Below are 54,952 nucleotides of genomic sequence, written 5' to 3'. Positions count from 1 at the left end.
AAGGTCTGGCGGCGCCCGGCCTGACGCACAAGGCCATGCTGGCGGCGACCCTCAGCATGTTCGCCGTCCCGCTCCTGGCCATACTGGCCCGCGTCCTGACCCGTCAGGCCCAGGCGCCGGCGAGCGAGGATGAGGCCCTGTCGCCGACCGACAGTCAGATCGCCCACGGCGCCGTCCTGATCGTCGGCTTCGGCCGTGTCGGACGTCTGGTGGGCGAGCTTCTGGCCGAGCACGAGCAAGCCTTCGTCGCCCTGGACGCCGATCCCGCCTCCGTTCGATCGGGACGCGGTCAGGGCCATGAGGTCTATTACGGGGACGCCGCCCGACCGGAGATGCTGAACGCCAGCGGTCTGGCCAATGCGCGCGCCCTGATCGTCACCATGGACAGCCCGACCAAGGTCGACGAGGTGGTGAAAACGGCCCGCGCCCTGCGGCCCGACCTGATCCTGATCGCCCGCGCCCGAGACGATCGGCACGCCGCGCGGCTCTACGCCCTGGGCGTCACCGACGCCGTGCCCGAGACGACCGAGGCCAGCCTGCAACTGGCGGAGAACACCCTGGTCGATCTGGGCGTGCCCATGGGTCTGGTCCTGGCCTCGATCCACGAACGACGCGACGGGTTCCGACGAACCTTCCAGGCCGCCGCCCCGGATGATCGAGGCGCACGCCCTGCGCGAGCGTTCCGTACTCTGAGGTCCGCAGCCCCCGCCCCTCAGAAAGACACGTAACTACGTAAAACCCCTTACAGGGGGAACGCAAAAAGCGGTTCAAAGCCAAGCTTAGCCGCAATTTGTGTTGGGTTCGCGACCCAATTTGGTCATTGTTCGATGATGAAAGTTCGACCTCCCCCCTGGGACGTCGGTTGTCGTCATATGCGCGATATCTGCTGAACGCAGTCTCGAATCACGCCCGACACGATCGTCATCCTCCACGAGCGGCGGGCGTTAAGCCCTTCCGAGCCAGAGTTATTTGCTGATGCGTGAGTCCAATCTGTCCGCCCCCGAAGTCGCAGAAGTCGAGGGCCAACCCCGGCTAAACCGTCGCCAGGCCGCCAAGATCCGCACCCGCCAGAAGGTGCTGGACGCCGCCCGCGCCCTGTTCGCCGAGCGGGGCTATGACGCCGCCACCATCCGCGACATCGCCAAGGGCGCTGGAATGTCGACCGGCGCGGTCTTCGCCAACTTCCAGGACAAGGCCGAACTGTTCGAGTGCGTCTTCTCCGAAGAAATGGCCGGACTGCTGCAGGACATTCAAACGGCCGCCGCCCAGGACGGCCGCGTGGCCGAACGCCTGGCCAGCGGCCTGACCGCCGGCTACCACCGCTCGCTGGAGCACCTGCCGCTGATGCAGGCCATGATCGCCCGCTCCTGGTTCCAGCCGGAAGCCGCCGACGAGCGCTCGCGCACCTTCGTCAAGCCGATCGTCGAAGCCATCATCAACGTCCTTCAGGCCGGCATCCGTGAAGGCGAACTGCGCCAGGACCTGGACCTGATCGTGCTGGGCCGGATGATCTGGGACGTCTTCATCGCCAACTTCCGCTACGCCGCCTACGACAACTGGGGCATCGAGGACCTGACGCCGCACATCCGCAAGCAGTTGGACCTGATCCTGTCCAGCCAGCTGGCGCGGCAGTAAATCGCCAAGGGCTGTCGCCCTTCGCCGCTAAACAAAAAGGCCTCTCCCCATCGCCGGGGAGAGGCCTTTTTCTTGTCAGCCAATCGGCAAGTCGCCGGTCAGCTCTTCCAGCGCAGGACCACTTCCTTGATGGGGTTGAGAAAGGCCCGCCCCTCGGCCCGGCTCTTGATCCATTCGCGCTTCAGCTGCTGATACCACTTGGCCTGCTTGTCGGCGTCGTCGATCCAGATCAGGGCCGGGTCGTACTTCAGCCCCTCGTTCTGCAGGTTCACCATGCCGCCGTCCTGCTTCAGGAAGGCGACCACGCCCATCCGCAGGAAGGGCTTGGCGATCCCGAACACCCAGTGATCGGACCAGAAGATCTGGGTGATGCGCGTCTTCGTCTCCGTCACCGGCGTCAGGCAGGTCAGGGCCAGCACCTGCTTGGCGCCGACCTGGATATGCTCCCAGCGATAGCCCGGCAGACGGAAGGTGATCTCGGTCGCCGGGGCGCCGCCCAGGATCTTGTACAGGCGGCTGTTCGACGACGGCGCATGGCGCACCATGGCCCAGCCATAGTCGCGCGGCGCGAAGGTCTTGGCCTTTTCATGCATCGAATGCTCGGAACGCCACCACCACTGCTGGTGGACGAAGGGTCCGTGCGCCGGGTCCATCAGGCCGACGACCGCATGGTCGATATGGCTGTCGAAATCCATCCACTCGACCAGCCTGGCCTCGCCCTCGGCGCCGGGGAAGAGCGGCGGCTCATGGTCCGGCTCGGACGGATTGCGCGCGTCCGCGGCCATCCAGACGAAGACCATGCCCTGGCTCTCGCGCACCGGATAGGACCGCACCTTGATGCGCTCGGCCTCGAAGGCCTGATCCTCGACCAGGGAGGGGATGGCGGCGCAGACGCCGTCGGGCCGGAAACGCCAGCCGTGATAGGGGCATTCGATCGTCTCGCCCTCGCCCGGCTTCTCGACCAGACGCCCGGCCGACAGGGGCGCGGCGCGGTGGGGGCAGATGTCGCGCATGGCGTAGACCTCGCCGGCGCGGGTCCGACCGATCAGGACCGGTTCGTCCATGATCTCGTAGCGCTTCAGGCTGGCGACCGGCACGTCGCGCGCCAGGGCGACGAAATACCAGGCGTCACGCACGAAGCCCTTGCCGAAGGCCGTGGGCGGAGCCTTGACCTCGGGGGCGGTCGCGGATGGGGATGAAGCGGCGTCAGCGGTCATGGCCGCTATCTAGCAGCAGGGACCGCCGCCCGTCCAAAGCCCATTCCCTTCCTCGTCCGATGAATTAATCTGGATGGAAATCTCCGGGGAGAGACGCCTTTGATCCGCACCGCCTCCATTCTTGCTTCCGGGGCCGCCGCCCTGCTGCTGGCCTCCGCCCTGCCCGCCCTGGCGCAGGACGGTCATGTGAACCACGCCGCCCATGGCCATGCACACGCCGCCTTCGCCTCGAACCGCCTGCATGTGCGCGTCGACGGCCCAGAGGGCGCGCCAGACCTGATCCTGATCCCCGGCCTGTCGTCCTCGCCCGAGGTCTGGCAGGGCGCGGTCGATCATCTGGCGGACCGCTACCGCGTCCACCGCATCCATGTTCAGGGCTTCGCCGGCGCTCCGGCCGATGGCAATGCGACCGGCCCCGTCGCCGCCCCGGTGGCCGAGGAGATCGCCCGCTACATCCGCGAACAGGGCCTGACCAAGCCCGCCGTCGTCGGCCACTCCATGGGCGGCACCATGGGCATGATGCTGGCGGCGCGTCATCCCGACCTGGTGGGCAAGCTGATGGTCGTGGACATGATCCCCTTCATGGGCGCCATGTTCGGCCCGCCCGGGACCACAGCCGAGAGCGTCGCCCCGGTCGCCGATCAGGTCTTCGCCGCCCAGTCGACCGCCCCGCGCGACCAGTACCTGGCTCAGGCCCAAGCCGCCGTCACAGGCATGATCAAGACCGAGGCCGCTCGCCCCGGCCCGCTGAAGGACGTGGAGACCAGCGACCAGCAGGTCTCGGCCGCCGCCTTCCGCGAACTGATCCTCACCGACCTGCGCCCGGAACTAGGCCGGATCACCGCCCCGACCGAAGTCCTCTATGTGAAGTTCAACGACCCGCGCATGACGGATGCGATCACGGACATGATCTATCAGGCCTCCTTCGCCAACCTGCCCGGCGCCCGGCTGAAGCGGATCGACGGCAGCGCCCACTTCATCATGCTGGACCAACCGACCGCCTTCTACAGCGACCTGGACGCCTTCCTCGCGCGATGAGCCATCCCGCCGCGGATCGGGTCGTCGGCCTCTATCAGGACTGGGCGGACGCCTGGATCCGGGATCGCGGCGACGTCCTGTTTCGCGGCGAAGGCGGTCCTGACGAAGCGGCATGGCTGCGGCGTCTGGTCGAAGGCCTTCCCCAGGGCGCGGCGATCCTGGACGCGGGCTGCGGATCGGGCTGGCCCATGGGCGCCGCCCTGATCGAACGCGGCTTCGACCTTCTGGGCCTGGATTCCTCGCCGGCCCTGATCGCCCACGCCCGAAAGACCCTGCCTTTGGGGACCTGGTGCACGGTCGACATGCGCGAAGACCTGCCGACGGGCGCGTTTCACGGCGTCCTCGCCTGGCACAGCCTGTTTCACCTGACTCCCGAGGATCAGCGACGGCTTCTGCCGAAACTGGCCGATCGGGTGAGGCCGGGCGGTCGCCTGATGTTCACCGCCGGTCCCGCGCATGGGGAAACCATCGGCGACTGGCGCGGAGAGCCCCTCTATCACGCCAGCCTCGATCCGCAGACCTATCGCAATCTGCTGACGGACACCGGACTGATCGTGGAGGCCGACGGCGAGGACGGCGTCTGGCTGGCCCGTCGCGCCATTCTTTCGGCGAAATAAGCTCTCACGCTCTCGTGATCGAAGACGGGGGCGTTTTCGTCGGCGACGCGAACGGCTAGGGTTCGCGCCGCTTGCACAGAGGAATGTTCATGGCGCGCAAAGACGGCGGACCTGACCGGAACGATCAGGGCGGGGGAAAGCCCCGCCGCAGCTTCCTAGGTCGTCTCTTCTACTGGGGTGCGGTTCTGGCCGTTTGGGGCCTGATCTTCGCGGTCGTCTTCTTCGCTGTCTTCGCGCGCGACCTGCCGGACACATCCAGCCTCTATGAGGTCGATCGCCAGCCCTCGATCACCTATCTGGACCGGTCCGGCGCCCTGATCGCGGTGCGCGGCACCCAGATGGCGCCCCCGGTCGATCTGGACGCCCTGCCCGACTACGTCCCGGCCGCCTTCGTCGCCATCGAGGACCGTCGCTTCTATCACCACCCCGGCTTCGATCCGGTCGGCATGAGCCGGGCCATGGCCTCCAACCTGCGCGCCGGACGCGTGGTCCAGGGCGGGTCGACCATCACCCAGCAACTGGCCAAGAACCTGTTCCTGACGCCCGACCAGAACCTGAAGCGCAAGGTTCAGGAGCTGATGCTGGCCGTCTGGCTGGAGATGAAGTTCACCAAGAAGGAGATCCTGGCTCTCTATCTGAACCGGGTCTACTTCGGGGCGGGCGCCTATGGCATCGAGGCCGCGTCCCAGCGGTACTTCGACAAGAACGCCGATAAGCTGACGGTCGGCGAGGCCGCCCTGCTGGCCGGCCTGCTGAAGGCGCCCTCGCGCTATTCGCCCGTGTCGGAAAGCGAGCGCGCGGCGACCCGCGCCAACGTCGTCCTGAATGAAATGGTCGAGGTCGGCGCCATCACTCCCGCCCAGCGCGAAGCCGCCGTGGCCGAACCCGTTCGCGTGTCCCGCACCCTGGCCAGCCAGCACGCCCAGTATTTCATCGACTGGCTGGACAAGCAGATCCGCGGCCTGGTCGGTGAGCCCACCGAGGATCTGGTGGTCGAGACCACCCTGGACCTGACGCTTCAGACCGACGCCGAGCGCGCCGTGCGCCGCATCCTGGATCGCGACAAGTCCAAGGGCGTCGAACAGGCCGCCCTGGTCGCTCTGGACGGCGAAGGCCGGGTCCGCGCCATGATCGGCGGCGGCTCCTACGGCGACAGCCAGTTCAACCGCGCGACCGACGCCCGCCGCCAGGCCGGCTCGGCCTGGAAGCCCTTCGTCTATCTGGCCGCCGTCGAGGCCGGCTACACCCCCGCCACGCCCGTGGTGGACCAGCCCGTGACCATCGGCGGCTGGTCGCCCAAGAACTATTCGGGGAACTTCTCCGGCCAGATGACCCTGGCCCAGGCCGTGGCCCAGTCGACCAACACGGTCGCCGCCTATGTGGCCGACCAGGTGGGCCGCGACAGCGTGGCCCGCGCCGCGCGCCGCCTGGGGATCAGCAGCGAGATCGGCCTGCAGCCCTCCATGGCCCTGGGCGCCGTCGAGGTCAGCCCGCTGGAGATGGCCCAGGCCTATGACGCCTTCGCCAACGGCGGCAAGCGGGTGGAGGCCTACGGCATCAGTCGCATCCGCACCCCGTCCGGCCGCGTCATCTACACCCACGGCCCCTCGGCGAGCGGTCAGGCGATCAACAACCCGCCGCTCTACTACATGAACCAGATGCTGCGCGGGGTGATCACTTCGGGCAGCGGCCGCTCGGCCGCCATCGGCGGTCGCGACATCGCCGGCAAGACGGGCACGACCTCCGACTACAAGGACGCCTGGTTCGTCGGCTACACCGGCGGCTTCGTCGCCGCCGTCTGGGTCGGCAAGGACGACAACAAGGCCATGCGCGGCGTGACCGGCGGCTCCTCGCCTGCCGCCATCTGGCGCGGCTTCATGGAGGCGGCCCTGCCCAAGCTGGCGGTTCAGCCCATCCCCAACGGCCCGCCCCTGCCCGAAGGCTGGACCCCGCCCGATCCGGTCGGCGACATGATGGGTCAGGTCGAGGATCCCTACGCCCCGCCTCAGGACGGCGAGCCCGCGGATTCGGCCCAGGTCGACGCTCAGCCCGCGCCGGTCGCTCGGCCGGCGCCCGCCGACCAGCCGATCATCCGGCCGACCACGCCCCAACCCGACCGTCCGCGCGAGACCACGACCTCGGCCCCGCGTGGCGAGAAGAAACCGGAAGCCCTCTTCTTCTGATCTGATCCGAAGTCAGCGGCCCACGGCGTGCAGGGCCGCGCCGTGGTCCCGCAGCCAGCGGCGATGCGGCCTGTGGTCCCCGACCAGGCGCTGAACCACCGACCAATAGGCCGGACTGTGATCGGCGTGGACCAGGTGGGCGACCTCGTGGGCCGCCAGATAATCGGCCACCTCCGGCGGGGCCATGACCACGCGCCAGGAATAGCGGATCGATCGGTTGTGCGGGCTGCAAGATCCCCAGCGCGACCGGGTGTCGACGATGGAGATACGCACGGGCTTCTGGCCCAAGGTCCGCAGATGGACCTCGGTCCGCGCCGTCAGGAAGTCGCGCGCCGCCCGCTTGAACCAGTTCTCGACCCTGCGGGCGAAGGCCTCGCCCTCTCCGCCCGAGCGGATGACAGGACCGTCCGGCGTTTCATGAAGCCGCGCCGCGCCCGCGCCGCCGACGGCCTCCAGCCGAACGGACCGGCCCAGCCAGGCAACGACCGCGCCGGGTTCAAGGGCCTGGGTCTCCTCCCGCGTCGCCAGGCGTTCGGCGATCCAGGCCGCCTTGGTCCGAGCGAAGGCCACGACCTCGCCCAGCCGTCGCTCCGACGGCGCTACGGCCACGGCCTCGCCCGCGCGGGCGTCGATGCGGATCGACAGCCGGCGCGCCCGGGGGTTTACCGAGAGGCGAAGGGCGCCCCCGCCCTCAAGCGGCAGCCGCTGACCGTTGCGGTACTGCACAGAGGGCGTCGTTGCGGGCGATGAAGTCGCGAACCCGCGGATAGATTTCGTCACGGAAGCGGCGGCCGTTGAACACGCCGTAGTGGCCCACGCCGGGCTGGACGTGGAGCAGGCGCCGGTCGTCGGGCAGGTTGGGCGTCAGGCCGTGCGCGGCCTGGGTCTGACCCACGCCGGAGATGTCGTCCATCTCGCCCTCGACCGTGGCCAGGCCGATATCGACGACGGCCGACAGATCAACCTTGCGTCCGCGATGCTCGAGAAGGCCGCGCGGCAGCAGGTGCTGCTGGAAGACGATGTCGATGGTCTGGAGATAGAATTCCTCGGTCAGGTCCAGCACCGACAGATATTCGTCGTAGAACTGCTCGTGCTTCTCGACCCCGTCGCCGTCGCCGGCGACCAGGCTGTCGAAATAGCGACGATGGGCGTCGATGTGCTTGTCCTCGTTCATCGACATGAAGCTGTAGAGTTGGACGAAGCCCGGATAGACCCGCCGTCCGAAGCCTGGATAGGGCCAGGGCACGGTGTGGACCATGTTCGACTTGAACCAGGTGAAGGGCTTTTCCTCCGCCAACTGGTTGGTCACGGTCGGCGACAGGCGGGCGTCGATGGGCGAGCCCATGAAGGTCATGGAGGCGGGCCGGTTCGGGTCCTCGTCCTCGGCCATCAGGGCGCATGCCGCCAGGACCGGCGGTCCGGGCTGACAGACGCCGACCACATGGGCGCGGGGGCCGATGGCGCCCAGCATGGCGCGGACGTGGTCGATGTAGTCGTGGAAGTCGAAGCGGCCCTCCAGCATCGGGACCTGACGCGCATTGGTCCAGTCGGTGACGTAGACGTCGTGATCCTGAAGGAAGGCCTCGACCGTGCCGCGCAGCAGGGTGGCGTAGTGTCCGGACAGAGGGGCGACCACCATGACCGCCGGGGCGGCGGTCGGCTTGCCCGCCCGCTTCAGATCGCCGATGTGGCGGGCGAAGCGCACCAGCCGGCACCAGGGCGACGACCAGACGACCTGCTCGGTCGTGCGCACCTTGCGCCCCTCGATCTCGACCGTCTCCAGGTCCCAGCCGGGCTTGCCGTAACGACGGGTCAGGCTTTCGAACAGCTCGGCCGAGGCGTAGGCCGTGCGGCCGATGGCGGTGTCCGAGGCCGGGTTGAAGGGCGACGACCAGAAGTCCCGGGCCATCTGGGCCCCGACCCGGAAAGGAGTCGCCGAATGATAGGCGAACTCGTGAAGTGCGTAGAGCATGAAACCCCGAATGCGGCCCCCGCCGATGCGGCAGAGCAGCATATAACGCATCGCAGCGCAAAAAAGGCCAAAGCTTTCCCGATCAGGGAAAGGTGATCAGCCCCGCGCCATCGCATTCTCGATCAGCTTGGTCGTCCGCTCCGGCCCCAGGTCGTGGGCCACGGCGCTGCGGAACTTCCCGTCCGGCCCCATCAGATAGACGGTCAGGCTGTGGTTCATCGTATAGCCCTCGCCCTCCCCGACCTTCTGGTAGAAGGCGCGATACTCCTTGGCGACCTGGGCCGTCTGCTCCGGCGTCCCGGTCAGGCCGACGACGCCCGTGGGGAAGCCGTCCGACGACAGGTAGTCCTTCAGCATCTTGGGCGTGTCGCGGGCCGGATCGATGCTGATGAAGACGATCTGCAGGTCCTTGGCCTTGTCGCCCATCCTTTCCTGCACGGCGTTCAGGACGCCCAGAGTGGTCGGGCAGTAGTCGGGGCAGTAGGTGAAGCCGAAGAAGACCAGGGTCCATTTGCCGTTCAGGATCGACTGATCCACCGTGACGCCGTCCTGGTTCGTCAGGGTGAAGGGGCCGCCGACCAGGGGCTGGCCCGTGCCGCTTTCCGCCGCCGGGGCGTTCTGCGGTCGTCCGCCGACGACGACCATGGTGATCAGGCCGAGCGCCAGGGCGATCACGGCGCAGGCCGCGGCGAACAGGATGACGGGACGACGGGGCATCGGCTTCTCCTTCGAGACGAACGGCCGCGCGCGAGACATCGTGCGGCCGACGATCCGGCGGTCTATAGAAGAGGGGTGAGCCCTACAGAAGCCCCCTCCCTGTCGCAGGCGGTCGCCATGGCGGCCGGCGAACTGACCGGTCTGCCCGAAACGCCCCGGCGCGGGCGCGGCCTGTCGCTGCGCACCCTGATCGTCCTGCGCTGGCTGGCGATCATCGGCCAGACCTCGGCCATACTGACCGCCTATTTCGCCCTGCACTTCCCCCTGCCGCTGATGCCCTGCCTGGCCGCCATCGGCATCAGCGCAGCGATGAACCTGGCGACCATGGCCAAGGCGCGCCGCATCGACGGCAGCCTGCCGGACGGGCCGCGCACGGCGGCGCAACTGGGCTTCGACATCCTGCAGCTGGCGACCCTCCTGGCCCTGACCGGAGGTCTGGCCAACCCCTTCTGCCTGCTGCTGGTCGCGCCCGTGACCATCGCCGCCGCCGCCCTGCCGGCGCGGCAGGCGGTGATCCTCGGCGTCATGGCCATCATCGCCGTGGGCTTCCTCTTCTCCTGGTCCCTGCCCCTGCCGTGGCGGCTGCACGAACACCTTGAGCTGCCCCTGCTCTATCGCCTGGGCCTGGGCCTGGCCCTGATGACCGGGGTGCTGTTCACCGCCGGCTACGCCTGGAAGGTGTCGGCCGACGCGGAGAAGCTGGAGCTGGCCCTGGCCACGACCCAGGACGTCCTTCAGCGCGAGCAGAGGCTGGCGGCCCTGGGCGGTCTGGCCGCCGCCGCCGCCCACGAACTGGGCACGCCCCTGGCCACCATCCAAGTCGTCGCCAAGGAGATGCTGCGCGCCGCCCCCGCCGACAGTCCCGAGGCGGAGGACGCCGCCCTGATCCTGCAACAGGCCGAACGGTGCCGCGCCATCCTGAAGCAGTTGTCGGACAAGCCCGCGGAGGACGACCCCCTGTTCGCCGACGTGGACCTGAAGGCCCTGCTGGAGGAGGTGGCGGAGCCGCACCGGGGCTTCGACCTGGTGTTCGACATCGCCCTGAAGGCGCCGCCCGGCCAGCCCGTGCCCCGCATCCGTCGCCTGCCCGAGGTCGTCCACGGCCTGTCCACCCTGGTCGAGAACGCCGCCGACTTCGCCGTCTCTCGGGTGCGGCTGACCGCCGGGGTCGACGCCGGCTGGATCGAGATCGACATCGTGGACGACGGCCCGGGCTTCTCCTCCGAGATCCTGCCGCGTCTGGGCGAGCCCTATGTCACCAGCCGCCCCCAGGCCAAGGCCCGTCGCGCCCTGGCCGACCAGATCGCCGCCGCCTCGGCCGGGCGCGGCGGCGGAACCAGTAGGAGCCGCCGCGCGGCCCCGCCGCCCGTGACCGCGCCCATCGCCCCCAGCCAGGGCGGCATGGGCCTGGGCTTCTTCATCGCCCGCACCCTGCTGGAGCGCAGCGGGGGCAAGGTCTCGGTCGGCGCCGGTCAGGACGAGGGCGGTCGCCCCAGGGGCGCACGCGTCACCGTCCGCTGGCCCCGCCAGGCCCTGGAAGTCGCCGTCCCCGCCATGGAATCCGCAACCTCTTCAGGTGGAACCTGATGTCGCAGTCGCGTGCTTCAACCTTGACCCTTTTCGACAGACGCACGACCTGAGGCGTCAGGAGAACCGAATGTCCGACCTAGAAACCCAGATCGCCGCCCTCGCCGACAAGAGCCTGCTGTTGCTGGACGACGACCAGGCCTTGCGCACCCGTCTGGGGCGGGCGCTGGAGGCGCGCGGCTTCGACGTGACCCTGGCCGGATCGGTGGCCGAGGCTTCCGACGCCCTGCGGGTCTCCGTGCCCGCCTTCGCCGTCCTGGACATGCGGCTGGAGGACGGCAACGGCCTGAAGGTGGTCGAGGCCGTCCGCGAACGGCGCGAAGACGCGCGCATCGTCATGCTGACCGGCTATGGCGCCATCGCCACCGCCGTGGCGGCGGTCAAGGCCGGCGCCGTCGACTATCTGCAGAAGCCCGCCGACGCCGACGACGTGGTCAAGGCCCTGCTCTCCTCCGGGGAAGCGCCCGAGCCGCCCGAAAACCCCATGAGCGCCGACCGGGTTCGCTGGGAGCATATCCAGCGGGTCTATGAATTGTGCGACCACAATGTCTCGGAAACCGCCCGCCGCCTGGGCATGCATCGCCGCACCCTGCAACGCATCCTGGCCAAACGCGCGCCCAGATAGGCTTGCCTATCTGGTTTCCTTGTCGGGCCTATCGCGCTTCACGCTACTTGAGGCCTGCGTGCGCCTTCCTCAGTCCCGCATGGCCCTGAACGCGCCCAGCCGGGCGAAGGCCAGGGTCAGGGCCTTTCTGCGCGCGGGGGCCAGCAGGGCGACGGGCGCATCGCGCACCACCGCCCCGCCGAAGCCGTCGGCGACGATCAGACCGGGTTCGTCCGGCAGGACGGCCTGCGGAAACTCCGGCACCACGGCGAAGTAGAAGGCGTCGCAGAAGGGGCCGTATTCATGCCATTTGCGGTCGACGCGATAGTCGTCGATTCCCGACTTCACCTCGCAGATGATGACGTCGCCCTTCGGTCCCAGGGCCATGACGTCGGCGCGCCGTCCGTTCGGCAGGCCCACCTCCAGCAGGGGCGCATAGCCCATGTCCAGCAGCAACCGCGCCGCGCCGCGTGTCACGGACAGGGTCGTCTCAGGGCGACTGAAGACGAATTCGATGTCGAGAACGGCGGCCATGCGGCCTTTATGTTCCGCCTATGTTCCTATCGCAAGGAGGATCGGTTCACCCGCCACTGATCCCGGGTCTGGCCCCACAGGTTGACAGGATGGTTGTGGAACGGCGGCGGCATCCGGCCCGGTCCGCGATTGGCCGAACCCAGGCGTTCCGCCACCTTTTCCGAAGCCCTGTTGTCGGGGTCGATGCAGTGGATGACGTCGGGCCATTCCAGAACCTCGAAGGCGTAGTCCATGGTCGCGGCGGCGGCCTCGATCGCATAGCCCTTGCCGACGGCGTCGCGGTGCAGGCTCCAGCCCACCTCGCGGCCCGGCCATTCATAGGGATGCAGAGGCCCGATGCGGCCCATCCAGTTCCCCGTCGCCTTTTCGATCACCGAGAACATGCCTTCGCCGTGCAGGGCCCACATGCCCGCGACCGAGGCCATGGCGCGCCAGACCTCGTGCCTGGACTGCACCCCGCCGATGAAGCGGGTCGTTTCCGGGTCGCTCATGAAGTCGGCCCAGCGCGGGAAGTCCTCCAGCGACGGCGGACGCAGGAAGAGGCGCTCGGTCTCCAGCGTCGGGCCCAGCGGAGAGGTCGGACGGTCCGTCACAGCAGATACTCCCGCTCCAGAGTGTAGACGCTGCCGTCGCCGGTCAGGACGCTGGAATAGAGGCTGAAGCGATCCACGCGGATCGGCGGCGAATGCAGCAGATTATGTCCGGCGATCCAGGCCCCGATGCGGTCGGGATTCGCCTGGGGCTTCAGATAGGCCAGGGTGACATGGGGCCGGTACTCGCGCCGTTCCGGCGGCAGGCCCGCCCGCTCTCCGGCCGCGCGACACCGACCGGCCAGGACGTTCAGCGGCTCCGATCGCTCCAGCCCGGCCCAGAGGGTGTGGCTGCGGTGGGCGTCGCCGAAGGCGCCGACGCCGCTCAGCGCGATCTCGAAGGCCCCGCCGCCCTCGGCGCGGGTCAGTTCGGAGGCCAGGTCGTCGGCGGCGCGCTCGGACGCCTCGCCATAGAAGGCCAGGGTGACGTGCAGGGCGTCCAGCGGCCGCCAGCGTGCGCCGGGCAGGCCGGACTGGCGTCGCTGCAGGGTCTCGGCGACGTCTTCCGGGATCGAGATGGCGGTGAACAGGCGCAACATGCGACCCTTGGTAGCGGGCGGAACGACTGTCCGGAAGACGGGTTTTCCTTGCAAGGCGGCCCATCCGTCCCGATATTTCAGTCAAGGTCGGCATATCTCCGACCATTTGGGAGACAAGCTTCGCGATGAGCGACTTCAACAACGGCTATGCGCGCCCGCTTCCGCAGTCGGCGGACATGTCCGTCGACGCCGGCCTGCGCGCCTTCATGCTGGGCGTCTACAACAAGCTGGCGATCGGTCTGGTCGTCGCGGGCGTCCTCGCCTACATCACCGGCAATGTGCCGGCGGTGCAGCAACTCCTCTATGTCCAGGCGTCGAACGGCCGCATCGGCCTGACCCTGCTGGGCATGATCATCCAGTTCTCGCCCCTGGTCATGCTGTTCGGCTCCATGTTCTTCATGAAGAACCCGACGGCCAAGGGCGTGAACATGCTCTATTGGGCCGTGGTTTCGACCATCGGCGCGGGCCTGGGCGTCCTGTTCCTGCGCTATACGGGCGGTTCGCTGGCCTCGACCTTCTTCGTTACGGCCGCGGCCTTCGCGGGTCTGAGCCTGGTCGGCTACACGACCAAGAAGGACCTGACCGCCATGGGCAGCTTCCTGATCATGGGCGTGATCGGTCTGGTCATCGCCTCGATCGTGAACATCTTCATGCAGTCGGGAACCCTGTACCTGATCATCTCGGGTCTGGGCGTGCTGATCTTCTCGGGCCTGATCGCCTATGACACCCAGCGCCTGAAGATGACCTACTACGCCCTGGGCGGCGACAAGGAAGCCATGGGCGTGGCCACGGGCTTCGGCGCCCTGAGCCTGTTCATCAACTTCGTGAACCTGTTCCAGTTCCTGCTCGCCTTCATGGGCGGCAGCCGCGAGTAGAAGTCGGCGACGACTGAGTTTGGAAGAGCCCCGACGGAGACGTCGGGGCTTTTTCTTTGGGCGTGCTCGTAACCCTGTCGCTCATCCCCGCAAAGAGAGCTCACTCCACAACCGTGAACCTGCGGCTGTCGAAGACGCGCAGCACCTGATCCAGGTCGCGGCCGCGTTTCAGCACGTGGCCGCCCTCGCCGATCACGGCCCACTGGCCCTGCTTCAGGCGCAGGGCCGGGCGCTTCTCGATGCGATAGACCGGGGCGTCGCCCGAACGGCGGAAGACGGCGAACTCGGCGAAATCCTTCTGACCCGCCATGGCGTAGTCGCGCCATTCGCCCGCCGCCACCATCCGCCCATAGACCCTCAGCATCTGGTCCAGTTCGCGCCGGTCGAAGAAGACCGGACCCGCCTGGGCCTGTCCGTCCGGACTGTTCGCATCGAAGCTCATGACGCTAACTTAGGCCGGTCCGAGCGGAACGCCAGCGCCCCTGCGACTTGTCACCCGCCCCGCACCCGTCCAAAAGGCGGTTCGAGATCTAGATACGGAGACGACGACCATGGCGACGAGCGAAGGCTGGGACATGCCGACCGGCGACCTGATGAAGGGCAAGAAGGGCCTGATCATGGGGGTGGCCAACTCCAGCTCCATCGCCTGGGGCATCGCCTCGCAGCTGGCCGCCCAGGGCGCCGAGCTGGCCTTCACCTACCTGGGCGAGGGTCTTGAGCGCCGCGTGCGCCCCCTGGCCGAAAGCGTCGGCGCCAAGCTGCTGATCCAGGCCGACGTCACCGACGACGCCTCGATGGACAAGGCCTTCGAGGAGCTGGAGAAGGAGTTCGGCACGATCGACTTCGTCGTCCACTCGGTGGCCTTCGCCAACAAGGACGAGTTGAAGGGCTCCTTCGTCGACAACACGACGCGCGACAGCTTCCTGCTGGCCATGAACATCTCGGCCTTCAGCTTCGTCGACGTGGCGCGCCGCTCGGCCAAGCTGATGCCCAACGGCGGCTCGATGATCACCCTGACCTATCTGGGGTCGGAGCGGGTCATCCCCAACTACAACACCATGGGCGTGGCCAAGGCCGCGCTGGAAGCCGCGACCCGCTACATCGCTCGCGACCTGGGGCCGAAGAACATCCGCGTCAACGCCATCTCGGCCGGCGCGATGCGCACCCTTAGCCTGGCCGGCATCTCCGGCGGGCGCGGCCTGCACTCCAAGTCGGCCCAGTTCTCGCTGATCAAGGAAGAGACCTCGATGGAAGGCGTCGCCGGCGCCGCCCTGTGGCTGTGCTCGGACCTGGGCCGCTCGACCACGGGTGAAGTCGTCCACGTCGACGCCGGCTTCCACGCCGTCGGCCTGCCGGACGACGTCGAGGGCTGATCCTCTTCCTCGTCGCAGGACAGGACCAAGGGCCGCCGGACACACCGGCGGCCCTTTTTGCTTTTCCGCGCCGAGCGGCTCCGCTTAACCTCAGGGCATGAGTTCGTTCCGTCTTCCCCCGCCCGCCGCCTTTTCCGCCGCCGCCGTGGCGACCGTCGTCGGCTTCGGCGGCACCGTGGCCCTGGTGGTGCAGGCCGGACAGGCCATGGGCGCCGCGCCGCCGCAGATCATTTCCATGACGACGGCCCTGTGCCTGGGCATCGCCCTGCCCGGGGCGCTTCTGAGCTGGCGATTGAAGATGCCGGTCGTCATGGCCTGGTCGACGCCCGGCGCGGCCCTGCTGGCCGCCTCGACCCTCAGCCTGGGCTGGGCCACGGCGGTGGGCGCCTTCGTCATGGCGGGGCTGATGATGGCGCTGACCGGCCTGATCCCCGCGCTCGGGCGACTGGCCGAGCGTATTCCGGCCGCCGTGGCCTCGGCCATGCTGGCGGGGGTGCTGCTGCCCTTCTGCCTGAAGCTGTTCCTGGTCTTTCCCACCGACCTGGCTCTGGCGACGGGCCTGCTGGCGGTCTTCCTGATCATGCGTCGCCTGGCGCCCGCCTGGGCCCTGCCCGCCGTCCTGGCCGCCGCCTTCGCCGTCCTGGCCGCGCGGAGCCAGGTCGCCCTGCCGGAAGGAACCAGCCTGTTCGGAACCCTGTCGCCGGTCATGCCCGCCTTCGACTGGAAGGCGGCGATCAGCCTGGCCCTGCCCCTCTATCTGGTGACCCTGGCGTCGCAGAACCTGCCCGGTTTGGTGGTGCTGAGGGCCGCCGGATACGCCCCGCCCGCCGGGAAGCTGATCTTCTGGGGCGGCCTGGCCAGCACGGTCCTGGCCCCGTTCGGCGCACATGGCGTCAATCTGGCGGCCATCACCGCCGCCATCTGCACGGGACCGGAAGCCCATCCCGATCCCGAGAGGCGCTGGACCGTGGGCGTCGTCTACGGCCTCTTCTATCTGGCCGTCGCCCTGTTCGCCGCGCCCCTGGCGGGCCTGTTCATCACCATGCCGTCCGGCGCCCTGGCGGCGATCACCGGCCTGGCCCTGATCGCGCCCCTGACCGGGTCTCTCAACAGCATGCTGGAACGACCGATGGACAGGGAGGCCGCCGTCCTGACCTTCGCCGCCACGGCGTCGGGCCTGGCCCTGTTCGGCGTCGGCTCGGCCTTCTGGGGTTTGATGATCGGCTTCCTGGCCCTGGCGGCCCGACGCTGGATCCCAGGCAAGGGCTGACGCCCTTGGCCTGGATTTACATTTCACGCCTTCCGTCCCAAGCACGACTATGACAGCCTGCGTCCTGGCCGACAGGCGGCCGTAGAGCGAGGCGATCATGGCGCACAAGTTCGAAGTCTATCAGGACAAGGCCGGCGAGTTCCGGGTCCGGTTCAAGTACAACTCGGAAATCATCTTCTCGACCGAGGGTTATTCCGACAAGTCCGGCGCCAAGCGCGCGATCGAGTCGATCAAGAAGTACGTCCCGGACGCTCCGACCGAAGAGGTCTGAGGCTTCACGCGGGGGCGAGGCTGCGGCCCGCCCCCGCCTTCCTTTCCTTAAGGCCGCGCCGGGATGTTCAAGCCGCGCTGCACGGCCGGACGGGCCAGGCCGCGCTCCAGCCAGGCGGCCACGCGCGGGAAGTCGGCGAAACCGACCAGATCGCCCGCCTCATAGAAGCCGATCAGGTTACGCACCCAGCCCAGGACGGCGATGTCGGCGATGGTGTAGTCCCCGCCCATGATCCAGTCCCGGGGCTCTCCCCCTTCATTGGCAAACCGCCCCTCCAGCACGCCCAGCAGACGTCGCGACTCGGCGACGTAGCGATCGCGCGGACGCTTGTCCTCATACTCGCGGCCGGCGAACTTGTGGAAGAAGCCGACCTGGCCGAACATCGGACCGATGGCCGCCATCTGGAAGAAGACCCACTGCAGGGTTTCATAGCGCGCCGCCGGATCGGCGGGCAGGAAGCGACCCGTCTTCTCGGCCAGATAGACCAGGATGGCGCCGGACTCGAACAGGGGCAGGGGCTTCCCGTCCGGACCGTCGGGATCGATGATCGCCGGGATCTTGCCGTTGGGATTCAGCGACAGATATTCCGGCGTCCAAGTCTCGTTCTTGCCGATGTCCACCAGATGCGGCTCATAGGCCAGACCCAGCTCCTCCAGCATGATCGAGACCTTCACCCCGTTGGGCGTCGGCAGGGAATAGAGTTGAAGACGGTCGGGATGCTGCGCCGGAAACTGGCGGGTGATCGGAAAGGCGGACAGGTCGACCATGAAGAGCGCTCCGAAAGCGGGTTGAGCCCCTATCTTGGAGCCGACCCGCGGCGGCGCAATAGCTACAGCAACTGTAGCTTTAAATTCATCTCGGCAGACTAGTCCTCGTCGCGCTCGCCGATCTCGGTCGGCGGCACGATGCGCAGCCAGCCCTCCTGAACGCGCACATCCGGCGCCGCCTCGCGCGTGAAGGGCAGATACCAGGTGGGACCGCCGTCCTTCGGCGTGATCTCCAGCATGTCGGAAGCGCCGAAGTTCTGCACCGACTTGATCCGGCCGACCACGGCGTCGTCGACGTCGCGCGCCTCCAGTCCCACCAGGTCGGTCAGGTAGAATTCGTCGTCTTCCGGTTCAGGCAGCAGGGCGCGCGGGATGAACAGCTTCTGGCCGCGCATGGCGTCGGCCTCTTCCTTGGTGGCGATCTCCTTGACCCGGGCCACCACCCCGGCCTTGTCCGGCCGGGCCGTGGACAGGGTCAGAACCGGCCGGCCGTCGGCCTTCAGCAAGGGAGAATAGGCCAGCAGGGCCATGGGATCAGCCGTATAGGCGGTAATCCGCACCTCGCCCTTCACGCCGAAGGCGCCGCCCACCTGGCCGACGAGGATCAGTTTGTCATCGCCGCTCATCGGCAGGCTCCGTTTCGCATCATCTGCAGCCCAGATAGCAGAAAAGCAGCGCCCGGGCGGGGCGCTGCCTTCCATTTCCGCATCCCGGCCGAAACCGGGAGACCGAAGGGCTTAACCCTCGGCGTTTTCTTCAGCGGCGGTTTCAGCGGCCGGAGCCTCTTCAGCAGCGGCTTCGGCCGGAGCTTCTTCAGCAGCCGGAGCGTTCTTGGCGGCTTCAGCGGCGGCGGCGGCTTCTTCCTTGGCGCGGGCGGCGGCTTCAGCAGCCTCGACCTTGGCGGCGGCTTCGGCTTCCAGACGGTCGGCTTCGCGCTGGGCGCGCTCGGCGGCGCGTTCCTGGGCCTTCTTGCCCGGCGTGCCCTTGTTCGGGTTGTTCGACTGGGTCCAGGCGACCTTGCCGGCCAGGACTTCGTCTTGCGACTGGCTGATGAAGCGCGCGACGCGGTCGGTCGGCTGAGCGCCCTTGCCCAGCCACTCGGCGACGCGGTCGGCCTTCAGGGCGACGCGCGGTTGGGCGCCGTCCTTGGGCAGCATCGGGTTGTAGGTGCCGACGCGCTCGATGAACTTGCCGTCGCGCGGAGCGTGCGAGTCAGCAACGACGATGTAGTAGTAGGGACGCTTCTTGGCGCCACCGCGGGCCAGACGAATCTTCAGCATTTTCAGTCTCTTTCTAGGAAGTCTAAATCAGTTCTTTTTCGGGAAGCCCGGCAGGCCCGGAAGGCCTCCCGGAAGTTGTCCGCCGCCCAGGCCGGCCAGGCGGTCCTGAATGGCTTTCATTTCGTCGGCGCTGGGTTCCGGCATCTTGCCGCCGCCCAGGGCCTTGAGGCGGGCCATGTCGGCGCCCCCTCCCATTCCGCCCATACCGGGCATTCCGCCCATCATGGCCGCCATCTTCTGCAGGTTCTTGCCGCCGCCCTTGGACAGGGACTTGACCATGTCGGCCATCTGCCGGTGCTGTTTCAGCAGGCGGTTGATGTCCTGAACCTCAACGCCGGCGCCGGCGGCGACGCGCTTCTTGCGGCTGGCGTTCAGCAGGTCGGGCTTCTTGCGCTCGGCCTTCGTCATCGAGGAGATGACGGCCAACTGGCGGTCGATCATCCTGTCGTTGACGTTGTTGTCGGCCATCTGGGCCTTCAGCTTGGCCACGCCGGGCAGCATGCCCATGATGCCCTGAAGCCCGCCCATCTTCTTCATCTGGCCCAGCTGACCGGCCAGGTCGTCCAGATCGAACTGACCCTTGGCCAGCTTGCGGGCCATCTTCTCGGCCTTGGCCTGGTCCAACTCGGTCGCGGCCTTTTCGACCAGGGCGACGATGTCCCCCTGGCCCAGGATGCGGCCGGCGACGCGGCGGGCGTCGAAGACGTCCAGGGCGTCGACCTTTTCGCCGGCGCCCAGATACTTGATCGGCAGGCCGGTGACGGCGCGCATCGACAGCATGGCGCCGCCGCGGCCGTCGCCGTCGGCGCGGGTCAGCACCAGGCCGGTCAGCGGCAGGCGCTCATGGAAGGCGGCGGCGGTGCGCACCGCGTCCTGACCCGTCAGGCTGTCGGCGACCAGCAGGGTCTCGACCGGCTTGGCGATGTCGGCGACCTCGGCCACCTCGTTCATCAGCGCTTCGTCCAGCGTGATGCGGCCGGCGGTGTCAAGGATCAGGACGTCGAAGCCCTGGAGCTTGGCCGATTGCAGGGCGCGGCGCGTGATCTGGACCGCGCTCTCGCCCGCCACGATGGGCAGGGTCGAGACCTCGATCTGCTTGCCCAGGGTCGCCAGCTGTTCCATGGCCGCCGGACGACGCGTATCGAGGGACGCAAGCATGACCTTCTTGCGGTCGAACTTCGTCAGGCGCAGCGCCAGCTTGGCCGAGGTGGTCGTCTTGCCCGAGCCCTGCAGGCCGGCCATCAGGACGACGGCGGGCGGCGTGGCGTTGGTGTTCAGCGGAACCGGCTCTTCGCCGCCCAGCATCTCGACCAGGCCGTCATAGACGATCTTGACCACCTGATCGGCCGGCTTGACCGAACGGATGACCTCTTCGCCGGTCGCCTGTTCCTTGGCGCGGCTGATGAAGTCCTTGACCACAGGCAGGGCGACGTCGGCCTCGAGCAGGGCGACGCGGACTTCGCGCAGCGCTTCCTCGACATCCTTTTCGGACAGGGCGCCGCGGCCGGTGATCCGGTCGAAGACGCCTGTCAGCCGCTCGTTCAGAGCCTCGAACATTCAAAACCTTTCATGCGCGAACCCTGCCCCATAGAGAAACGGCCTCTGGCGACGATCACGTCGGCAGAGGGTCCTCGCCTGCCTCGTCCTTTCTTTGTTGGGCTATCGGCCGGTCGGCCTACTTGAGCCCGAATGGGCTGTGCTCAAGTAGCGCTCGGCGCGGTAGCACAACCAAGAAAGCTGTCGTGCAGGAGGAGGCGCAGGTTCAATTGCGCCGGAAGCCGGGGCTTATGGAGCATCCGCGAGCAAATGTCGACTCTGCACCGCTCGCCTGAAAACCACACAAAGGGTTTCGGCGTTGACCATGGGGACTAGGCGGTTCGGATTCCGCTGATACGGTGCCGCTTCCAGCCTCCCCGCTGAAGGACAATACGATGATCCAGGCCGCCGACGACCGACTGCGCGAGGAGGTGCGCCTGCTCGGCGCCTTGCTGGGCGAGGTGATCCGCGACGAAGGGGGCCAGGATCTCTATGACCGGATCGAGGCCGTGCGGCAGGCCTCCGTGGCCTATCACCGCGACCCGGCTTCGCACGGAGCGTCGGAGCTGGAGGCCCTGCTGAAGGACCTGTCGCTGGACCAGGCCGTCGGCCTGACCCACGGCTTCGCCGCCTTCTCCCTGCTGGCCAATGTCGCCGAGGACCGGGCGGGCAAGCGCCGCGCACGGGATCAGGCCGAGGCCGGCGAGCGGGCCGACACGCCCGAGGGCGCGCTGAAGCGGCTGGAAGCGGCGGGCGTGGACCGGGCGGCCGTGCGCGACCTGCTGTCGGAGGCCCTGATCTCTCCGGTTCTGACCGCCCACCCGTCCGAGGTGCGGCGCAAGAGCGTGATCGACCGCATCGCCGCCGTCGGCGCCCTGCTGGACGGCTGCGACCGCGACGGGATCGCCTGTTCGCCAGAGACGCTGAAGGCGGCCCTGCGCCGGCAGATCGTCATCCTGTGGGCCACGCGCCTGACCCGGGCCACGGGCCTGGTGGTGCAGGATGAGATCAACACCGTCACCGACTGGCTGCAGCGCATCTTCCTGCACGTCGCCCCGGCCCAGCTGGCCGAGTGGCGCGCCCTGCTGGACGCGCCGGACCTGCCGCCCTTCCTGCGCATCGGCACCTGGGTCGGCGGCGACCGCGACGGCAACCCCAATGTCGACGCCGAGGTTCTGAGCGCCGCCTTCCGCACCCAGTCGCGCGCCGTGCTGCGCTTCTATCTGGAGGAGGTGAACGCCCTGGGCGAGGAGCTCAGCCTGTCCGCAGACCTGACCGCCGTCACGCCCGAACTGGCGGCCCTGGCCCAGAGCTCGGCCGACGCCTCGATCCAGCGTGCGGACGAGCCCTATCGCCGGGCGCTGAGCCGCATCTACGCCCGGCTGTCGGCGACCTGCCTGGCCCTGACCGGCGGCCCAGCGCCGCTGCCGGCCTCGTTCGAGGCCCCGGTCTATGGCGGCCCCGAGGCCTTCCGCGCCGAGCTGGCGGTGCTGCACGACAGCTTGGTCTGCACCCACGGCGCCGTCTTCGCCGACGACCGGCTGGCGCGGCTGATCACGGCGGCCGACGTCTTCGGCTTCCACATGGCGACCCTGGACCTGCGCCAGAACTCGGACGTGCATGAGCGGGTCGTGGCCGACCTGCTGAAGGTGGCGGGCGTCTGTCCCGACTACGTCGCCCTGGACGAGGAGGCGCGTCTGACCCTGCTGGCGCGTGAACTGGCGGGGCCGCGCCCGTTGTTTTCGCCCTATGCGGATTACACGCCCGAGACGCTGAAGGAACGCGCCATCCTGCAGGCGGCGGCGGCCGCCCTCGCCGCCTTCGGCCCTCAGGCCATCCGCACCCACATCGTGTCCAAGACGGACGCGGCCTCGGACATGCTGGAGGTCTATCTGCTGCTGAAGGAAGTCGGCCTCTATGATCCGGCCGATCCCGCGGCCTGCCCCATCCAGGCCGCGCCCCTGTTCGAGACCATCGAGGACCTGCGCGCCTCGCAGCCGACGCTGGAACGCGTCCTGGCCGAGCCCTCGGCCCGCGCCGTGGCGACCGCGCGCGGGGTGCAGGAGGTCATGATCGGCTATTCCGACAGCAACAAGGACGGCTCCTACCTGACCTCGGGCTGGGAATTGCACGAGGCCTCGCGCGCCCTGCTGGACGTCACTCGCGCGGCGGGGGTCCGGCTGCAGCTGTTCCACGGTCGCGGCGGCGCCGTGGGGCGCGGCGGCGGCTCAAGCTTCTCCGCCGTGCTGGGCCAGCCGGCAGGGACGGTGGCCGGGCGCATCCGCGTCACCGAACAGGGCGAGGTCATCGCCAACAAGTACGGCGAGCCCGAGGTGGCGCAGAGGAACCTGGACGCCTTGACCTGCGGGACGCTCCTCGCCTCGCTGGGGCCGCAGACCGACACGGGCTACAGCGCCGAGCACGGGACGGCGGCGGCCCGCCTGTCGGCCGCCTCGATGAAAGCCTATCGCGCCCTGGTCTATGAGACGCCGGGCTTCGTCGACTATTTCCGCGCCGCCACCCCCATAGCCGAGATCGCCGACCTGAAGATCGGCTCGCGTCCGGCCAGCCGTTCGACCTCGACCGCCATCGAGGACCTGCGCGCCATCCCCTGGGTGTTCAGCTGGTCGCAGTCGCGGGTCATGCTGCCCGGCTGGTTCGGCTTCGGCTCTGCGGTCCAGGGCGAGGACCCGGACGAGCTGCGCGACATGGCCGCCGCCTGGCCCTTCTTCCGCACCGTGGTCCAGAACATGGAGATGGTCATGGCCAAGGCCGACATGGCCATCGCCCGCCGCTACGCCGGACTGGTCCCCGACCCCGCCCTGGCCGAGCGCATCTATGGCGCGATCCGTGAGGAGTGGGACCGGACGGTCGCCGCCGTCCTGTCGATCACCGGCCACGACGCCCTGCTGGGCGGTCAGCCCGAGCTGGACCGGCTGATCCGCCAGCGCATGCCCTATGTCGAGCCGCTGAACCATGTGCAGATCGAACTGATCCGCCGCCGCCGCGCCGGGGACGACGATCCCCGGGTCCGCAACGGCATCCTTCTGGCCATCAACGGCGTGGCGGCGGGCCTCAGGAACAGCGGCTGATCACAGCCACTTCGAGCGCTTGAAGCTGATGTAGAGAGCGAGGCAGATGACCACGATCAGGGCCATGACCGCCGGGTAGCCGTGGGTCCAGCGCAGTTCCGGCATGTGGTCGAAATTCATGCCGTAGATGCCCGTCACCGCCGTCGGCGTGGCCAGGATGGCGGCCCAGGCCGCCAGCTTGCGGGTGATGACGCCCTGGCGCTGTTGCTCCAGCAGGTTGGAGGCCTCGAACACCGAGGCCAGGATGTCGCGCAGCACGCCCGCGCGGCTGGCCACGCGACGCACATGGTCGGCCACGTCGCGGAAATAGGGACGGACCTCGCGGTCGATGCAGGGCAGGTCCAGCGACTGCAGCTTGGCCGAGACCTCCTCCATCGGCCCCAGGATGCGGCTGAACTTCAGCAGTTCCCGCCGCAGGAGGAAGAGGCGGGTGATGTCGTCGCGGGACAGGAAGCTGTCCAGGGCGACCTGCTCCATCTCCAGCACCTTGTCCTCGATGGCGTCGATGATGGGGATGTAGCCGTCGACGATGAAGTCCAGGACGCCGTGGAGGATGAAGTCCGGGCCGTGCTTCAGCTGCTGGGGCGAGGCCTCCAGCTGCGCCCGCAACTGGGTGTGGCCGCGCGCCGAGCCGTGGCGGATGGTGACGACATAGTTGGAGCCGACGAAGATGTGGGTCTCGCCGTAGACGATATGGTCGCCCTGCCCCTGGGCGGTGCGGGCGACGATGAAGAGCTCGGAGCCGTAGACCTCCAGCTTGGGGATCTGGTGCGCCGTCATGGCGTCCTCGATCGCCAGGGGATGCAGGCGGAAGCGCCGCACGAGGATGTCGGTCTCCTCGTCCGTCGGCTCGTGCAGGCCGATCCACAGATACTCGCCCCTGGCCAGGGCCAGCCCCTGTTCCGTCAGGGGCGCCTCGCGCACCCGCTGGCCGTCCTTGTAGACGTAGGAGGCGACGACGCTCATGCAGGGAACCTCATTCCTGTTGGGCCGCGGTCAGAAGGCTCCGCCTTCTCGACCCGACGCGGCCTATGACACAGCCAAGGCTTACGCCACCCCGGCCGAAATAGAAAAGGCCCGATGGATCGCTCCACCAGGCCTCTCCATATTCAGCGCCTAACGGGCCTCAAGCAGGCCGAAGGCCGATAGGCCCCTTAGGAAGTCGGGAAACCGCGCACCTTCAGCAGGGCCTTTACGTCCGGGTTGCGGCCGCGGAACTGGCGATAGGCGTCGCCGCGGTCCGTGGTGTTGCCGGGCGCCAGGATGATCGACTTGAAGCGGCCGCCGATGTCCGGGTTGAAGACGTCGCCCGACTCCTCGAAGTAGGCCCAGGTGTCGGCGTCCATCACTTCCGACCAGAGGTAGGAGTAGTAGCCGGCCGAGTAGGCGTCCGAGGTGAAGAGGTGGTTGAACTGCGGCAGGCGGTGCCGCATCACGATCTCCTTGGGCATGCCCAGACGGTCCAGCGAGGCCTTTTCGAAGGCCGCGATGTCGGTCGGCGGCGTGGCCTGGGTGTGCAGGTCCATGTCGACCAGGGCCGAGGACAGGTAGCTGACGGTGGCGTAGCCCTGGTTGAAGGTCGAGGAAGCCTCGATCTTGTCCACCAGCGCCTGCGGCATCGGCTGCTTGGTCTCGACGTGCTTCATGTAGCCGTCGAGGATGGGGCGGCTCAGCACCCAGTGCTCGTGCACCTGCGACGGATATTCCACGAAGTCGCGCGGCGTGTTGCCGAACGACGGATAGGTCACCACCGACGAGAAGTAGTGCAGGGCGTGGCCGAACTCGTGGAACAGGGTCTCGGCGTCGTCCAGCGAGATCAGCAGGGGCTGGCCGTCGGCCGCCTTGACGAAGTTGTTGTTGTTCGAGGCCAGGATCGGCTTCGAACCCGTCAGGGTCGAGAAGGACCGATAGGTGGTCATCCAGGCGCCCGAACGCTTGCCCGGACGGGCGAAGTCGTCGGCGTAGTAGAGGCCGATCAGCTTGCCGGTGGCCTTGTCCGTCACCTCATAGGTGGTCACGTCCGGCTCGAAGGTCGAGACGGTTCCCTTGGGCAGTGGCTTGAAGACGAAGCCGTACAGGCGCTCGGCCATGTAGAAGGAGGCCGCGCGAACGGCGTGGAGCTCGAAGTAGGGCTTCAGCTCGTTCTGGTCGAGGTCGTACTTGGCCTTGCGGACCTTCTCGGCGAAGTAGAGGTAGTCCCAGGGCTCGATGTCGAAGCCGGCGATCGCCTTCATGTCGGCGACCTCCTCGGCGACGCGGGCCTTGGCCGGGGCCCAGACGCGCTGCATCAGGTCCATGGCCGCGGCCGGGGTCTTGGCCATGGTGTCCTGCATGCGCCATTCGGCGTGGTTGGCGAAGCCCAGCAGGCGGGCGCGCTGCTGACGCAGGGCGACGATGCGGGCGATGGTCGACTTGGTGTCGTTGGCGTCGCCGTTGTCGCCGCGCTTGACGAACTTCTTCCAGACCTGCTCGCGCAGGGCGCGGTCGTCGGCGAAGGTCAGGAAGGGATCGACGCTGGAGCGGGTGTTGACGATGGCCCAACCCTGGACGTTGCGCGTGCGCGCAGCGGCGGCGGCGGCGGCCTTGTTCGACTCCGGCAGGCCCTTCAGGCCGGCCTCGTTCGCGATGACGGTCCAGGTGTTCTCATCGGCCACCACCTTCTGGCCGAAGCCGGTGAAGGCGTTCGACAGCTCGGTGTTGATGCGGCCCAGCTCGGCCTTGCCGGCGGCGTTCAGGGCGGCGCCGTTGCGGATGAAGCTGTCGCGGCTGCGCTCGGCCAGACGCTTCTGCTGGGCGTTCAGGCCCGCCGCGTCGGCGCCGTCGGCCACGGCCTTAATGCGCTGGAACAGCTTCTCGTTGAAGGTGATCTCGTCGCCGGCGGCCGAGAGGATCGGCGACAGCTCGGTCTCCAGGGCGTCCCAGTCGTCGCCGCCGATGTTGGAGGTCATGACGCTGAAGATGTTGATAGCGCGGTCCAGCGGCTCGCCGACCAGCTCCATCGCCACCAGGGTGTTGGCGAAGGTCGGGGCCTCGGCGTTGTTCGCGATCGCGGCGATGTCGGCGCGTTGCAGCTCGATGCCTTCCATCACGGCCTGACGCATCTTGGGCGCCGTCACCTTGTCCCACGGGGGCACGCCTTCATAGGGGCCGGTCCAGGGCTGCAGCAGCTCGGCGCGCGGCGTCGCGGCCGGCAGGACGGCGCGGGCGATGCGGGCCTCGTCGGCGGTGGACAGGGCGACGGCGGAAGCGGTCATTCCGGACTCCATGGCGGCGCCGGAAGCGGCGTAGCCCGAGAGGGCGACGAGGCTCGCGCCCCCGATGAGAAGATGACGTCTGTGCATCCAGGTCTCCCAACCTTATTTATCGTGTTCGCGCGACCCTAGGACCGAATGGCGGGGCCGTCACATGAAGCCGATGTAATCCTAAGCATTGGACGACGGAACCCCAGGAGGCTAAAGGCGGCGACATGGCGATAGGCGTTTTCGACTCCGGCGTGGGGGGCCTGACGGTCCACCGCGAACTCACGACCCGCTTTCCGACGCGGGACTTCATCTATCTGGGCGACCAGGCCCACGCCCCCTATGGCGGACGCGGCGGCGAGGACATCGTCGAGCTGACCCGCGCGGGGTGCGAGCGCCTGTTCGAGGCCGGCGCCTCGGTCGTGGTCCTGGCCTGCAACACGGCCTCGGCCATCGCCCTGCGCCGCCTGCAGCAGACCTGGATCCCGGGCATGCGCGAGAAGCTGGGCCGTCCGGTCAACGTCCTGGGCATCATCGTCCCGACCATCGAGGCGGCGACCGGCCTGCCCTGGTCCTATGAGGCCGAGCGCGACGGGCGGCTGGAAGGCGAGAAGAAGCAGGCGATCGACGTCACCGGCGTCTTCTGCACCGCCGCCACGGCCATGAGCCGGGTCTATGAGATCGAGATCGACAAGCGCCGCGAGGACCTGGCCGTCTTCACCGAGCCCTGCCCCGGCCTGGCCGGCCTGATCGAGCTTGGCGCCCCGGCCGAGGAGCTGAAGGTGGTGGTCGACGACCACGTCGACGCCCTGCGCCGTCGCATCGGCCGTCACCCGGACAAGGCCATCCTGGGCTGCACCCATTATGAGATCGTCGCCGACCTGTTCGCCGCCGCCCTGCCCCCCGGCGTCCAGGTGATCAGCCAGCCGGCCGCCGTGGCCGACTCGCTGGAACGCTATTTCGAGCGCCATCCGGAATACGACCTGGGGTCGTCCGGCCGTCGCGACTTCCTGACCACGGGAACGCCCGGCCCGCAGTCCGAGCTGATCGCCCGCTTCTGGGGCGCGCCGCTGACCTTCGACGCCGCCTGAGGTCCGCCGCGCCCTTCCTTGCGCTCATTGCACCGTGCAAAGGAAAAAACAGTGCAATGCGTGCAATAGGCCCCGATGGAGCGACGCCTATTCCGCCGGACGCGCGTCCGGACGCTGTCGGCCGAAGGTCGGCGCCCGTTCCTTCTGTTCCGCCCAGTAGGCCGGGCCGTCGTCCGGCTTGAACATGGTGCGCGGCACGCCGTTGCGGTCGACCACGGCGAAGGTGTTGGTCGAGGCCTGATAATAGAGGGTGTCGCCGTTCGGCCGCTTGACCGTCTCGGTCCCCTTCGGCGTGGCCTGGGTGAAGGCCCGCACCTTGTCCAGATAGTCGTCCGCGGACCGGGCGCCGAAGGCCGCGCCGTTGCGTTCGTACAGACGCTGGACCTTGGCGTCGGCGGTTTCACGACGATTGGCCGTCACCGGCGGCTTGGCCTCGGGCGCGGTTTCCGCCTGGCCCCCCTCCGGAGCCGCAGCCGAGATCAGGGCGACCGGCTCGGCCGCCGGCCGATCCCGCGTCTCCACCGCCGAACCGCCGCTGTCGCATCCCGCCAGAATGAAGGCCGCGACGACCCCGGCCGTCGTCCATTGCAAGCGCATGAGCCCCTCCCCGAAATCACGCAAAACGCAGTTACGCATATTTTGAATGTTCTTGTAATGTTCCTATTCACATTTTTGTTCGGATCGCTCCGTCTCGACGGCGTCACGCGGCGGGGCTAGAGGTTTGGAATGAGCGCATCCACCCTGACCGGCCGCAAGATCCTGTTGATCGTCGGCGGCGGCATCGCCGCCTACAAGGCGCTGGAACTGACGCGTCTGCTGAAGAAGGCGGGCGCCGAGGTGATGAGCCTGCTGACCTCGGCCGGGGCCGAGTTCGTCACCCCCATGTCCCTGGCCGCTCTGACCGGCCATCCGGTGCGGCAGGACCTGTTCATGCCGGAAGACGAAACGGCCATGGGCCATATCGAGCTGTCGCGATGGGCCGACCTGGTGGTCGTGGCGCCGGCGACGGCGGGGCTGATCGCCAAGGCCGCCAACGGCATGGCCGACGACCTGGCCTCGACCACGCTTCTGGCCACGGACAAGAAGGTGCTGCTGGCGCCGGCCATGAACGTGCGCATGTGGCTGCACCCTGCGGTTCAGGCCAATGTCGAGCGGCTGAAGAGCTTCGACGGCTTCCACGGCGCGGCCGTGGTCGGTCCCGACGACGGCGAGATGGCCTGCGGCGAGTTCGGCCCCGGCCGCATGGCCGAGCCGGCCGTCATCCTGGAGGCCATCTCCCGCCTGCTGGCCGGGCCGGACGGGCGTCCGCTGGCGGGCCGCAAGGTCGTCGTCACGGCGGGGCCGACCTTTGAACCGATCGACCCTGTGCGCGGCCTGACCAACCGGTCCAGCGGCAAGCAGGGCTACGCCGTCGCCGCCGCCCTGGCCGAACTGGGCGCCGGGGTGACCCTGATTTCCGGCCCCGTCGCCCTGGACGCGCCCGTGGGCGTGACCCGGGTCTGGGTCGAGGCCGCCGTCGAGATGAAGGCCGCCGTCGAGGCCCATCTGCCCGCAGACATCGCCGTGATGAGCGCCGCCGTCGCCGACTGGCGCGTGGACGGCGTCGCCTCCGGCAAGATCAAGAAGAAGCCCGGCGGCCCGCCGTCCCTGGCCCTGATCGAGAACCCCGACATCCTGGCCGCCGTCTCCGCGCCCGGGGCGAAGCGGCCGAAGCTGGTGGTCGGTTTCGCCGCCGAGACCAGCGACCTGGAGGCCAACGCCCGCGCCAAGCTGTCGCGAAAGGGCTGCGACTGGATTGTCGGCAACGACGTCTCGAGCGAGGTCTTCGGCTCGGACGGCAACGCCGTGACCCTGTTCACCCGGGACGGCGCCGAGCCCTGGCCGCGCCAGTCCAAGACCGATGTGGCGAGGAAGCTCGCCCTGCGCATCGCCGATCACTTCAAGGCCTGAGAGAAGACAAGCCCCATGACCACCGTCCGCGTCGAACGCCTGCCCCACGCCGAGGGCCTGGCCCTGCCCGCCTATGAGACCACGGGGTCGGCGGGGATGGACCTGCGCGCCGCCCTGCCGGAACTGGAGCCGGTCATCCTGGCGCCCGGCGAACGCAAGCTGATCCCGACCGGCCTGAAGATCGCCCTGGAGCCGGGCTATGAGGCCCAGGTGCGGCCCCGCTCGGGCCTGGCGCTGAAGCACGGCGTCACCTGCCTGAATTCGCCCGGCACGATCGACAGCGACTATCGCGGCGAGGTCGGGGTCATCCTGATCAACCACGGCCAGATCGCCTTCGAGATCAAGCGCGGCGAGCGCATCGCCCAGATGGTGATTGCGCCCTACGCCCAGGCCGTCATGGCCGAGGTCGAGGCCCTGGACGAGACCGCGCGGGGGGCAGGCGGCTTCGGCTCGACGGGACGCTGACGAACCGCGTTTTGAAAAACGGCGCTTTACGAACTGCCGGGATTCAACCTAGCGTAGAGACATGAATAGCCTGGACCAGCTCGTCTACTGCAGCCGCGCCCGGTTGGGCGACACGCAGGCCGTCGAGCAGATCGCCGACATCGTCCACGTCTCGACCGTCCGCAACGCCCGGGTCGGCATCACCGGCGCCCTGACCCTGAGGGGCGACGTCTTCGTCCAGCTGCTGGAAGGCAGCCCCACGGAACTGGATATCCTGATGCTGCACCTGCATTTCGATGCGCGGCATGAGGATATCGTCGTCCTGGCGCGGGAGCGGATCGCGCAGCGCGCCTTTCCGGCCTGGGGCATGACCGCGCCCCGGCCGGACCATCTGGCGACGGGCGACCTGGATCGCCTGATCGCCCAGCGCTCGACCGACATCGGCTCCTGGCGCGAAGCCTTGGGCGCGGCGCACGCGGCCTAGGCTTCAGACGGAGGGGTTGGGCGACGGCGGGGTGATCTCGCGCTTCAGGACCTGCTCGCGCCAGGCGGTGTAGAGGCCGCTGCCGGCGATCAGGGCGGCGCCGGCCAGGGTCGCCGCCGTCGGTGCGTCGCTGAGCAGCAGCCAGCCCAGGACCACGGCCCCGACCATCTGCAGATAGTCGAACGGCGCCAGGGCGGAGACCGGGGCGTGCTGCAGCGAGGTGGTCATCAGAAGTTGCGCCAGCCCGCCCGCCAGCCCGCCGGCCGCCAGGACGGCCAGCACAGGCCAGCTGTGGCTGTGGCCGTCGATCAGGGCCAGGACGCCGCCGACGGTCGCGCAGGCGATGAAGAACCAGAAGACGATGGCCGTGGCCTTCTCCGTCTTGCCCAGCTGGCGCAGGGTGACGGTGACGGAGGCCGCCACGAAGGCCCCGCCGAGCGCGAAGAGCAGGCCGCCCAGCGGCGGCGCGCCCTCCATCCCCGGCCGCAGGACCACCAGGACCCCGAGGAAGCCGAGGATGACCGCCGTCCAGCGATGGCGCCCCACCTTCTCCCTGAGGAAGACGATGGACAGCAGGGTGGCGAAGATGGGCGCGGTGAAGCCGATGGTGGTGGCGTCGGCCAGGGGCAGCAGGCGCAGGCCCTGGAAGATCAGCAGGATGCCCGTCACCCCCAGGGCGCAGCGCCAGAGATGAACCAGGGGCCGCCGGGTCGAGATCGAGGCCAGGCCGCCCTTGAGGCTCAGCACCCACATCAGCACCACCGGCAGGCCGAAGATCGAGCGGTAGAAGACCATCTCGCCGGCCGAGACCGGCTCCAGCGTCGCCGCCCATTTCATCAGGGCGTACATCAGGGAGAAGCTGAGCGCCGCGGCCGCCCGCAACGCCATGCCGTAGCCTGTTCCGTGACGGCGCATCCGCCGGGTCAGGCCTGACGGAAGCCGAGCACGTCCTGCATGTCGTAGAGGCCGGGGCGGCGGTTGCGCACCCAGGCGGCGGCGGCCACGGCGCCCTTGGCGAACAGGGAACGGTCGATGGCCGAATGCGACAGGGTCAGCAGTTCGTCGTCCGAGCCGAACAGCACCGTATGTTCGCCGATGACGCCGCCGGCGCGCAGGGAGGCGAAGCCGATCTTGCCCGGCTCGCGCGGGCCGGTGATGCCGTCATAGGGGGCGGTCCTGAGATCCTCGAGGTCGCGGCCCCGGCCGTTGGCGGCGGCCTCGCCCAGCATCAGGGCGGTGCCCGAGGGGGCGTCCACCTTGCGCCGGTGATGGGTTTCCAGCACCTCGATGTCCCAGTCGCGGCCGTCCAGCCGCTGGGCCGCGTGTTCGACCAGGCCGATCAGGATGTTGAGGCCCAGGGAGAAGTTGCCGCTGCGGACGATGGCGATCTTCTCGGCCGCCGTCTCGATCTCGGCCTCCTGTTCGGGCGTCAGGCCGGTGGAGCCGATGACCAGGGCCGGTCCGCCCCGCGCGGCGCAGGCCTTGGCCAGTTCAACCGAGGCCTCGGGCGTCGAGAAGTCGATGATCACGTCGCACAGGTTCAGGCCGGGAGCCTCGCCCCGGTCGAAGCGGGAGGCGACCACGACGTCCTCGCGGGCGTCCAGAACCTGGGAGACGGCGCGGCCCATGCGGCCCCGGGCGCCGGAGATTCCGGCGTGGAAGATGTCGCTCACGCAGCGGTTTCTTTCGAATTATCGGCGTCGCCGCCCAGGATGTCGGCCCAGAAACGCCTGGCCTTGCCCGCGAAGCTGGAGTTGCGCGGACTCTGGCTTTCTCCGAACGAGGCCGCAAGCTCCTGCATCAGTTCCTTCTGACGCGCGGTCAGGTCGGTGGGGGTTTCGACGAAGAGTTCGACCACCAGGTCGCCGCGCTGGCGGCCGTTCAGATGGGGCATGCCCTTGCCCTTGATGCGGACTGTCTTGCCGGTCTGGGCGCCGGCCGGCACATCGACCGCGGCCTTGCACTTGCCGTCGCAGGCGTCGGAGATCAGGCAGGGGGCGTCGACGATCCCGCCCAGGGCCGCCACCGTCATCGGCACCGGCACGGTGACGAGAAGATCGAGGTTGTCGCGCTCGAACAGCTCGTGCGGCTTGACCGACAGGAAGACGTAGAGATCGCCGCGCGGCCCGCCGCGCTGACCGGCCTCGCCCTCGCCCGACAGGCGGATGCGCGAGCCGTCGTCGACGCCCGCCGGCACCTTGAGGCTGAGGTTGCGGGTCTTGCGGACCTGGCCGTGGCCCCGGCAGTTGGGGCAGGGATCGGAGATCATCTCGCCCGAGCCGCTGCAACGGGGGCAGGTGCGCTCGACCTGGAAGAAGCCGTTGGCCTGGCGCACGCGGCCGGCGCCGCCGCAGGTGGAGCAGATGGTCGGCTTGGTCCCCGCCTTGGCGCCCGAACCGTCGCAGACCTCGCAGGTCATGGTGGTGGGGACGGCGATCTCGACCTCGGAGCCCTTGTAGGCCTGCTCCAGGCTGATCTCGAGGTCGTAGCGCAGGTCAGAGCCGCGACGCGGGCCGCCCTGCTGCTGACGACCGCCGCGGCCGCCGAAGGCGTCCCCGAAGGCGTCGCCGAAGACCTGGGAGAAGATGTCGTTGATGTCGTGGAAGCCGGCGCCGCCGCGTCCGAACGGGTCGCCGCCGCCGGCGCCGCCGTTCACGCCCGCATGACCGAACCGGTCATAGGCCGCGCGCTTCTGATCGTCCGACAGGACGGTGTAGGCCTCGGAGATTTCCTTGAACTGGGCAAGGGATTCCTCGGAGCCGCCGTTGCGGTCCGGGTGATGGATCATGGCCAGCTTGCGATAGGCCGCCTTCAGGCCCGGCGCGTCGATGGTCCGTTCGACCCCCAGAATCTCGTAATAGTCACGCTGCGCCATCAGGCGTTCGTCCTCTTACTTCCCGCCGCGAGCGCCGCCTGTCGTTGGCCGAAGGTCGTCCGTTCGCGAATGACCAGGCTGACATGGGCGCCCGGTCGAATGATGCAAGTTTTATGAAACGGCCCCGCCTGCCGTCTGGCAAGCGGGGCCGATCCAGGTTCGTCGCTCTGGTTACGCGTTCTTCTTGTCGTCGTCGGCGTCGGAGACTTCCTCGAACTCGGCGTCGACCACGCCGTCGTCGGCCGGAGCTTCCGACGCGCCGTCTTCACCGGCGCCCTGCTGGGCGGCGTACATGGCCTCGCCCAGCTTCATCGAGGCCTGGGCCAGGGCGTTGGTCTTCTCGCGGACAGCCTCCGGGTCCGTGCCGTCCTTGGCCGACTTCAGGTCGTCCAGGGCCGACTGGATGGTCGACTTGGTCGCCTCGTCGATCTTGTCGCCGTGCTCCGACAGGGCCTTCTCGGTCGAGTGGATCAGGCTGTCGGCGCCGTTCTGGGCCTCGACCAGTTCCTTGCGGGCCTTGTCGGCCGCAGCATTGGCCTCGGCTTCCTTGACCATCTTGTCGATGTCGGCGTCCGACAGGCCGCCGTTGGCCTGGATGCGGATCGACTGCTCCTTGTTGGTCGCCTTGTCCTTGGCGGTGACGTGGACGATGCCGTTGGCGTCGATGTCGAAGGCGACCTCGATCTGCGGCATGCCGCGCGGCGCCGGCGGGATGCCCATCAGGTCGAACTGACCCAGGACCTTGTTGTCGGCGGCCATCGGGCGCTCGCCCTGGAAGACCCGGATCGTCACGGCCGACTGGTTGTCGTCGGCCGTCGAGAAGACCTGGCTCTTCTTGGTCGGGATGGTGGTGTTGCGTTCGATCAGCGGGGTGAAGACGCCGCCCAGGGTTTCGATGCCCAGGGTCAGCGGGGTCACGTCCAGCAGCAGCACGTCCTTGACGTCGCCTTGCAGAACGCCGGCCTGGACGGCAGCGCCCAGGGCCACGACCTCGTCAGGGTTCACGCCCTTGTGCGGCTCCTTGCCGAAGAACTTCTTCACCGCTTCCTGCACGGCGGGCATGCGGGTCATGCCGCCGACCAGGACCACCTCGTCGATGTCCGCAGCCTTCAGGCCGGCGTCGGCCAGGGCCTTCTTGCACGGCTCGATGGTGCGGATGACCAGGTCCTCGACCAGGGCTTCCAGCTTGGCGCGCGACAGCTTGATGTTCAGGTGCAGCGGGCCCGAGGCGTTCATGGTGATGAAGGGCAGGTTGACCTCGTACTGGGTCGTCGAGGACAGCTCCTTCTTGGCCTTTTCAGCCTCTTCTTTCAGGCGCTGCAGGGCCAGCTTGTCCTGGCGCAGGTCGACGCCCTGCTCCTTCTTGAACTCGTCGGCCAGGTAGTCGACCAGGCGCAGGTCGAAGTCCTCGCCGCCCAGGAAGGTGTCGCCGTTGGTCGACTTCACCTCGAAGACGCCGTCGCCGATCTCCAGGATCGAGACGTCGAAGGTGCCGCCGCCCAGGTCGTAGACGGCGATCTTCTGACCGTCGTTCTTCTCAAGGCCGTAGGCCAGGGCGGCCGCGGTCGGCTCGTTGATGATGCGCAGGACTTCCAGGCCGGCGATCTTGCCGGCGTCCTTGGTCGCCTGACGCTGGGCGTCGTTGAAATAGGCCGGGACGGTGATGACGGCCTGGGTCACGGTCTCGCCCAGGTAGGCCTCGGCGGCCTCCTTCATCTTGCCCAGGGTGAAGGCCGAAACCTGCTGGGGGGAATAGTCCTTGCCGTGGGCCTGGACCCAGGCGTCGCCGTTCGGGCCCTTGACGATGTCATAGGGCACCATGCCCTTGTCCTTGGCCACCACCGGATCGTCGAAGTTGCGGCCGATCAGGCGCTTGATCGCGAAGAAGGTGTTGGCGGGGTTGGTGACGGCCTGACGCTTGGCGGGCTGACCCACCAGCACTTCGCCGCCGTCCTGGATCGCCACGACCGAGGGGGTGGTGCGGGCGCCTTCGGCGTTCTCGATGACCTTGGGGTTCTTGCCGTCCATGACGGCGACGCAAGAGTTGGTGGTGCCGAGGTCGATGCCGATGATCTTGGCCATGAGCTTGTCTTTTCACTCCTTGCGGCGGGCGATGCGGCGGCCTTCGATGAAGCACCGCGCGTGACCGCCCCCTGTTGGGCTTGCTTAGCCTTTCCGGTGCGTCCGGTCGGGCGGGTTGAATGGTTTCGGTCGAAAGCCCCAAACGAAGCGGGGTTTCTTCCAGACTGGCCCGGATATGGGAAAGACCGCAGGGGCTGCAAGGGTTTCGTGCGGTTCGGGGCGGATTCGGCGGCGTTTCCGCGATGAAGAGGGCGAGAAGCCTCATCCGGCCCTACGTGTCGTCTTCTCCCGGCAGGAGAAGGGTCTTAGATGGCGAGCATGTCCTCGCCCCGCGAAACCCCGACCGGCCTGCCCGGCTTTCGTCTGTGGCCGGGCGCGCTGGATGCGGCGGCGCAGGCCGTCCTGCTGGATCAGGTGCTGGCGGCGGCGCGGACGGCCCCCTTCTATCGTCCCGTGACGCCGGGCGGGCGGCCCTTTTCGGTGGAGATGACGGGCCTGGGGCCGCTGGCCTGGGTCTCGGACCGGGCGGGCTATCGCTACCAGCCGACCCATCCGGTCACGGGCGAGGCCTGGCCGCCCATGCCGCAAGCCCTGCTCGACCTGTGGGACGCCCTGACCGGCTGGCCCGTTCCGCCCGACGCCTGCCTGGTCAACCTCTATCGCCTTGATGCGAAAATGGGTCTGCATCAGGATCGGGACGAGGCCGATCTGACCGCGCCCGTCCTGTCGGTGTCCCTGGGCGACACGGCGGTGTTTCGCATCGGCGCGGCCGAGGGCGGTCGGACGCAGAGCCTGAAGCTGGCCTCGGGCGACGTCTGCGCCCTGACGGGACCGGCGCGGCTGGCGCGGCACGGGATCGACCGGCTGCTGGCGGGGTCGTCTCAGTTGGTGCCCGGCGGCGGACGGATCAATCTGACCCTCAGACGCGCCCGCTGATCGGGACTCGACGGCGACGTCAAAGCCGGGTCACAGTCGCCGCCTCATATCTGAAGCCGCACGGAGACCCGCGATGACCCTGATCACCCGGCCCGAGGGCCTGAGCGCCGACCAGATCGCCCCCAGCCGCCGCAGCCTGGGGGTCGCGGCTCTCGGCGGCGTCGCCTTCGCCGCCTACGCGCCCGCCGCCGTGAGCCAGTCGGCCCAGCCGGTCACGACCGACGGCGCGGGCCTGACGACCGCCGTCGTCTCCTATCCCGCCCCGGACGGCTTCGAACTGCCGGCCTATGTGGCGCGGCCGGAGGGCCAAGGCCCCTTTCCCGTGGTCGTCGTCGTGTCCGAGATCTTCGGCGTGCACGAATACATCCGCGACGTCTGCCGCCGTCTGGCCAAGGCGGGATACGCCGCCGTCGCCCCCGCCTTCTTCGTCCGCGTCGAGGACCCGGCGCCGCTCAGCGACATGCAGGCCGTCATGCGGATCGTCGCCGCCGCCGGCTATGAACAGGTGATGGGCGACGTGGGCGCGACCCTGGACTGGATCGGCGCGCAGGCCTGGGCCCAGTCGGAGCGGGTCGGAATCACCGGCTTCTGCTGGGGCGGCAAGGTGGTGTGGCAGGCCTGCGCCCGCTTCCCCGCCCTCGACGCCGGCGTCGCCTGGTACGGCCGACTGGCGCCCGCCGCCACGGCGACCGAGGAGCAGAAGACGGCGGGCCGGCCCTGGCCGGTCGATCTGGCCGCCGAGCTGAAGGCCCCCGTCCTGGGACTCTACGGCGGTCAGGATGCGGGCATCCCCCTGGCCAGCGTCGAGGCCATGCGCGCGGCCCTGGCCCAGGAGGGCGCGGCCGGAAGCGAGATCGTGGTCTACGACGACGCCCCGCACGGCTTCCACGCCGACTATCGCGCCAGCTATCGCGAGGCGGATGCGAAGGACGGCTGGCGGCGGTTGCTGGCCCTGTTCGAGGCGCGCCTGAAGGCCTGATCCCCGTCGGACATGAAAAAGGCCCGGAGCGAACGGCTCCGGGCCTTTCCAGTTTCACGGGCGCAGCGCTCACGCCTTGGCGTCGAAATTCCCGCCGGTCGTATTGGCTTCCGAATAGGCGCCGCCGGCCGCCGGGCCGGAGCCCTTGGCGGCGACCGCCACCATGGCGGCGCGCACGGTGCGGCCGAACAGGGCGTAGCCCGGTTGCAGGGTCTGGATCACCGTGCCGCCCGGCACCGTGTCCGAGGGCTGTTCCATCACGGCCTGATGCAGGTGCGGGTCGAAGGCGTCGCCCGGCGCCGGATCGACGCGCGTCAGGCCGTTGGCCTCGAAGGCCGACAGCAGGGATTTCTGCGTCAGCTCCAGGCCCGTGACCATAGCGGCGGCGGGACCTTCGGCGTCCTTGGGCGCGGACTGCAGGCCGCGTTCCAGGGTGTCGGCCACGCTCAGCAGGTCCTTGGCGAAGCGCTGGATGGCGTAGGCGCGGGCGTCGTTCTGTTGCGTCTCGGCGCGGCGCTTGATGTTCTCGGCGTCGGCCACGGCGCGCAGGGCGCGGTCCTTCCACTGGTCGCGCTCGGCGATCAGGGCGTCGACCACGGCCATGTCGCCGTCTTCGGCGCTTTCGGCGTTGAAGTCGGCCTCGCCCATGTCCTGCTCGAGTTGGTCCCGGGTCTCGTCGTTGATGTCGTTCACGTCTCTTGTCCGTCCAGAATCCGGCCCAGCACCCGTGCGGTGTAATCCACCAACGGAATGACGCGGGCATAGTTCAGTCTTGCAGGGCCGATGACGCCGACGGCGCCCAGCATCCGCTGCCGACCCGTCATATAGGGCGCCGCGATCACGGCGGAACCCGAAAGCGAAAACAAGCGTGTTTCGGCGCCGATGAAGATGCGCACCCCCTGGGCCGCGCCGACCCCGTCCAGCAGGCCGATCAGCTGTTCCTTCTGCTCCAGGTCGTCGAACAGGACGCGGACCCGTTCCAGGTCCTCCACGGCCTGGGCGTCCTGCAACAGGTTGGCGCGGCCGCGCACGATCAGGGCGCGTTCCCGTTCGCCCCCGCCCGACCAGGCGGCCAGACCGTCCTCGACCAGACGGGCGGCAGCGGCGTCCAGCTCGCGCCGGGCGGCCTCCAGTTCGGCGCTCATTTCCGAGCGGGCCTCGGCCAGAGGCCGGCCTTTCAGGCGGGCGTTGAGGAAGTTGGAGGCCTCGGACAGGGTCGAGGGCGTGACCCCGGCCGACAGGGGCATCAACCGATTCTCGACCGTGCCGTCGTCCGCCACCAGGACCGCCAGGGCCTGGTCGTGGCCCAGAGCGACGAACTCCACATGCTTGACGCCCGCGTCGCGCACCGGGCTGGCGACGATGCCCGCCCCGCCGGCCAGACCGGACAGCAGGTTGGTGGCGGCGTCCAGGGCCTCTTCGAAGTTGCGACCCTTTCCTGCCAGGCGGGCGTCGATCTCGCGCCGCTCCTCCTGGCCCAGGTCGCCGATCTCCAGCAGGCCGTCGACGAAGAGGCGCAGGCCCGCATGGGTCGGGACCCGTCCCGCCGAGGCGTGCGGCGACGCCAGAAGCCCCGCCAGGGTCAGGTCCTGCATGGTGTTGCGGATCGAGGCCGGCGAAAGCGCCACCCCGCCCCGCGACAGGGTGCGGGAGCCCACGGGCTCTCCCGTTTCCAGATAGGATTCGACGATGCGGCGGAAGATGTCGCGCGCACGGGCGTCCAGGGTCGTCAGACCTGCGGTCGCGCCGCCGAACGGGGAAGGATGAGGGGCATACAGGCTCACGGTTTCAGGATAAGCACGCCCAGCCCTGGTTCCAAGGAAGATCAAATGCGCCCGTCCGAACGCACCCCCGAACAACTCCGCGCCGTCACGCTCGAGACCGGCGTCAATCGCTACGCCGAGGGCTCCTGCCTGGTCAGCTTCGGCCACACCAAGGTCCTGGTCACCGCCTCGATCGAGGAGAAGGTGCCGGGCTGGATGCGCAACACCGGCCAGGGCTGGGTCACGGCGGAATACGGCATGCTGCCCCGCGCCACCCATACGCGCGGCCGCCGCGAAGCCGCCGCCGGCAAGCAGTCGGGCCGCACCCAGGAGATCCAGCGCCTGATCGGCCGCTCCCTGCGCGCCGTGGTCGATCTGAAAGCCCTGGGCGAGCGCCAGGTCCTGATCGACTGCGACGTGATCCAGGCCGACGGCGGCACGCGCACCGCCTCGATCACCGGCGCCTGGGTGGCCATGGCCTCGGCCCTGAAGCACCTGACCGACGAGGGCGTGCTGAAGACCGATCCGATCCTTGATCAGGTCGCGGCTGTTTCGTGCGGCATCTTCAACGACCTGCCGGTGCTGGACCTCGACTATGAGGAAGACTCCGCCGCCGAGGCCGATTCCAACTTCGTCCTGACCGGCGGCGGCGGCATCGTGGAAATCCAGGCCACCGGCGAGAAGCGCGGCTTCAGCCGTCCCGAGTTCGACCGCCTGTTCGAACTGGCCGGGATGGGCTGCGCCGAGTTGTTCGCCCTGCAGCGCGCGGCCCTGGACGCCGCCGGACGATAGGTCCTTTTCCCGGAGCCGGATCGGGGTCATCGTCCCTGGCAGGCGAACCCCCGATCCGGAGCCCCGCATGACCCGACCGTCCCTCATCCTCGGCGCCGCCCTGGCCACGGCCTTGCTGGCGGTCCCATTGGCGGCCTGTCAGCCGCGTCCTGAAGCGACGACGCCCGCACCCGCGCCTTCGACCCCGCAGGTCCGCGAGCCTGAGGCCCGTCTGCCCGAGGGACCGGAGATGGCGCCCCGTCCCGTTCCCCTCGACGAGCGCCCCTGCCGCGAAACCCTGGGCGAGACGGCCTCCGCCCGCCTGGTCCAGCGCTGCATCGCCGTCAGCCCCGCCACGCGCCCGCCTTGCAACGCCGCCAACCCCTGCGACCTGATCCAGGGCGAGATCGATCGGTCATGCGCCATGTACGGGCCGGACGAGCAGAAGCCGAAGGAATGCGCCGCCTGATCCGAGCTTGAGCCCGACTCAGGTCCGCCAGGTCTCGGTGAAGACGCGCTGGAAGTTGGCGCCGAGCACCTTTTCGACGACGCGAACAGGCTGGCCGCGCTCCAGCAGGGCGCGGGCGATGATCTCGGGTCGGTCGGATCGGTTCAGACCCGTGACGAAGGGCGGGCGGCCTTCGCCCGGCGCGGACACGCCCGCCGCCTTGCGGGCGGCGATGGAGGCGTCCCATTCCGCCATGCTTTCCGGCGAGGTGTCGAACGGGGTCAGGATGGCGTCGCTGCCGATGCCGACGTGGTCCTCGCCGCACACCGACAGGGCGTGCAGCATGTGGGCCATGTAGTCGTCCAGCGACTGCTGCTCGGGGCCGGCGCTGATGTAGCTGAGCCCGTAGATGCCGACGACGCCGCCGCTGTCCGCCACGGCGCGCAGAACCGCATCGCTCTTGTTGCGGGGATGGGCGTAGGCCGAATAGCAACCGGCGTGGGTGATGGCTGCGGGCCGGGCGGAGGCGGCCACGGCTTCCAGGCTGGAGCGTTCATCGGCATGGCTGAGGTCCAGCGTCACGCCGCAGGCGTTCATGCGGGCGATCGCCTCGCGTCCCAGGGCGGTCAGGCCGGTCGAGGGCTGAGGCGCCATGACGCCCGAGGCGAAGGGCGAGACGCCGTTATAGCCGAGTTGCATAACCCGCACGCCCAGGGCGCTGAAGTGGTCGACGTTTTCCGGCTTGCCATCCAGCATGCCGGCGTCCTCGAACGAATAGACGACCCCGACCCGCCGGCTTCTCTTGGCGACCAGCAGGTCCGCGGCCGTCGTGATCTTCATATAGACCTCGGGGCTGAGCGCGATGGCCTTGTCGAAGGCGGCGATGTCGGTGTTGACCGCATCATACGTGCCGGACGATCCGCCGATGGTCATCTTGAAGGCAGTCAGGCCCGAGTTCAGCACCTCGGCCGCCGTGGCGCGATCCAGAGGCGCGGCGTCGTCGAACGGGCCGACCAGATTGCCGTCGATGACCATGGCGTTTCGATACAGCCGTGCGATCGCGTCGTCCGTCGCCGGCTCCGCCTGCGAGGCGCGTACGGCGCCGGGCGAAAGCGCTGCGGCGGCGGAGGCCGCAAGGAAGGCGCGTCGGTTCGTGTTCCAGCTCATCCTGTCGCCCTCATCGCACGTGGTTCGTCCACGAAACGAATGTGTAGGCAGCTACGTATTTTCGTCAACCGGCCTTTGAAGGCAGGCCTGAGATTCGATCGCTGATGCGGTCGAACATGGATCTCCGCGCCAGGGCGTCGTCGAGCCGGTCGAGCGCCGCCACGACGTCGCCCGCCTCTTCGTTGAGTTCGGCGGCGACCTCGTTGAAGGCCTCCCACAGGGGCGTCATCTGTTCGACCAGGGCGTCCCCGGCCGGCGTCAGGGACAGGGTGCGTCGCCGGGCGTCCGCAGGGTCGGGCGCGGAGCGGATGATCCCCGCCCTTTCCAGCGAACGACACGACTGACTGACCGAGACATGGGTGATGCGCAAGGCCGCCGCGATCTCGCCGACCGTGGTGGGGCCCTGGAGGATCATCTGGTTCAGGACGCCGAACCAGCGCTGTTCGAACGTCAGGCCGCGAACGGCGTAGATGCGGCCGCCGTCGCTGTCGATCCGGTCCGACAGCCGCCGCAGCCGGGCGCCGAGGGCCTGGCCGCCCTTATCGCGGCTGTAGTCGCCAGAGTCGCCGTCGCGCCCGTCTTCATCCTGGGTCATGCGCCACAGTTACCGGCAGAACCACAGACGCAAAAGGCCCCGCCGTCGCCGGCGGGGCCTTCTTCAGTTCAGCCGTGAGGCCGAGGCTTAGTCGCGACGGCGACGGCCGCGATCGCCGCCCCGGTCGCCGTCACGCTTCGGACGGCCGCCGGTGTCTTCCGACAGCGGGGCTTCACCGCGTTCAGCGCGCTCGGCGTTGATCTTGTCGGTGATGTCCTCGCCGGTTTCCTGATCGACGACCTTCATCGACAGCTTGGTCTTGCCGCGATCGTCGAAGCCCAGGAACTTGACCTTGACCTCCTGGCCTTCCGACAGGACGTCGGCCGGGTTGGCGACGCGTTCCAGAGCGATCTGGGACACGTGGACCAGGCCGTCGCGCGCGCCGAAGAAGTTCACGAAGGCGCCGAAGTCGACGACCTTCACGACCTTGCCCGAGTAGATCGCGCCCACTTCCGGCTCGGCGGCGATGGAGTTGATCCAGGCCTTGGCGGCTTCGATCTTTTCCTGCTCGTTGGCGGCGATCTTGATGGTGCCGTCGTCGCCGATGTCGATCTTGGCGCCGGTCTTCTCGACGATCTCGCGGATCACCTTGCCGCCCGAACCGATCACTTCACGGATCTTGTCGACCGGGATCTTGATGGATTCGATCTTCGGCGCGAACTCGCCCAGTTCGGTGCGGGCGCCGTCGATGGCCTTGTCCATCTCGTCCAGGATGTGCAGGCGACCGGCCGAAGCCTGGGTCAGGGCCTGCTTCATGATCTCCTCGGTGATGCCGGGGACCTTGATGTCCATCTGCAGCGAGGTGATGCCTTCACGCGAACCGGCGACCTTGAAGTCCATGTCGCCCAGGTGGTCTTCGTCGCCCAGGATGTCCGACAGGATGGCGAACTCGCCCGAGGGCTCCAGGATCAGACCCATGGCGATGCCCGAGACCGGACGGGCCAGCGGCACGCCGGCGTCCATCAGGGCCAGCGACGAACCGCAGACCGTGGCCATCGAGGACGAGCCGTTGGACTCGGTGATCTCCGACACCAGGCGGATGGTGTAGGGGAAGTCTTCCTTCGACGGCAGCATCGGACGGATGGCGCGCCAGGCCAGCTTGCCGTGGCCGATTTCGCGACGGCCCGGCGAACCCATGCGGCCCGCTTCACCGACCGAATAGGGCGGGAAGTTGTAGTGCAGCAGGAAGGACTCTTTGTAGGTGCCCGTCAGGCTGTCGATGTACTGCTCGTCCTCGCCGGTGCCGAGGGTGGCGACGACCAGGGCCTGGGTCTCGCCGCGCGTGAACAGCGACGAACCGTGGGTGCGCGGCAGGACGCCGACTTCCGAAACGATGGCGCGGACCTTGTCCAGGGCGCGGCCGTCGACGCGGTGGGCGTTCTCGATGATGTCGCGACGCAGGACGTCGGCTTCGCATTCCTTGAAGGCGGCCGAGAACTTGGAGCTGTCGACGCCCTCGGGGTTCTCGTCGGTCTTCACCAGGGCGGCGGCGGCGGTCTTCTTGGCCGCGTCGACGCCCGAGCGGCGCTCATACTTGCCCGGGTGGGCGTAGGCGGCCTTGATGTCCTCGCCGACCAGCTTCTTGATCGAGGCGACGACGTCGGAGTGGTCCTCGGCCTGGAAGTCGAAGGGCTCCTTGGCGGCGTGCTCGGCCAGGTCGATGATGGCGTCGATCACCGGCTGCATGCCGGCGTGAGCGAACATCAGGGCCTTCAGCATGGTGTCTTCCGAAAGCTCCTTGGCTTCGGATTCGACCATCATCAGGGCGTCCTGGGTGCCGGCGACGACCAGGTCCAGAGCGCTTTCGCCCATCTGGTCGATGGCGGGGTTCAGCACCAGTTCGCCGTCGATCATGCCGACGCGCGCGGCGCCGATCGGACCCATGAAGGGCACGCCCGAGATGGTCAGGGCGGCCGAGGCGGCGACCATGCCCAGGATGTCGGGGTCGTTCTCAAGGTCGTGCTGCAGCACGGTGACGATGACCTGGGTCTCGTTCTTGAAGCCCTTGACGAACAGGGGGCGGATCGGGCGGTCGATCAGGCGGGAGACCAGGGTCTCCTTCTCGGTCGGACGGCCTTCACGCTTGAAGTAGCCGCCGGGGATCTTGCCGGCCGCGAAGGTCTTTTCCTGGTAGTTGACCGTCAGGGGGAAGAAGTCGAGGCCGGGCTTGGGCGCGCGGCCGTAGACGACGGTGGCCAGAACCACGGTCTCGCCGTAGGTCGCCAGCACGGCGCCGTCGGCCTGACGGGCGATGCGGCCGGTTTCCAGCGTCAGCGGGCGTCCGGCCCACTCGATCGTCTTGCGTTTGATGTCGAACATTTTTCTTCTTTCGTGTCCCGCGGGCGTATTCCCGTCGGGCGTGTGCGGAGCGTCAGGCCGTTCAGTCCTGCGGTCCCCGTTGACCTGGCCACGACGTCGCGACCGGGCGGGTGATTGAGGACCGGATTCGAGGCCCTCGCGTCGGTTGCGCCGGATATCAGGACCCGCGGCGCGCGGGCTTCAAGCAAAGCTTGTCTCAGGAGCGGAACGAGGCGCGGACGGAACCGTCCGCGCCTCGCATGAATCCGATCCGCAGCCGGGGCGCCTTAGCGACGCAGGCCCAGCTTGGCGATCAGAGCGACGTAGCGCTCGCGATCAACCTTGGTCAGGTGGTCCAGAAGACGACGACGCTGCGAGACCATCTTCAGAAGGCCGCGGCGCGAGTGATTGTCTTTCTTGTGGGTCTTGAAGTGCTCGGTCAGGTTGGCGATGCGTTCCGACAGGATCGCGACCTGCACTTCGGCCGAACCGGTGTCGCCCGAGGAGCGAGCGTTGTCGGCGATGACTTCGGCCTTGCGTTGAACCGTAATCGACATCGGGAGTCCTTTCTGGCCCTATCGCTCGCCTCGCGGAGGCTCGCTGCTTGAGGGCGTTTAAGACCCTTTCGGCAGACACGAAGTCTGCGTTCAGGAGAGGTTGAAAACACGGTCGGGTTCAAGCCGACCGGCCCTGAGGTTGCAGAGCGCGACCAGGGTTCCGCCCTCGAAAGCCGAAACCAGTCGAGATCCGGCGAGCCGGGTCTTGAGCGTTTCGATCTGTCGGGGGAGCAGAAGGATCGGCCGTCCCTGCCTCAGAGAGAGGGCGTCCTGATCCGTCACGGCCAGCTCCGGGATGTCGTCCAGAGCGGTCGAAACGGGCAGCAGGCCCTCCGAGGCGGCGCCCTTATGCGCCAAATCCTCCAGAAAATCCAGCGTCACGGCGTTCTCGACGCTGAAGGGGCCCACGCGCTCGCGCCGCAGAGCCGAGACATGGCCCTCGGCGCCCAGGACGGCGGCCAGGTCGCGGGCCAGGGAACGGACATAGACGCCCTTTCCGGTCCGCATCGTGATCTCGACGTGATCAGCGTCCGCCGCGTCGGTCACGGCCGCCTCGTGGATGGTCACGCGACGGGCCTGAAGCTCGACCTCGATCCCTTCGCGCGCCAGGTCGTAGGCGCGCTCGCCGTTGACGCGGATGGCCGAGAAGGCGGGCGGAACCTGGTCGATCTCGCCGACGAAGGCCGGCAGGGCCGCCTTGACCGCCTCGACCGAGGGCCGCACGTCCGAGCGGGCGATGATCTCGCCCTCGCGGTCGATGCTGTCGGTCGAGATGCCCCAGTGGATGGTGAAGCGATAGACCTTCTGCGCCTCCATCATGAAGGGCACGGTCTTGGTCGCCTCGCCCAGCGCGATGGGCAGGATGCCCGAGGCCAGGGGGTCCAGGGTCCCCGCATGACCCGCCTTCTGGGCGTTGAACAGCCGACGGATCTTGGTCACCGCCTCGGTCGAGCCCATCTCATAGGGCTTGTCCAGGCAGATCCAGCCGTTGACGATGTCGCCCTTCTTGCGCCGGGCCATCGCTTAGTCTTCGCCCTGATCGTCGGTCTCGGCGTCGACATGCTCGACGTCGGCGCGAACGCGCGGATCGCTGAACAGCCGGTCCATGTGACTGGCCGCGTCGAAGCTCTCGTCGTGGCGGAAGCGCAGGTCCGGCGTGAACTTCATGTCGATGTGGCGGCCCAGCTGGCCGCGCAGGAACTTGGCGTGGGCGTTCAGCGCCTTGATGATCTCGCTCTCATGGCCCGCCGTCACGGCGACCTCGACGCCGGCGCCCAGGGGTTCGACGAAGCAGGTGGCGTGCTTCAGGTCCGGCGACAGCCGCACCTCGGTCACGGTGACGGAGACGCCCGCCAGGGCCTCGTCGTGGATTTCATGCTCGCGCAGGACGTCGACCAGGGCATGGCGGATCAGTTCGCCGGCGCGAAGCTGGCGCTGCGACGGCCCCTGGGGTCCCGTGGCGTTGCGGGTATGCTGCTTGCGGCTCATGGCGCGCCTCCTGTGGTCGCTCGCCGGGGATCGGACGCCGGCTGAAAAAGCGAAGGGGCGGGGTCTAGTCGCGGATGGGCTTCAAGTCCAGAGCGGCGGCGTCGCGCGCCGCCCGCATCACCTCGCCCGAGGTCAGGGAGCGATAGGGCCGGATGGACAGTCCGGCAGCGTTCAGCACCTCGGCCGTCCAGTGATTGCAGAGCCTGACGATGGAGAAGCGCTCGCGGCTGCGGAAGAAGACGGCGTCGTCCGTCTTGCGGCGCGCCGAGACGATCGGAGCGCCGGCGGCGTCGACGCTCAGCGAGGCCTTAATGCGCGCGCGCATGGCCCGGGCGCCCGCCTGCGACAGGCGCAGGGTCACGCGACGCGAGGCGTCGGGCCAGGCGGCCGGATCGGCCCGCGTCGGATCGAGCATGACCACGGAGGGATTGCCGCCGGGTCGGAAGAAGGCCCGTGCGCCGTCGGGCAGGCGGTCGCGAATAGGGCTCTGATCCACATAGAAGACGGCGTCGCCCCAGCCGACCAGAATCCAGTCGCCCGGCGCCAGCCCCTTGGCCGCGCGGGCCAGGGCGTCGTCTCCGGTTTCGAGCAGGCTGCGCGGCACGGCCAGGTCCGTGTGAAAACCGTTGTCGAGCAGACGGACCGTCACGCCGGCCTCGCCGGTCCCGGCCGGAAAGAGATCGGGGTCGCCGGGCCGCGTCGTCGTCCACAGCCCCAGCGCCAGACCGATCAGGGCGGCGACCAGGAAGCGGAACCAGACCATCCGCGTCAGTTGGGGCCGTAGGCGGCGGGCGTGTCGCGCGCCGGGCCGGCGCCCTGCTGCGTGGCCCATTCGCCGCGATAGTCATAGTTCAGCTGGACGCAGTGCCGATAGCCGCCGTCGCTCCAGCGGCCCACCGCCTGCATGGACATGGGACGGCCGGCCCGGACCCGGCCGATCACCATCCAGGCCGCGTCGGAACCGGGACACAGGGCGCGCGCCAGGCCGCGCCCGTCGCCTTCCTGCACGATCTCGTAGAGTCCGCCGTCGCTCGAGCCCGCCGGAAGAACGCGACGCACGGCATCGGGTCCGCCCTGGGAAAAGCGCGCCGATCCGCGCGAGGTGCTGGAAAAGAGGTTGCGGACCTCCGTCGCGCCGAACAGGCCCCGCGCGACCTCAAGCGTCACGCCGCGCGTCAGGGCCTGGGTCGTCCGGTCGCGGGCGTCGAAGGCCAGGAAGCGGGTGTCGGCGACCGCGCTTCCAGCCAGGGCCGAGGCGGCGAGAAGAACCGAAAGCAGGATGTGGCGGCGCATGAAGACCCCGTCGATGAACACGCCCCCCGGCGACGCGACGACCTTAGAGCATGATGGTTTCAGACGGAACCGGAATGGACGAAGGGCGCGGCCCCTTTCGAGACCGCGCCCTCAAACGCCTGGATGAAGGTTTCAAGCGCCCTAGTCGAGAGTGCGCTTGATCTCCTCGACCGTGAAGCATTCGATGTAGTCGCCTTCCTTGATGTCCTGGAAGCCCTGGAACTGCATGCCGCATTCCTGGCCCGAGAGCACTTCGTTGACCTCGTCCTTGAAGCGCTTGAGCGTGTTGAGCACGCCCAGTTCCAGCACCACCACGTCGTCGCGGATGATCCGGACGCGGGCGCCCTTGCGGACCACGCCTTCGGTGACGCGGCAGCCGGCGATCTTGCCGATCTTCGAGATGTCGAAGACCTGCAGGACCTTGGCGTTGCCCAGGAAGGTTTCGCGCTGGATCGGCGCCAGCATGCCCGAGAGCACGCCCTTCATGTCGTCCAGCAAGTCGTAGATGATCGAGTAGTAGCGGATCTCGACGCCTTCACGATCGGCCAGTTCACGCGCCTGCTTGGAAGCACGGACGTTGAAGCCGAGGATCGGCGCGCCGGCCGACTTGGCCATGTTGACGTCGCTCTCGGTGATGCCGCCGGCGCCGTGCATGACGATGCGCGCGCGCACCTCGTCGTTGCCCATCTTCTCCAGCGAAGCGGCGATGGCTTCGCCCGAACCCTGGACGTCCGACTTGATGACGACCGGCATCTCCGAGATCTTCTTGGAGCCCAGCTTGGCCATCATGTCGGCCAGCGACACCTGGTTGATGCCGCCCGTGGCCTTCTCGCGCTTCTGACGCGCGCGGAACTCGGTCAGCTCGCGGGCGCGGGCCTCGCTCTCCACCACGGCGAAGATGTCGCCGGGGGTCGGGGCTTCCGACAGACCCAGGATCTCGACCGGAACCGAGGGACCGGCTTCGGTCAGTTGGGCGTTGCGCTCGTCCAGCAGGGCGCGCGCCTTGCCCCAGGCGGAGCCGGCCACGACGATGTCGCCGCGCTTCAGCGTGCCGCGCTTGACCAGGACGGTCGCGACCGGGCCGCGGCCCTTGTCCAGCTGGGCCTCGATGACCACGCCCTCGGCCGAACGGTCGGGGTTGGCGCGCAGGTCCATGACCTCGGCCTGCAGCAGGATGGCGTCCAGCAGGCCGTTGAGGTTGATCTTCTCCTTGGCCGACAGCTCGATGATCTGAGTGTCGCCGCCCAGGGATTCCGCGATCACCTCATATTGCAGCAGCTCGTTGACGACCTTCTGCGCATTGGAGTCGGGCTTGTCGATCTTGTTGACCGCCACGATGATCGGCGAACCGGCCGCGCGGGCGTGCTGGATGGCCTCGACCGTCTGCGGCATGACGCCGTCGTCGGCCGCCACCACCAGGACCACGATATCCGTGACGTTGGCGCCGCGCGCACGCATGGCCGAGAAGGCGGCGTGGCCCGGGGTGTCCAGGAAGGTGATGCGCTGACCGTCTTCCAGGCGAACCTGGTAGGCGCCGATGTGCTGGGTGATGCCGCCGGCTTCACCCGCCGCCACGTCCGTGGTGCGCAGAGCGTCCAGCAGGCTGGTCTTGCCGTGGTCGACGTGACCCATGATGGCCACGACCGGCGCGCGCAGTTCGGCGGCGTCGCCGTCGTCCGCCTCGGCCAGGAAGCCTTCTTCGACGTCCGATTCCGAAACGCGCTTGACGGTCATGCCGTATTCCTCGGCCACCAGTTCGGCGGTGTCGGAATCGATGACGTCGTTGACCTTCATCATCAGGCCCTGACGCATCAGGAACTTGATGATGTCCACGCCGCGCACGGCCATGCGGTTGGCCAGTTCGCCCACGGTGATGACGTCGGGAATGACGACCTCGCGCGGACGGTTCGGCGCGTCGGTCGAGCCGCCCTTGCGCTTTTCCTTCTCGCGTTCACGGGCCCGGCGAACCGAGGCCAGCGAGCGCATGCGTTCGGCCGTGTCGCCGTCGCCGGCGACCGACTGGATGGTCAGGCGGCCTTCGCGGCGCTTGGGCTCGCCGCGCGTGCGGCTGACGGCCTTGCCGGGACCGGATTCGGAGAAACGCTTTTCACGATCGTCGTCGCGACCGCCCGGACGGCTGAAGCCGACGCCGGGGGCGCGGCTGGGACGCGCGACTTCCGGCGTGGCCGGAGGCTGGTTCGGAGCCGGGCGACCGCCGGGGCCGGAGCGCGGCGCGCCCGGACGGGCGGCGCCGGGAGCCGGACGCGGGGTGAGCGCGGAATAGCGGACCGTCTGGGTCGCGGCCGGACGGCCGCCCTGGGGACGATCCCCCTGGCCGCGTCCGCCCTCGCGAGCGCCGTCACGACCGCCCTGGGGACGATCGGATTGCGGACGGTCGGAGTGGGGACGATCGGATTGGGGACGATCGCCGTCGCCCATGGCCTGTTCGCGGGCCGAACGGCCGCCGAAGGCGGGACGCTCGATCGGCGCGCGGCCGGTCGGAATCTTGGGCGTGCGCTGACCGAAGTTGACGGTCGGGCGCGCCGGAGCGGCCGGACGGGCCGGAGCGGGCGTCGGTGCAGGAGCCGCAGGCTTGGGCGCCTCGGCCTTGACCGGAGCGGCCGGCGTCGGCGCCGGAGCAGCGGGCTTGGCCGGAGCCGGCGCGGGAGCCGCGGCGGTCAGCTTGGCGGCCTCGGCGCGAGCGGCTTCGGCCGCGGCCTTGGCGGCGGCGGCTTCGGCGCGGGCGGCCTCTGCAGCGCGCTCAGCCGCTGCGGCCTGTTCGCGCTGGGCGACTTCGGCGGCGGCCTTCGCGGCGGCGGCGGCCTGTTCGCGCTGGGCGGCCTGCTGGGTGGCCAGGGCGATGGCGCGGCGACGCGCCTCCTGCTCCTCCAGCGACAGGCCTCCGCCGGCCGGTTGGCGCGGAGCGGACGGACGCGGCGCTCCGCCTTCCTGGCGGGGGCGCGCGACGTCGAAGCCCTGCGGACGCTGATGTCCGGGGACTGCGCCGGCGCGGCGCTTCGTCTCGACGACGACGGTCTTGGAACGGCCGTGGCTGAAGCTCTGCTTCACGGTGCCGGTCGAGACCGATCCCGCCGCGCGCGGCTTCAGGCTCAGCGGAGCGCGCGGCCCCGTTTGAGAAGGCGCGTTGGCAGGGGTCTTGCCGTCTTCGGTCTTGTCGTGTTCGTCGCTCATCCGGTCGCTTTACTCGGGGCGGAGAATTCCGCCGTCGTCTCTTCCAACACCCATAGCCGGGCGCGGCCCCGTCTCCTGATCAGGAAACAGGTCCTCGCCCGCCAAAAGCCTCAGCCTCTCGTTCCGGGGCCTCGCCCCGGCCGTCCTCGGCGCCGTCGCCGGGTCCGACCCGGCTCCAGCTCTCTGGACGCAGAGGCCGAAATCCCGCCAATCGCTCGACATCCAAGGTCCAACGACCAGCCCTCCCGCCTTTCAGCAGGACGGCGTGTATCGCATTTTCCAGCCCAAGGGCCAAACTCAAATCGTCCGCACCGAACGCACCGCAGATTTTCGGCGCCGGGGACGCATGTTTCGCAAGGCCCAGAAGCTTGCCTCGACCGTCAGCGGAACCGTCCGCCGCCTCGATGATCCAGGCCGCCTTGCCGCCGCGAACCGCCGCGGCGCTCTTTTCGAAGCCAGAGATAAGCACGCCTTCGCGCCGGGCAAGACCCAGTTGCTCAAGGCAGCGCCGCGCCAGCAGTTTTTCGACCAGATCGGCCAGGTCGGCCGCCGGTTTCAGCGGAGCCTTGGCCGAACGGGCGAACAGGTTCTTCTTCACCGCCGCCTCGATCGAGGCGCGGTCGGCCGCGACCCAGAGACCGCGGCCCGGCAGCTTGCGCGCCAGATCGGGAACCACCGAACCGTCCGGTCCCGGCACGAAGCGGATCAGGCGAGATTCATCGAGGGCCTGGCGTGAAACCAGGTCCTGACGGTCTCTATCGATCAGCGTCTCGTTCGGGTGCATGGACGGCGGCGGCTCCCATCAGTCTTGCGACGGCTCGAGGTCTTCGGCGAAGACCTCCGCATCGGCTTCGACGGCTTCGGCCTCGTATTCGGCGCCCTCTTCACCGGCTTCGGCGAAGATCTCTTCCTCATACTCGGGCTCTTCGGCCTGCGGCAGTTCCGAGGCGTCGATCCAGCCGGCGGCCACGCGGGCCTGCAGGATCAGCAGCTCGGCGTCTTCCTGCGACAGGTTGAAGGATTCCAGGACGCCCGGAACCTTCACGCGCTCGCCGTTGCGGACTTCATAGCCGCCGCGGATCTCGTCGGTGGCCAGGTCGGCCAGGTCCTCGACCGTCTTCACCCCGCCTTCGCCCAGGGCGACGGCGATGGCGCCGGTGACGCCCGGCACGTCCAGAACCCCGTCCTCGACGCCCAGGGCGACACGCTTGGCGTCCAGCTCGGCGGCCTTGCGGTCCAGGAATTCACGGGCGCGGGTCTGCAGTTCCTCGGCGGTGTCCTCGTCGAAGCCCTCGATCTCGGCGACTTCATACTGCTCGACGAAGGCCAGGTCCTCGACCGTGGCGAAGCCTTCGGTGACCAGCAGCTGGGCGATGGTCTCGTCGACGTCCAGGGCTTCCTGGAACAGGGCGGTCCGCTCAGCGAACTCCTTCTGGCGACGCTCGGAGTCCTGGGACTCGGTGATGATGTCGATCTGCCAGCCGGTCAGCTGCGAAGCGAGGCGGACGTTCTGGCCGCGACGGCCGATGGCCAGGGACAGTTGCTCGTCCGGCACCACAACCTCGACGCGGTCGGCTTCTTCGTCCAGCACCACCTTGGCCACCTCGGCCGGGGCCAGGGCGTTGACGATGAAGGTGGGCTCGTCGTCGTTCCACTGGATGATGTCGATCTTCTCGCCCTGCAGTTCGGCGACGACCGCCTGAACGCGCGAGCCGCGCATGCCGACGCAGGCGCCGACGGGGTCGATCGAGCTGTCGTTCGACAGGACGGCCATCTTGGCGCGCGAACCGGCGTCGCGGGCGGCGGCGCGGATCTCGATCACGCCGTCGTAGACTTCCGGCACTTCCTGGGCGAACAGCTTGGCCATGAAGCCGGGGTGAGCGCGCGACAGCATGACCTGCGGGCCCTTGGCCTCCGGGCGCACGTCATAGATGTAGGTGCGGACGCGGTCGCCGACATTGAAGACTTCGCGCGGGATCGACTGGTCGCGACGCATGATGCCTTCGCCACGGCCCAGGTCGACGATGGTGTTGCCGTATTCGACGCGCTTGACCGTGCCGTTGACGATCTCGCCGACGCGATCCTTGAACTCTTCGTACTGGTTGGCGCGTTCGGCCTCGCGGACCTTTCCGGTCACGACCTGACGGGCCATCTGGGTCTGGACGCGGCCGAACTCGAACGGCGGCAGGACCTCGACGTATTCCTTGCCGATCTCGGCCTCGGGGTCGCGCTTCAGGGCGTCGCGCAGACGCACCATGGCGCTGTCGTTGAACTCTTCCAGTTCGTCTTCCGGCATCCAGTCGTCGCCCACGATGGTGACGTGACGGGTCAGGCTCAGTTCGCCGGTCTTGTGGTCGATCTTGGCGCGGATGTCGTGATGGGCGCCGTAGCGCGACTTGGCGCCCTTCTGGATCGCTTCCTCGATCGCCTCGATGACGATCTCCCGGTCGATGTTCTTCTCGCGCGCGACGGCGTCGGCGATCGAAAGCAGTTCCAGGCGGTTGGCGGAAATACCGGTGACGGCCATCAGGCTTTGTCCTTGGTGGGGGTCGGGTTGGTTTGTTCGTCTTCAGCCGCCCCTTCAGGCAGGCCGTCGTCTTCGGGTTCGCCGCGCGCAGCGCGCAGGGCCGCACCGCGCTTCAGCAGTTCGTCGGTCAGGACCAGCTTGGCGTCCGCGATCCATTCAAAGGGGATCAGGGCCGTGTCTTCCTCGCCGTCCAGATCGACGGCGACGTTGTCGCCCTCGGTTCCGGCCAGGATTCCCTTGAAGCGCTTGCGGCCCTCGACCATGCGGTCGGTCTCGAGGCGGGCCTCGAAGCCTTCGAACAGGTCGAAATCGATCAGGCGGGTCAACGGCCGGTCGATGCCGGGCGACGACACTTCCAGCAGGTATTCGCCGGAGATCGGGTCGGCGGCGTCGAACACTTCCGACACGGCGCGCGACAGGCGGGCGCATTCCTCGACCGAGATGTCGTGGTCGGTCACGCGCTCGGCCATGATCTGCAGGCGGCGACGCAGGGTCCCGCCCATCAGGCGGACGCGCACGACCGCCAGCCCCAGGCTTTCGGCCACAGGGTCGATCAGCTCCAGCAGAGCACGGTCTTCTGCCGTTTTTGCGCGCAAGCGGCGCCTCCGGAAAACAAAAGCGGCGGTCCGTCCGGGCCGCCGCTTGAAACGACGCCGTTGGACGCCGGTCTAACGATGTGAGCGGTCATATAGGCGAAAGCGGGGGCCGTGTCAGCCCCCGCCGTCGTCATGTGTGGATCAGAACTCTTCCCACTCGTCCGCGAGGGCCTGGGGCTTGAGCGCCGCGCCGCCGCGACCGACCGTCTTCAGGGCCGCCACCGTCCGGGCCACCGCCGGCGGCATGCGGACGGGGACCGGAGCCGGGACATGGCCCGAAGTCCGTTCCTGGGCCGTGCGGAACCGCGACACGGAGGCGGCGAGGACGTCGGCCTCCTGGGCCAGGGAGTGGCTGGCGGCGGTGGATTCCTCGACCATGGCCGCATTCTGCTGCGTGACCTGGTCCATCTGGTTCACGGCCGTGTTGACCTGTTGCAGACCCACGGCCTGCTCCTGGGCCGAGGCCGCGATCTCCGACAC

The 54,952-nt window shown here is 68.6% G+C and carries 53 protein-coding genes and 1 pseudogene (1 of these 54 cut by a window edge); 20 read left to right on the top strand and 34 right to left on the bottom strand.

Going from position 1 to position 54,952, the window contains the following annotated elements; all coding sequences use genetic code 11:
• Together ABIE19_RS17220 and ABIE19_RS17215 are read left to right on the top strand one after the other, a co-directional pair.
• On the top strand, positions 1 to 728 hold the 3' portion of the coding sequence (locus ABIE19_RS17220) for a cation:proton antiporter domain-containing protein (RefSeq protein WP_354090476.1). 1,129 nt of this gene lie to the left of the window's left edge; only the last 728 of its 1,857 coding nucleotides appear in the window; its start codon lies off the left edge, out of view; it ends in the stop codon at positions 726 to 728.
• A gap of 247 nt (positions 729 to 975) precedes the next feature.
• Positions 976 to 1,635 carry a TetR/AcrR family transcriptional regulator gene (locus ABIE19_RS17215; protein ID WP_354090475.1) on the top strand — a complete coding sequence of 220 codons (660 nt, stop codon included), beginning with the start codon at positions 976 to 978 and terminating at the stop codon, positions 1,633 to 1,635.
• Positions 1,636 to 1,733: 98 nt separating this feature from the next.
• Here the strand turns inward: ABIE19_RS17215 and ABIE19_RS17210 are convergent, their stop codons facing one another.
• Positions 1,734 to 2,852, bottom strand: a complete 1,119-nt coding sequence (locus tag ABIE19_RS17210) for a Rieske 2Fe-2S domain-containing protein (protein ID WP_354090474.1) — start codon at positions 2,850 to 2,852, stop codon at positions 1,734 to 1,736.
• A 99-nt stretch (positions 2,853 to 2,951) separates the two neighbouring features.
• Between ABIE19_RS17210 and ABIE19_RS17205 the strand changes: the two genes are divergently transcribed.
• From ABIE19_RS17205 to ABIE19_RS17195, 3 genes are all read left to right on the top strand, one after another.
• Positions 2,952 to 3,890: an alpha/beta fold hydrolase gene (locus ABIE19_RS17205; RefSeq protein WP_354090473.1), complete on the top strand. Its 939-nt coding sequence runs from the start codon at positions 2,952 to 2,954 to the stop codon at positions 3,888 to 3,890.
• Positions 3,887 to 4,507: a methyltransferase domain-containing protein gene (locus ABIE19_RS17200; RefSeq protein ID WP_354090472.1), complete on the top strand. Its 621-nt coding sequence runs from the start codon at positions 3,887 to 3,889 to the stop codon at positions 4,505 to 4,507. Before ABIE19_RS17205 ends, ABIE19_RS17200 begins: the two co-directional genes overlap by 4 nt.
• An 83-nt stretch (positions 4,508 to 4,590) precedes the next feature.
• Positions 4,591 to 6,690, top strand: coding sequence for a transglycosylase domain-containing protein (locus ABIE19_RS17195; RefSeq protein WP_354090471.1), 2,100 nt, complete (start codon positions 4,591 to 4,593; stop codon positions 6,688 to 6,690).
• Positions 6,691 to 6,702: 12 nt separating this feature from the next.
• On the opposite strand, the gene ABIE19_RS17190 is transcribed toward ABIE19_RS17195, so the two are convergent.
• The 3 genes from ABIE19_RS17190 to ABIE19_RS17180 form a co-directional block, all read right to left on the bottom strand.
• Positions 6,703 to 7,416 carry a M48 family metallopeptidase gene (locus ABIE19_RS17190; protein WP_354090470.1) on the bottom strand — a complete coding sequence of 238 codons (714 nt, stop codon included), beginning with the start codon at positions 7,414 to 7,416 and terminating at the stop codon, positions 6,703 to 6,705.
• Positions 7,382 to 8,662, bottom strand: a complete 1,281-nt coding sequence (locus tag ABIE19_RS17185) for a polyhydroxyalkanoate depolymerase (protein WP_354090469.1) — start codon at positions 8,660 to 8,662, stop codon at positions 7,382 to 7,384. The genes ABIE19_RS17190 and ABIE19_RS17185 overlap by 35 nt, the downstream gene beginning before the upstream one ends.
• A gap of 96 nt (positions 8,663 to 8,758) precedes the next feature.
• A complete protein-coding gene (locus ABIE19_RS17180) occupies positions 8,759 to 9,379 on the bottom strand; it encodes an SCO family protein (RefSeq protein WP_354090468.1) in 621 nt (206 codons plus the stop codon).
• 75 nt (positions 9,380 to 9,454) lie between these two features.
• Here ABIE19_RS17180 and ABIE19_RS17175 point away from each other — a divergent pair, with 75 nt between their 5' ends.
• A complete protein-coding gene (locus tag ABIE19_RS17175) occupies positions 9,455 to 10,966 on the top strand; it encodes an ActS/PrrB/RegB family redox-sensitive histidine kinase (protein WP_435521159.1) in 1,512 nt (503 codons plus the stop codon).
• A 70-nt stretch (positions 10,967 to 11,036) separates the two neighbouring features.
• Entirely contained in the window at positions 11,037 to 11,591 is a 555-nt protein-coding gene (locus tag ABIE19_RS17170; protein ID WP_354090467.1) for an ActR/PrrA/RegA family redox response regulator transcription factor, read from the top strand.
• 69 nt (positions 11,592 to 11,660) lie between these two features.
• Here ABIE19_RS17170 and mmcB read toward each other — a convergent pair whose 3' ends face one another.
• Genes mmcB through thpR form a run of 3 tightly spaced genes read right to left on the bottom strand, consistent with a single transcriptional unit; the run spans position 11,661 to position 13,233 of the window.
• Positions 11,661 to 12,104: a DNA repair putative endonuclease MmcB gene (gene mmcB / locus ABIE19_RS17165; protein ID WP_354090466.1), complete on the bottom strand. Its 444-nt coding sequence runs from the start codon at positions 12,102 to 12,104 to the stop codon at positions 11,661 to 11,663.
• Positions 12,105 to 12,130: 26 nt separating this feature from the next.
• Positions 12,131 to 12,697 (bottom strand): GNAT family N-acetyltransferase, encoded by a 567-nt coding sequence (locus tag ABIE19_RS17160; RefSeq protein WP_354090465.1) that lies wholly within the window; start codon positions 12,695 to 12,697, stop codon positions 12,131 to 12,133.
• Entirely contained in the window at positions 12,694 to 13,233 is a 540-nt protein-coding gene (thpR, locus tag ABIE19_RS17155; protein WP_354090464.1) for an RNA 2',3'-cyclic phosphodiesterase, read from the bottom strand. The genes ABIE19_RS17160 and thpR overlap by 4 nt, the downstream gene beginning before the upstream one ends.
• 125 nt (positions 13,234 to 13,358) lie before the next feature.
• Here thpR and ABIE19_RS17150 point away from each other — a divergent pair, with 125 nt between their 5' ends.
• The gene (locus ABIE19_RS17150; protein ID WP_354090463.1) at positions 13,359 to 14,108 is read left to right on the top strand and encodes a Bax inhibitor-1/YccA family protein; all 750 of its coding nucleotides are present in this window, start codon (positions 13,359 to 13,361) and stop codon (positions 14,106 to 14,108) included.
• A gap of 100 nt (positions 14,109 to 14,208) precedes the next feature.
• Here ABIE19_RS17150 and ABIE19_RS17145 read toward each other — a convergent pair whose 3' ends face one another.
• Positions 14,209 to 14,550 (bottom strand): DUF2794 domain-containing protein, encoded by a 342-nt coding sequence (locus ABIE19_RS17145; RefSeq protein WP_354090462.1) that lies wholly within the window; start codon positions 14,548 to 14,550, stop codon positions 14,209 to 14,211.
• A gap of 133 nt (positions 14,551 to 14,683) precedes the next feature.
• Between ABIE19_RS17145 and ABIE19_RS17140 the strand changes: the two genes are divergently transcribed.
• The 3 genes from ABIE19_RS17140 (at position 14,684) to ABIE19_RS17130 (ending at position 17,022) form a co-directional block, all read left to right on the top strand.
• Positions 14,684 to 15,481, top strand: coding sequence for an enoyl-ACP reductase FabI (locus tag ABIE19_RS17140; protein WP_354090525.1), 798 nt, complete (start codon positions 14,684 to 14,686; stop codon positions 15,479 to 15,481).
• Between the two features lie 97 nt (positions 15,482 to 15,578).
• On the top strand, positions 15,579 to 16,751 hold the full coding sequence (locus tag ABIE19_RS17135; RefSeq protein ID WP_354090461.1) for a benzoate/H(+) symporter BenE family transporter: 1,173 nt from the start codon (positions 15,579 to 15,581) through the stop codon (positions 16,749 to 16,751).
• A 97-nt stretch (positions 16,752 to 16,848) separates the two neighbouring features.
• Positions 16,849 to 17,022, top strand: a complete 174-nt coding sequence (locus ABIE19_RS17130) for a YegP family protein (RefSeq protein WP_354090460.1) — start codon at positions 16,849 to 16,851, stop codon at positions 17,020 to 17,022.
• 47 nt (positions 17,023 to 17,069) lie between these two features.
• On the opposite strand, the gene ABIE19_RS17125 is transcribed toward ABIE19_RS17130, so the two are convergent.
• The 4 genes from ABIE19_RS17125 to ffh all read right to left on the bottom strand — a co-directional run bounded on the left by ABIE19_RS17125 (position 17,070) and on the right by ffh (position 20,626).
• On the bottom strand, positions 17,070 to 17,789 hold the full coding sequence (locus ABIE19_RS17125) for a glutathione S-transferase N-terminal domain-containing protein (RefSeq protein WP_354090459.1): 720 nt from the start codon (positions 17,787 to 17,789) through the stop codon (positions 17,070 to 17,072).
• 98 nt (positions 17,790 to 17,887) lie between these two features.
• Complete coding sequence (gene rimM / locus ABIE19_RS17120; protein ID WP_354090524.1) at positions 17,888 to 18,421, bottom strand: ribosome maturation factor RimM; 534 nt, start codon at positions 18,419 to 18,421, stop codon at positions 17,888 to 17,890.
• A 105-nt stretch (positions 18,422 to 18,526) separates the two neighbouring features.
• Positions 18,527 to 19,069, bottom strand: coding sequence for a 30S ribosomal protein S16 (gene rpsP, locus ABIE19_RS17115; RefSeq protein WP_354090458.1), 543 nt, complete (start codon positions 19,067 to 19,069; stop codon positions 18,527 to 18,529).
• A 27-nt stretch (positions 19,070 to 19,096) separates the two neighbouring features.
• The gene (gene ffh / locus ABIE19_RS17110; RefSeq protein ID WP_354090457.1) at positions 19,097 to 20,626 is read right to left on the bottom strand and encodes a signal recognition particle protein; all 1,530 of its coding nucleotides are present in this window, start codon (positions 20,624 to 20,626) and stop codon (positions 19,097 to 19,099) included.
• Between the two features lie 374 nt (positions 20,627 to 21,000).
• On the opposite strand from ffh, the gene ppc reads away from it, so the two are divergent.
• Positions 21,001 to 23,697: a phosphoenolpyruvate carboxylase gene (gene ppc, locus ABIE19_RS17105; protein WP_354090456.1), complete on the top strand. Its 2,697-nt coding sequence runs from the start codon at positions 21,001 to 21,003 to the stop codon at positions 23,695 to 23,697.
• Here the strand turns inward: ppc and ABIE19_RS17100 are convergent, their stop codons facing one another.
• The gene (locus ABIE19_RS17100; protein ID WP_354090455.1) at positions 23,698 to 24,663 is read right to left on the bottom strand and encodes a magnesium and cobalt transport protein CorA; all 966 of its coding nucleotides are present in this window, start codon (positions 24,661 to 24,663) and stop codon (positions 23,698 to 23,700) included. It abuts the gene before it with no gap.
• A gap of 188 nt (positions 24,664 to 24,851) precedes the next feature.
• Positions 24,852 to 26,951, bottom strand: coding sequence for a M3 family metallopeptidase (locus ABIE19_RS17095; protein ID WP_354090454.1), 2,100 nt, complete (start codon positions 26,949 to 26,951; stop codon positions 24,852 to 24,854).
• Between the two features lie 212 nt (positions 26,952 to 27,163).
• On the opposite strand from ABIE19_RS17095, the gene ABIE19_RS17090 reads away from it, so the two are divergent.
• Positions 27,164 to 28,027, top strand: a complete 864-nt coding sequence (locus ABIE19_RS17090) for a glutamate racemase (protein ID WP_354090453.1) — start codon at positions 27,164 to 27,166, stop codon at positions 28,025 to 28,027.
• Positions 28,028 to 28,114: 87 nt separating this feature from the next.
• Here ABIE19_RS17090 and ABIE19_RS17085 read toward each other — a convergent pair whose 3' ends face one another.
• Positions 28,115 to 28,624 (bottom strand): S-type pyocin family protein, encoded by a 510-nt coding sequence (locus ABIE19_RS17085; protein WP_354090452.1) that lies wholly within the window; start codon positions 28,622 to 28,624, stop codon positions 28,115 to 28,117.
• Between the two features lie 129 nt (positions 28,625 to 28,753).
• Here ABIE19_RS17085 and coaBC point away from each other — a divergent pair, with 129 nt between their 5' ends.
• The 3 genes from coaBC to ABIE19_RS17070 all read left to right on the top strand — a co-directional run bounded on the left by coaBC (position 28,754) and on the right by ABIE19_RS17070 (position 30,905).
• Complete coding sequence (gene coaBC, locus ABIE19_RS17080; RefSeq protein ID WP_354090451.1) at positions 28,754 to 29,977, top strand: bifunctional phosphopantothenoylcysteine decarboxylase/phosphopantothenate--cysteine ligase CoaBC; 1,224 nt, start codon at positions 28,754 to 28,756, stop codon at positions 29,975 to 29,977.
• Between the two features lie 15 nt (positions 29,978 to 29,992).
• Entirely contained in the window at positions 29,993 to 30,442 is a 450-nt protein-coding gene (dut, locus tag ABIE19_RS17075; RefSeq protein ID WP_354090450.1) for a dUTP diphosphatase, read from the top strand.
• 61 nt (positions 30,443 to 30,503) lie between these two features.
• A complete protein-coding gene (locus ABIE19_RS17070) occupies positions 30,504 to 30,905 on the top strand; it encodes a BLUF domain-containing protein (RefSeq protein ID WP_354090449.1) in 402 nt (133 codons plus the stop codon).
• Between the two features lie 3 nt (positions 30,906 to 30,908).
• Here ABIE19_RS17070 and ABIE19_RS17065 read toward each other — a convergent pair whose 3' ends face one another.
• From ABIE19_RS17065 to dnaK, 4 genes are all read right to left on the bottom strand, one after another.
• Positions 30,909 to 31,820 carry a DMT family transporter gene (locus tag ABIE19_RS17065; RefSeq protein ID WP_354090448.1) on the bottom strand — a complete coding sequence of 304 codons (912 nt, stop codon included), beginning with the start codon at positions 31,818 to 31,820 and terminating at the stop codon, positions 30,909 to 30,911.
• Positions 31,821 to 31,828: 8 nt separating this feature from the next.
• Positions 31,829 to 32,578, bottom strand: a complete 750-nt coding sequence (dapB, locus tag ABIE19_RS17060; RefSeq protein ID WP_354090447.1) for a 4-hydroxy-tetrahydrodipicolinate reductase — start codon at positions 32,576 to 32,578, stop codon at positions 31,829 to 31,831.
• Entirely contained in the window at positions 32,575 to 33,780 is a 1,206-nt protein-coding gene (dnaJ, locus tag ABIE19_RS17055) for a molecular chaperone DnaJ (RefSeq protein WP_354090446.1), read from the bottom strand. Before dnaJ ends, dapB begins: the two co-directional genes overlap by 4 nt.
• 171 nt (positions 33,781 to 33,951) lie before the next feature.
• Positions 33,952 to 35,862 (bottom strand): molecular chaperone DnaK, encoded by a 1,911-nt coding sequence (gene dnaK, locus ABIE19_RS17050; protein ID WP_354090445.1) that lies wholly within the window; start codon positions 35,860 to 35,862, stop codon positions 33,952 to 33,954.
• A gap of 309 nt (positions 35,863 to 36,171) precedes the next feature.
• Between dnaK and ABIE19_RS17045 the strand changes: the two genes are divergently transcribed.
• Positions 36,172 to 36,798 (top strand): alpha-ketoglutarate-dependent dioxygenase AlkB, encoded by a 627-nt coding sequence (locus ABIE19_RS17045; RefSeq protein WP_435521158.1) that lies wholly within the window; start codon positions 36,172 to 36,174, stop codon positions 36,796 to 36,798.
• A 73-nt stretch (positions 36,799 to 36,871) separates the two neighbouring features.
• Positions 36,872 to 37,777, top strand: a complete 906-nt coding sequence (locus ABIE19_RS17040; protein WP_354090444.1) for a dienelactone hydrolase family protein — start codon at positions 36,872 to 36,874, stop codon at positions 37,775 to 37,777.
• A 69-nt stretch (positions 37,778 to 37,846) separates the two neighbouring features.
• Here ABIE19_RS17040 and grpE read toward each other — a convergent pair whose 3' ends face one another.
• Together grpE and hrcA are read right to left on the bottom strand one after the other, a co-directional pair.
• A complete protein-coding gene (grpE, locus tag ABIE19_RS17035; RefSeq protein ID WP_376854431.1) occupies positions 37,847 to 38,425 on the bottom strand; it encodes a nucleotide exchange factor GrpE in 579 nt (192 codons plus the stop codon).
• Positions 38,426 to 38,466: 41 nt separating this feature from the next.
• Entirely contained in the window at positions 38,467 to 39,555 is a 1,089-nt protein-coding gene (gene hrcA, locus ABIE19_RS17030; RefSeq protein WP_435521161.1) for a heat-inducible transcriptional repressor HrcA, read from the bottom strand.
• Between the two features lie 51 nt (positions 39,556 to 39,606).
• Here hrcA and rph point away from each other — a divergent pair, with 51 nt between their 5' ends.
• Positions 39,607 to 40,332: a ribonuclease PH gene (gene rph, locus ABIE19_RS17025; protein WP_354090442.1), complete on the top strand. Its 726-nt coding sequence runs from the start codon at positions 39,607 to 39,609 to the stop codon at positions 40,330 to 40,332.
• 67 nt (positions 40,333 to 40,399) lie between these two features.
• Positions 40,400 to 40,780 carry a hypothetical protein gene (locus tag ABIE19_RS17020; RefSeq protein WP_354090441.1) on the top strand — a complete coding sequence of 127 codons (381 nt, stop codon included), beginning with the start codon at positions 40,400 to 40,402 and terminating at the stop codon, positions 40,778 to 40,780.
• Positions 40,781 to 40,798: 18 nt separating this feature from the next.
• Here ABIE19_RS17020 and ABIE19_RS17015 read toward each other — a convergent pair whose 3' ends face one another.
• From ABIE19_RS17015 to ABIE19_RS16955, 13 genes and pseudogenes are all read right to left on the bottom strand, one after another.
• A complete protein-coding gene (locus ABIE19_RS17015; protein WP_354090440.1) occupies positions 40,799 to 41,926 on the bottom strand; it encodes a dipeptidase in 1,128 nt (375 codons plus the stop codon).
• A 64-nt stretch (positions 41,927 to 41,990) separates the two neighbouring features.
• Complete coding sequence (locus ABIE19_RS17010) at positions 41,991 to 42,521, bottom strand: MarR family winged helix-turn-helix transcriptional regulator (protein WP_354090439.1); 531 nt, start codon at positions 42,519 to 42,521, stop codon at positions 41,991 to 41,993.
• 87 nt (positions 42,522 to 42,608) lie between these two features.
• Positions 42,609 to 44,840, bottom strand: a complete 2,232-nt coding sequence (pnp, locus tag ABIE19_RS17005; RefSeq protein ID WP_354090438.1) for a polyribonucleotide nucleotidyltransferase — start codon at positions 44,838 to 44,840, stop codon at positions 42,609 to 42,611.
• 266 nt (positions 44,841 to 45,106) lie between these two features.
• Entirely contained in the window at positions 45,107 to 45,376 is a 270-nt protein-coding gene (gene rpsO / locus ABIE19_RS17000) for a 30S ribosomal protein S15 (protein WP_354090437.1), read from the bottom strand.
• 90 nt (positions 45,377 to 45,466) lie between these two features.
• Positions 45,467 to 46,396, bottom strand: a complete 930-nt coding sequence (gene truB / locus ABIE19_RS16995) for a tRNA pseudouridine(55) synthase TruB (RefSeq protein WP_354090436.1) — start codon at positions 46,394 to 46,396, stop codon at positions 45,467 to 45,469.
• A 3-nt stretch (positions 46,397 to 46,399) separates the two neighbouring features.
• Entirely contained in the window at positions 46,400 to 46,864 is a 465-nt protein-coding gene (gene rbfA / locus ABIE19_RS16990) for a 30S ribosome-binding factor RbfA (protein WP_354090435.1), read from the bottom strand.
• Between the two features lie 64 nt (positions 46,865 to 46,928).
• On the bottom strand, positions 46,929 to 47,696 hold the full coding sequence (locus ABIE19_RS16985; protein ID WP_354090434.1) for a DUF2459 domain-containing protein: 768 nt from the start codon (positions 47,694 to 47,696) through the stop codon (positions 46,929 to 46,931).
• Entirely contained in the window at positions 47,633 to 48,157 is a 525-nt protein-coding gene (locus ABIE19_RS16980; protein ID WP_354090433.1) for a hypothetical protein, read from the bottom strand. Before ABIE19_RS16980 ends, ABIE19_RS16985 begins: the two co-directional genes overlap by 64 nt.
• A gap of 141 nt (positions 48,158 to 48,298) precedes the next feature.
• A complete protein-coding gene (gene infB, locus ABIE19_RS16975) occupies positions 48,299 to 51,349 on the bottom strand; it encodes a translation initiation factor IF-2 (RefSeq protein WP_354090432.1) in 3,051 nt (1,016 codons plus the stop codon).
• 79 nt (positions 51,350 to 51,428) lie between these two features.
• Positions 51,429 to 52,133, bottom strand: a complete 705-nt coding sequence (locus ABIE19_RS16970; protein ID WP_354090431.1) for an RNA-binding protein — start codon at positions 52,131 to 52,133, stop codon at positions 51,429 to 51,431.
• A gap of 18 nt (positions 52,134 to 52,151) precedes the next feature.
• Positions 52,152 to 53,876, bottom strand: a complete 1,725-nt coding sequence (gene nusA, locus ABIE19_RS16965) for a transcription termination factor NusA (RefSeq protein WP_354090430.1) — start codon at positions 53,874 to 53,876, stop codon at positions 52,152 to 52,154.
• Complete coding sequence (gene rimP / locus ABIE19_RS16960) at positions 53,876 to 54,472, bottom strand: ribosome maturation factor RimP (protein WP_354090429.1); 597 nt, start codon at positions 54,470 to 54,472, stop codon at positions 53,876 to 53,878. The genes nusA and rimP overlap by 1 nt, the downstream gene beginning before the upstream one ends.
• A gap of 141 nt (positions 54,473 to 54,613) precedes the next feature.
• Positions 54,614 to 54,952 (bottom strand): annotated as a pseudogene (locus tag ABIE19_RS16955) (methyl-accepting chemotaxis protein); the annotation flags it as partial.

It is taken from the genome of Brevundimonas faecalis (assembly GCF_040549405.1).
In the GTDB taxonomy this organism is placed as follows: Bacteria; Pseudomonadota; Alphaproteobacteria; order Caulobacterales; family Caulobacteraceae; genus Brevundimonas; species Brevundimonas faecalis.
The sequence above is the reverse complement of the archived record's forward strand: the minus strand, read 5'-3'. Positions and strand labels throughout refer to the sequence as shown.

What these genes read in the sequence shown, in the direction of transcription:
- ABIE19_RS17145 (WP_354090462.1), bottom strand. Translation starts at nt 14,550, where the DNA reads ATGAGCTTCGATGCGAACAGTCCGGACGGACAGGCCCAGGCGGGTCCG.
- ffh (WP_354090457.1), bottom strand. Translation starts at nt 20,626, where the DNA reads ATGTTCGAGGCTCTGAACGAGCGGCTGACAGGCGTCTTCGACCGGATC.
- ppc (WP_354090456.1), top strand. Translation starts at nt 21,001, where the DNA reads ATGATCCAGGCCGCCGACGACCGACTGCGCGAGGAGGTGCGCCTGCTC.
- ABIE19_RS17140 (WP_354090525.1), top strand. Translation starts at nt 14,684, where the DNA reads ATGCCGACCGGCGACCTGATGAAGGGCAAGAAGGGCCTGATCATGGGG.
- ABIE19_RS17215 (WP_354090475.1), top strand. Translation starts at nt 976, where the DNA reads ATGCGTGAGTCCAATCTGTCCGCCCCCGAAGTCGCAGAAGTCGAGGGC.
- ABIE19_RS17150 (WP_354090463.1), top strand. Translation starts at nt 13,359, where the DNA reads ATGAGCGACTTCAACAACGGCTATGCGCGCCCGCTTCCGCAGTCGGCG.
- ABIE19_RS17020 (WP_354090441.1), top strand. Translation starts at nt 40,400, where the DNA reads ATGACCCGACCGTCCCTCATCCTCGGCGCCGCCCTGGCCACGGCCTTG.
- grpE (WP_376854431.1), bottom strand. Translation starts at nt 38,425, where the DNA reads ATGGGCGAGGCCGACTTCAACGCCGAAAGCGCCGAAGACGGCGACATG.
- ABIE19_RS17085 (WP_354090452.1), bottom strand. Translation starts at nt 28,624, where the DNA reads ATGCGCTTGCAATGGACGACGGCCGGGGTCGTCGCGGCCTTCATTCTG.
- ABIE19_RS16980 (WP_354090433.1), bottom strand. Translation starts at nt 48,157, where the DNA reads ATGCGCCGCCACATCCTGCTTTCGGTTCTTCTCGCCGCCTCGGCCCTG.
- mmcB (WP_354090466.1), bottom strand. Translation starts at nt 12,104, where the DNA reads ATGGCCGCCGTTCTCGACATCGAATTCGTCTTCAGTCGCCCTGAGACG.
- ABIE19_RS17015 (WP_354090440.1), bottom strand. Translation starts at nt 41,926, where the DNA reads ATGAGCTGGAACACGAACCGACGCGCCTTCCTTGCGGCCTCCGCCGCC.
- infB (WP_354090432.1), bottom strand. Translation starts at nt 51,349, where the DNA reads ATGAGCGACGAACACGACAAGACCGAAGACGGCAAGACCCCTGCCAAC.
- ABIE19_RS16970 (WP_354090431.1), bottom strand. Translation starts at nt 52,133, where the DNA reads ATGCACCCGAACGAGACGCTGATCGATAGAGACCGTCAGGACCTGGTT.
- coaBC (WP_354090451.1), top strand. Translation starts at nt 28,754, where the DNA reads ATGAGCGCATCCACCCTGACCGGCCGCAAGATCCTGTTGATCGTCGGC.
- ABIE19_RS17045 (WP_435521158.1), top strand. Translation starts at nt 36,172, where the DNA reads ATGGCGAGCATGTCCTCGCCCCGCGAAACCCCGACCGGCCTGCCCGGC.
- ABIE19_RS17070 (WP_354090449.1), top strand. Translation starts at nt 30,504, where the DNA reads ATGAATAGCCTGGACCAGCTCGTCTACTGCAGCCGCGCCCGGTTGGGC.
- ABIE19_RS17130 (WP_354090460.1), top strand. Translation starts at nt 16,849, where the DNA reads ATGGCGCACAAGTTCGAAGTCTATCAGGACAAGGCCGGCGAGTTCCGG.
- ABIE19_RS17185 (WP_354090469.1), bottom strand. Translation starts at nt 8,662, where the DNA reads ATGCTCTACGCACTTCACGAGTTCGCCTATCATTCGGCGACTCCTTTC.
- ABIE19_RS17210 (WP_354090474.1), bottom strand. Translation starts at nt 2,852, where the DNA reads ATGACCGCTGACGCCGCTTCATCCCCATCCGCGACCGCCCCCGAGGTC.
- ABIE19_RS17065 (WP_354090448.1), bottom strand. Translation starts at nt 31,820, where the DNA reads ATGCGCCGTCACGGAACAGGCTACGGCATGGCGTTGCGGGCGGCCGCG.
- ABIE19_RS17040 (WP_354090444.1), top strand. Translation starts at nt 36,872, where the DNA reads ATGACCCTGATCACCCGGCCCGAGGGCCTGAGCGCCGACCAGATCGCC.
- ABIE19_RS17090 (WP_354090453.1), top strand. Translation starts at nt 27,164, where the DNA reads ATGGCGATAGGCGTTTTCGACTCCGGCGTGGGGGGCCTGACGGTCCAC.
- ABIE19_RS17135 (WP_354090461.1), top strand. Translation starts at nt 15,579, where the DNA reads ATGAGTTCGTTCCGTCTTCCCCCGCCCGCCGCCTTTTCCGCCGCCGCC.
- truB (WP_354090436.1), bottom strand. Translation starts at nt 46,396, where the DNA reads ATGGCCCGGCGCAAGAAGGGCGACATCGTCAACGGCTGGATCTGCCTG.
- ABIE19_RS17100 (WP_354090455.1), bottom strand. Translation starts at nt 24,663, where the DNA reads ATGAGCGTCGTCGCCTCCTACGTCTACAAGGACGGCCAGCGGGTGCGC.
- rpsO (WP_354090437.1), bottom strand. Translation starts at nt 45,376, where the DNA reads ATGTCGATTACGGTTCAACGCAAGGCCGAAGTCATCGCCGACAACGCT.
- rbfA (WP_354090435.1), bottom strand. Translation starts at nt 46,864, where the DNA reads ATGAGCCGCAAGCAGCATACCCGCAACGCCACGGGACCCCAGGGGCCG.
- ABIE19_RS16985 (WP_354090434.1), bottom strand. Translation starts at nt 47,696, where the DNA reads ATGGGCCACGCAGCAGGGCGCCGGCCCGGCGCGCGACACGCCCGCCGC.
- ABIE19_RS17010 (WP_354090439.1), bottom strand. Translation starts at nt 42,521, where the DNA reads ATGACCCAGGATGAAGACGGGCGCGACGGCGACTCTGGCGACTACAGC.
- rph (WP_354090442.1), top strand. Translation starts at nt 39,607, where the DNA reads ATGCGCCCGTCCGAACGCACCCCCGAACAACTCCGCGCCGTCACGCTC.
- thpR (WP_354090464.1), bottom strand. Translation starts at nt 13,233, where the DNA reads ATGTTGCGCCTGTTCACCGCCATCTCGATCCCGGAAGACGTCGCCGAG.
- dnaK (WP_354090445.1), bottom strand. Translation starts at nt 35,862, where the DNA reads ATGGCCAAGATCATCGGCATCGACCTCGGCACCACCAACTCTTGCGTC.
- rpsP (WP_354090458.1), bottom strand. Translation starts at nt 19,069, where the DNA reads ATGCTGAAGATTCGTCTGGCCCGCGGTGGCGCCAAGAAGCGTCCCTAC.
- ABIE19_RS17180 (WP_354090468.1), bottom strand. Translation starts at nt 9,379, where the DNA reads ATGCCCCGTCGTCCCGTCATCCTGTTCGCCGCGGCCTGCGCCGTGATC.
- ABIE19_RS17200 (WP_354090472.1), top strand. Translation starts at nt 3,887, where the DNA reads ATGAGCCATCCCGCCGCGGATCGGGTCGTCGGCCTCTATCAGGACTGG.
- ABIE19_RS17095 (WP_354090454.1), bottom strand. Translation starts at nt 26,951, where the DNA reads ATGACCGCTTCCGCCGTCGCCCTGTCCACCGCCGACGAGGCCCGCATC.
- dnaJ (WP_354090446.1), bottom strand. Translation starts at nt 33,780, where the DNA reads ATGGCGCAGCGTGACTATTACGAGATTCTGGGGGTCGAACGGACCATC.
- ABIE19_RS17195 (WP_354090471.1), top strand. Translation starts at nt 4,591, where the DNA reads ATGTTCATGGCGCGCAAAGACGGCGGACCTGACCGGAACGATCAGGGC.
- pnp (WP_354090438.1), bottom strand. Translation starts at nt 44,840, where the DNA reads ATGTTCGACATCAAACGCAAGACGATCGAGTGGGCCGGACGCCCGCTG.
- ABIE19_RS17125 (WP_354090459.1), bottom strand. Translation starts at nt 17,789, where the DNA reads ATGGTCGACCTGTCCGCCTTTCCGATCACCCGCCAGTTTCCGGCGCAG.
- nusA (WP_354090430.1), bottom strand. Translation starts at nt 53,876, where the DNA reads ATGGCCGTCACCGGTATTTCCGCCAACCGCCTGGAACTGCTTTCGATC.
- dut (WP_354090450.1), top strand. Translation starts at nt 29,993, where the DNA reads ATGACCACCGTCCGCGTCGAACGCCTGCCCCACGCCGAGGGCCTGGCC.
- ABIE19_RS17170 (WP_354090467.1), top strand. Translation starts at nt 11,037, where the DNA reads ATGTCCGACCTAGAAACCCAGATCGCCGCCCTCGCCGACAAGAGCCTG.